This is a genomic window from Methanimicrococcus blatticola, assembly GCF_004363215.1.
GTDB classification, from domain to species: Archaea; Halobacteriota; Methanosarcinia; order Methanosarcinales; family Methanosarcinaceae; genus Methanimicrococcus; species Methanimicrococcus blatticola.
The window spans coordinates 57,672-115,342 of record NZ_SNYS01000009.1; the positions used below are offsets into that span (position 1 = coordinate 57,672).

48 protein-coding genes, 2 tRNA genes and 1 pseudogene (2 of these 51 cut by a window edge) are annotated in these 57,671 nt (G+C 41.9%); 29 read left to right on the top strand and 22 right to left on the bottom strand.

Annotation, left to right across the window (positions count from 1 at the left end):
- Nucleotides 1–902: the 5' portion of a bifunctional hydroxymethylpyrimidine kinase/phosphomethylpyrimidine kinase gene (gene thiD, locus C7391_RS05855; protein ID WP_133517625.1), read on the bottom strand. 604 nt of this gene lie to the left of the window's left edge; 902 of the gene's 1,506 nt are visible here — the first part of the coding sequence; its start codon is at nt 900–902; its stop codon lies off the left edge, out of view.
- 333 nt (nt 903–1,235) lie between these two features.
- On the opposite strand from thiD, the gene C7391_RS05860 reads away from it, so the two are divergent.
- The 3 genes from C7391_RS05860 (at nt 1,236) to purF (ending at nt 3,973) form a co-directional block, all read left to right on the top strand.
- The gene (locus C7391_RS05860) at nt 1,236–1,454 is read left to right on the top strand and encodes an LSm family protein (protein WP_133517626.1); all 219 of its coding nucleotides are present in this window, start codon (nt 1,236–1,238) and stop codon (nt 1,452–1,454) included.
- Nucleotides 1,455–1,635: 181 nt separating this feature from the next.
- On the top strand, nt 1,636–1,815 hold the full coding sequence (locus C7391_RS05865; protein ID WP_133517627.1) for a 50S ribosomal protein L37e: 180 nt from the start codon (nt 1,636–1,638) through the stop codon (nt 1,813–1,815).
- Between the two features lie 712 nt (nt 1,816–2,527).
- Complete coding sequence (purF, locus tag C7391_RS05870; RefSeq protein WP_133517628.1) at nt 2,528–3,973, top strand: amidophosphoribosyltransferase; 1,446 nt, start codon at nt 2,528–2,530, stop codon at nt 3,971–3,973.
- A 136-nt stretch (nt 3,974–4,109) separates the two neighbouring features.
- Here the strand turns inward: purF and C7391_RS05875 are convergent, their stop codons facing one another.
- The 11 genes from C7391_RS05875 to C7391_RS05925 all read right to left on the bottom strand — a co-directional run bounded on the left by C7391_RS05875 (nt 4,110) and on the right by C7391_RS05925 (nt 15,219).
- Entirely contained in the window at nt 4,110–5,105 is a 996-nt protein-coding gene (locus C7391_RS05875; RefSeq protein WP_133517629.1) for a HipA domain-containing protein, read from the bottom strand.
- Between the two features lie 2 nt (nt 5,106–5,107).
- Nucleotides 5,108–5,443: a HipA N-terminal domain-containing protein gene (locus C7391_RS05880; RefSeq protein ID WP_133517630.1), complete on the bottom strand. Its 336-nt coding sequence runs from the start codon at nt 5,441–5,443 to the stop codon at nt 5,108–5,110.
- 4 nt (nt 5,444–5,447) lie between these two features.
- Nucleotides 5,448–5,666: a helix-turn-helix domain-containing protein gene (locus C7391_RS05885; RefSeq protein ID WP_133517631.1), complete on the bottom strand. Its 219-nt coding sequence runs from the start codon at nt 5,664–5,666 to the stop codon at nt 5,448–5,450.
- Between the two features lie 378 nt (nt 5,667–6,044).
- A complete protein-coding gene (locus C7391_RS05890) occupies nt 6,045–7,037 on the bottom strand; it encodes an ankyrin repeat domain-containing protein (protein ID WP_208107071.1) in 993 nt (330 codons plus the stop codon).
- A gap of 99 nt (nt 7,038–7,136) precedes the next feature.
- A complete protein-coding gene (locus C7391_RS05895) occupies nt 7,137–8,729 on the bottom strand; it encodes an ankyrin repeat domain-containing protein (protein ID WP_133517632.1) in 1,593 nt (530 codons plus the stop codon).
- A gap of 102 nt (nt 8,730–8,831) precedes the next feature.
- Complete coding sequence (locus tag C7391_RS05900; protein ID WP_133517633.1) at nt 8,832–9,365, bottom strand: hypothetical protein; 534 nt, start codon at nt 9,363–9,365, stop codon at nt 8,832–8,834.
- A gap of 37 nt (nt 9,366–9,402) precedes the next feature.
- Complete coding sequence (locus C7391_RS05905) at nt 9,403–10,926, bottom strand: DUF4261 domain-containing protein (RefSeq protein WP_208107072.1); 1,524 nt, start codon at nt 10,924–10,926, stop codon at nt 9,403–9,405.
- Nucleotides 10,913–12,124, bottom strand: a complete 1,212-nt coding sequence (locus C7391_RS05910) for a hypothetical protein (protein ID WP_133517634.1) — start codon at nt 12,122–12,124, stop codon at nt 10,913–10,915. Before C7391_RS05910 ends, C7391_RS05905 begins: the two co-directional genes overlap by 14 nt.
- A gap of 124 nt (nt 12,125–12,248) precedes the next feature.
- On the bottom strand, nt 12,249–12,503 hold the full coding sequence (locus tag C7391_RS05915) for a hypothetical protein (protein ID WP_133517635.1): 255 nt from the start codon (nt 12,501–12,503) through the stop codon (nt 12,249–12,251).
- A 356-nt stretch (nt 12,504–12,859) separates the two neighbouring features.
- Nucleotides 12,860–14,326: an NADPH-dependent glutamate synthase gene (gene gltA / locus C7391_RS05920; RefSeq protein ID WP_133517636.1), complete on the bottom strand. Its 1,467-nt coding sequence runs from the start codon at nt 14,324–14,326 to the stop codon at nt 12,860–12,862.
- A 14-nt stretch (nt 14,327–14,340) separates the two neighbouring features.
- The gene (locus tag C7391_RS05925; protein ID WP_133517637.1) at nt 14,341–15,219 is read right to left on the bottom strand and encodes a sulfide/dihydroorotate dehydrogenase-like FAD/NAD-binding protein; all 879 of its coding nucleotides are present in this window, start codon (nt 15,217–15,219) and stop codon (nt 14,341–14,343) included.
- Between the two features lie 269 nt (nt 15,220–15,488).
- Here C7391_RS05925 and C7391_RS05930 point away from each other — a divergent pair.
- The 6 genes and pseudogenes from C7391_RS05930 to rpoA2 form a co-directional block, all read left to right on the top strand.
- A tRNA-Lys gene (locus C7391_RS05930) sits at nt 15,489–15,565 on the top strand.
- A 200-nt stretch (nt 15,566–15,765) separates the two neighbouring features.
- Nucleotides 15,766–16,008, top strand: coding sequence for a DNA-directed RNA polymerase subunit H (locus tag C7391_RS05935; protein ID WP_133517638.1), 243 nt, complete (start codon nt 15,766–15,768; stop codon nt 16,006–16,008).
- 369 nt (nt 16,009–16,377) lie between these two features.
- A complete protein-coding gene (locus C7391_RS05940) occupies nt 16,378–18,069 on the top strand; it encodes a DNA-directed RNA polymerase subunit B'' (protein ID WP_133517764.1) in 1,692 nt (563 codons plus the stop codon).
- Nucleotides 18,069–19,904, top strand: coding sequence for a DNA-directed RNA polymerase subunit B (gene rpoB, locus C7391_RS05945; RefSeq protein ID WP_133517765.1), 1,836 nt, complete (start codon nt 18,069–18,071; stop codon nt 19,902–19,904). The genes C7391_RS05940 and rpoB overlap by 1 nt, the downstream gene beginning before the upstream one ends.
- A gap of 2 nt (nt 19,905–19,906) precedes the next feature.
- The gene (locus tag C7391_RS05950; protein ID WP_229386327.1) at nt 19,907–22,555 is read left to right on the top strand and encodes a DNA-directed RNA polymerase subunit A'; all 2,649 of its coding nucleotides are present in this window, start codon (nt 19,907–19,909) and stop codon (nt 22,553–22,555) included.
- Nucleotides 22,556–22,557: 2 nt separating this feature from the next.
- A pseudogene (gene rpoA2, locus C7391_RS05955) lies at nt 22,558–23,739 on the top strand (DNA-directed RNA polymerase subunit A''); the annotation flags it as partial.
- Nucleotides 23,740–24,191: 452 nt separating this feature from the next.
- Here rpoA2 and C7391_RS05960 read toward each other — a convergent pair.
- The 5 genes from C7391_RS05960 to C7391_RS05975 all read right to left on the bottom strand — a co-directional run bounded on the left by C7391_RS05960 (nt 24,192) and on the right by C7391_RS05975 (nt 27,774).
- Entirely contained in the window at nt 24,192–24,869 is a 678-nt protein-coding gene (locus C7391_RS05960) for a DUF447 domain-containing protein (RefSeq protein WP_133517640.1), read from the bottom strand.
- 35 nt (nt 24,870–24,904) lie between these two features.
- Nucleotides 24,905–25,921: a triphosphoribosyl-dephospho-CoA synthase gene (locus C7391_RS05965; RefSeq protein ID WP_133517641.1), complete on the bottom strand. Its 1,017-nt coding sequence runs from the start codon at nt 25,919–25,921 to the stop codon at nt 24,905–24,907.
- 43 nt (nt 25,922–25,964) lie between these two features.
- A complete protein-coding gene (locus C7391_RS05970; RefSeq protein ID WP_133517642.1) occupies nt 25,965–27,128 on the bottom strand; it encodes a methanogenesis marker 9 domain-containing protein in 1,164 nt (387 codons plus the stop codon).
- Nucleotides 27,129–27,174: 46 nt separating this feature from the next.
- A complete protein-coding gene (locus tag C7391_RS08340) occupies nt 27,175–27,324 on the bottom strand; it encodes a hypothetical protein (RefSeq protein ID WP_166627428.1) in 150 nt (49 codons plus the stop codon).
- Nucleotides 27,325–27,402: 78 nt separating this feature from the next.
- Nucleotides 27,403–27,774: a hypothetical protein gene (locus C7391_RS05975; RefSeq protein ID WP_133517643.1), complete on the bottom strand. Its 372-nt coding sequence runs from the start codon at nt 27,772–27,774 to the stop codon at nt 27,403–27,405.
- Nucleotides 27,775–28,061: 287 nt separating this feature from the next.
- Here C7391_RS05975 and hisI point away from each other — a divergent pair, with 287 nt between their 5' ends.
- From hisI to C7391_RS06005, 6 genes are all read left to right on the top strand, one after another.
- On the top strand, nt 28,062–28,469 hold the full coding sequence (gene hisI / locus C7391_RS05980) for a phosphoribosyl-AMP cyclohydrolase (RefSeq protein ID WP_133517644.1): 408 nt from the start codon (nt 28,062–28,064) through the stop codon (nt 28,467–28,469).
- A 59-nt stretch (nt 28,470–28,528) separates the two neighbouring features.
- Complete coding sequence (locus tag C7391_RS05985; protein ID WP_133517645.1) at nt 28,529–29,299, top strand: hypothetical protein; 771 nt, start codon at nt 28,529–28,531, stop codon at nt 29,297–29,299.
- Nucleotides 29,300–29,485: 186 nt separating this feature from the next.
- The gene (locus tag C7391_RS05990) at nt 29,486–30,973 is read left to right on the top strand and encodes a hypothetical protein (RefSeq protein WP_133517646.1); all 1,488 of its coding nucleotides are present in this window, start codon (nt 29,486–29,488) and stop codon (nt 30,971–30,973) included.
- 217 nt (nt 30,974–31,190) lie between these two features.
- The gene (locus C7391_RS05995; protein WP_133517647.1) at nt 31,191–32,666 is read left to right on the top strand and encodes a hypothetical protein; all 1,476 of its coding nucleotides are present in this window, start codon (nt 31,191–31,193) and stop codon (nt 32,664–32,666) included.
- A 475-nt stretch (nt 32,667–33,141) separates the two neighbouring features.
- Nucleotides 33,142–36,702: an InlB B-repeat-containing protein gene (locus tag C7391_RS06000; RefSeq protein WP_166627429.1), complete on the top strand. Its 3,561-nt coding sequence runs from the start codon at nt 33,142–33,144 to the stop codon at nt 36,700–36,702.
- Nucleotides 36,703–36,787: 85 nt separating this feature from the next.
- Nucleotides 36,788–38,917 (top strand): PINc/VapC family ATPase, encoded by a 2,130-nt coding sequence (locus C7391_RS06005; protein ID WP_133517649.1) that lies wholly within the window; start codon nt 36,788–36,790, stop codon nt 38,915–38,917.
- An 827-nt stretch (nt 38,918–39,744) separates the two neighbouring features.
- Here C7391_RS06005 and C7391_RS06010 read toward each other — a convergent pair.
- Complete coding sequence (locus C7391_RS06010) at nt 39,745–40,191, bottom strand: ATP-binding protein (RefSeq protein WP_223611022.1); 447 nt, start codon at nt 40,189–40,191, stop codon at nt 39,745–39,747.
- Nucleotides 40,192–40,566: 375 nt separating this feature from the next.
- On the opposite strand from C7391_RS06010, the gene C7391_RS06015 reads away from it, so the two are divergent.
- Genes C7391_RS06015 through C7391_RS06025 form a run of 3 tightly spaced genes read left to right on the top strand, consistent with a single transcriptional unit; the run spans nt 40,567 to nt 42,351 of the window.
- Nucleotides 40,567–41,127 (top strand): DUF116 domain-containing protein, encoded by a 561-nt coding sequence (locus C7391_RS06015; RefSeq protein ID WP_324254605.1) that lies wholly within the window; start codon nt 40,567–40,569, stop codon nt 41,125–41,127.
- A gap of 2 nt (nt 41,128–41,129) precedes the next feature.
- Nucleotides 41,130–41,783 carry a DUF116 domain-containing protein gene (locus C7391_RS06020; protein WP_133517651.1) on the top strand — a complete coding sequence of 218 codons (654 nt, stop codon included), beginning with the start codon at nt 41,130–41,132 and terminating at the stop codon, nt 41,781–41,783.
- Nucleotides 41,764–42,351, top strand: a complete 588-nt coding sequence (locus C7391_RS06025; RefSeq protein WP_133517652.1) for a hypothetical protein — start codon at nt 41,764–41,766, stop codon at nt 42,349–42,351. The genes C7391_RS06020 and C7391_RS06025 overlap by 20 nt, the downstream gene beginning before the upstream one ends.
- Before the next feature lie 27 nt (nt 42,352–42,378).
- Here the strand turns inward: C7391_RS06025 and C7391_RS06030 are convergent, their stop codons facing one another.
- Nucleotides 42,379–42,888, bottom strand: a complete 510-nt coding sequence (locus C7391_RS06030) for a nitroreductase family protein (protein ID WP_133517653.1) — start codon at nt 42,886–42,888, stop codon at nt 42,379–42,381.
- A gap of 268 nt (nt 42,889–43,156) precedes the next feature.
- Here C7391_RS06030 and C7391_RS06035 point away from each other — a divergent pair.
- Nucleotides 43,157–43,239, top strand: a tRNA-Leu gene (locus C7391_RS06035).
- 72 nt (nt 43,240–43,311) lie between these two features.
- On the opposite strand, the gene C7391_RS06040 is transcribed toward C7391_RS06035, so the two are convergent.
- Both C7391_RS06040 and C7391_RS06045 read right to left on the bottom strand, forming a co-directional pair.
- The gene (locus C7391_RS06040; RefSeq protein WP_133517654.1) at nt 43,312–44,409 is read right to left on the bottom strand and encodes a mannitol dehydrogenase family protein; all 1,098 of its coding nucleotides are present in this window, start codon (nt 44,407–44,409) and stop codon (nt 43,312–43,314) included.
- Between the two features lie 87 nt (nt 44,410–44,496).
- Nucleotides 44,497–45,198, bottom strand: coding sequence for a TetR/AcrR family transcriptional regulator (locus tag C7391_RS06045; RefSeq protein ID WP_133517655.1), 702 nt, complete (start codon nt 45,196–45,198; stop codon nt 44,497–44,499).
- 254 nt (nt 45,199–45,452) lie between these two features.
- Here C7391_RS06045 and C7391_RS06050 point away from each other — a divergent pair, with 254 nt between their 5' ends.
- The 8 genes from C7391_RS06050 (at nt 45,453) to C7391_RS06090 (ending at nt 55,095) form a co-directional block, all read left to right on the top strand.
- A complete protein-coding gene (locus tag C7391_RS06050) occupies nt 45,453–46,016 on the top strand; it encodes a 5-formyltetrahydrofolate cyclo-ligase (protein WP_133517656.1) in 564 nt (187 codons plus the stop codon).
- A gap of 499 nt (nt 46,017–46,515) precedes the next feature.
- Nucleotides 46,516–47,625: a cell division protein FtsZ gene (ftsZ, locus tag C7391_RS06055; protein WP_133517657.1), complete on the top strand. Its 1,110-nt coding sequence runs from the start codon at nt 46,516–46,518 to the stop codon at nt 47,623–47,625.
- Between the two features lie 765 nt (nt 47,626–48,390).
- A complete protein-coding gene (locus C7391_RS06060; protein WP_133517658.1) occupies nt 48,391–50,139 on the top strand; it encodes a DUF4346 domain-containing protein in 1,749 nt (582 codons plus the stop codon).
- A gap of 149 nt (nt 50,140–50,288) precedes the next feature.
- Nucleotides 50,289–50,750 (top strand): hypothetical protein, encoded by a 462-nt coding sequence (locus tag C7391_RS06065; protein WP_133517659.1) that lies wholly within the window; start codon nt 50,289–50,291, stop codon nt 50,748–50,750.
- 409 nt (nt 50,751–51,159) lie between these two features.
- Nucleotides 51,160–53,199 (top strand): sodium-translocating pyrophosphatase, encoded by a 2,040-nt coding sequence (locus tag C7391_RS06070; RefSeq protein ID WP_133517768.1) that lies wholly within the window; start codon nt 51,160–51,162, stop codon nt 53,197–53,199.
- Nucleotides 53,200–53,474: 275 nt separating this feature from the next.
- Complete coding sequence (locus tag C7391_RS06075) at nt 53,475–53,960, top strand: RNA-binding protein (RefSeq protein ID WP_133517660.1); 486 nt, start codon at nt 53,475–53,477, stop codon at nt 53,958–53,960.
- Between the two features lie 86 nt (nt 53,961–54,046).
- On the top strand, nt 54,047–54,382 hold the full coding sequence (locus C7391_RS06080) for a hypothetical protein (protein ID WP_133517661.1): 336 nt from the start codon (nt 54,047–54,049) through the stop codon (nt 54,380–54,382).
- Between the two features lie 320 nt (nt 54,383–54,702).
- Entirely contained in the window at nt 54,703–55,095 is a 393-nt protein-coding gene (locus C7391_RS06090) for a cell division protein SepF (RefSeq protein ID WP_229386329.1), read from the top strand.
- 110 nt (nt 55,096–55,205) lie between these two features.
- Here C7391_RS06090 and C7391_RS06095 read toward each other — a convergent pair whose 3' ends face one another.
- Nucleotides 55,206–55,547 carry a TIGR04076 family protein gene (locus tag C7391_RS06095; RefSeq protein WP_133517663.1) on the bottom strand — a complete coding sequence of 114 codons (342 nt, stop codon included), beginning with the start codon at nt 55,545–55,547 and terminating at the stop codon, nt 55,206–55,208.
- Nucleotides 55,548–55,678: 131 nt separating this feature from the next.
- Here C7391_RS06095 and C7391_RS06100 point away from each other — a divergent pair, with 131 nt between their 5' ends.
- Both C7391_RS06100 and C7391_RS06110 read left to right on the top strand, forming a co-directional pair.
- Nucleotides 55,679–56,338: a ZPR1 zinc finger domain-containing protein gene (locus C7391_RS06100; protein ID WP_394343209.1), complete on the top strand. Its 660-nt coding sequence runs from the start codon at nt 55,679–55,681 to the stop codon at nt 56,336–56,338.
- An 802-nt stretch (nt 56,339–57,140) separates the two neighbouring features.
- On the top strand, nt 57,141–57,671 hold the start of the coding sequence (locus C7391_RS06110; RefSeq protein ID WP_133517665.1) for an adenylosuccinate synthase. Its footprint extends 795 nt past the window's final position; only the first 531 of its 1,326 coding nucleotides appear in the window; it begins with the start codon at nt 57,141–57,143; its stop codon lies off the right edge, out of view.

A 57,671-nucleotide genomic window follows, 5' to 3' on the forward strand; every position in this document is an offset into this window, starting at 1 on the left:
CCGACTTCCGGAATCAGCTGCGGAAACACATCATCGTCTTTTAATATTTCCCACGCTTCCAAAATGTTTTCAATCACGGCTGCGCGCTCTGAAAACAATGTTGACGCGCCTCCCGGATTTACGGGCGCGACACCCGATCCGATGTTTTCCGAATAAAGTATCGCGTCAACCACGAATTTTTTAGCGAACCGGCAGGCCTCTTCAAAAGTATAGCCGCGGGCCAGATATGAAACAAGCGCGGATGAATAAGTGCAACCTGTGCCGTGAGTGCCGCCTTTGACGAATGTTCCTGAAAGAAGCGTGAATTCTTTGTTTTCTGAATCATAAACGATGTCTTCCGCATCCAAATGTCCGCCGGTCACAATCACGTATTTTACGCCTGTTTCGGCGATTTTCACGGCGGCGGCTTTGGCATCATCCGCATTTTTAATCTTCAGGCCGGAGAGAATTTCCGCTTCAAAAATGTTAGGCGTGACGGCGTATGAAACAGGAAGAAGTGCTTCGGCCATCATTTCGACGGCTTCTTTTCGAAGAAGCTCGCCGCCGGCTTCAGCGGCCATGACGGGGTCGACAACCAATGATAAACCGTATTCCTTGACCTTTCCGGCAACAAATTGAACAATTTCGGGGGAGGAGAGCATTCCGCTTTTTGCGAAAACGATATTCATGTCCGTACAAACGGAATCCATCTGCGTTCCGATATGCTCAACCGGAATGTCAAAAACGGATTGAACACCTGTTGTGTTCTGTGAAGTCACGGACGCGATGACGCAGGCACCATGGACGCCGAGCGCGGAAAATGTTTTCAGGTCGGCTTCAATGCCTGCGCCGCCGCCTGAGTCGCTGCCGGCAATCGTCATCACGCATTTCTTTTTGATTTTAGATGTTTTTTCATGAGTCAAAAAAGTCACTTCCGAAAAAAGACAATATTTTTATTCGTTAATTGGGATATAATCATAAAGATGTTTTGCGTTTCTTTAGAGTTTCTTTAGAAATTCAAACCATTTTTAAACACCGTTTTAAGAAGTTTAAATAATGTCATTGTCAGGCAGTATTTAAAGCAATTACAAACAGATATGTTTAAATATCATTATTCAGTTCTTAAACAAATTACAGTCTGCGGTCTTTTTGAGGCTTTGCAGATCTAAAATGGTAGCAATCCCCTGATTTGTTTCAGCGGATTTTTATTTAACGAGGCGCTGATTGCGCCCGATGCAACAAAACAGGTAATACTTATGACGAACAGACCTCTTGACATTTTAAATGAGGCTTTAAACAAGCCGGTTATTGCACGCTTAAAGGGCGGTCGTGAATTCAGAGGAGAATTAAAAGGCTACGACATTCACATGAATCTCGTCCTCGACAATGCGGAAGAATTAAAAGACGGCGTCAGCGTTAAAAAATATTCCAGTCTTGTTGTCAGAGGAGACAATATTGTTTACGTGTCCCCCTGATTATTCCGATTGATTTAAAGCATCGGTTTAACCGATCTTTTTTATTCAATTTTTGCTGAAAAGGCCGATTCACTTCTCATGCAGAATCGACGATTTTTCAGCCGATGATTTTATATCTTTATTCCGGTTTATCAAATCCAAATCATACATTATTTATACATATCAAAAAGGTGAAGAAGCAATGGTTAAAGGAACGCCCTCAATGGGTCAGAGACAAAAACGCACACATATGAAATGCAGAAGATGCGGCAGCACTTCTTTCAACATCCACACAAAACAGTGTGTCGCATGCGGATTCGGAAGATCTGCAAAATTGAGAGACTACAAGTGGGTCAGAAAATCCAAATTAAACGGTGACTAAGTTCATCGTTTTTTTTCTTTTCATTTCTTACTTTTTTAACTTTTTTTATTCGTCATTTTTCGACTTTTATATTGTTATTTTTGGTTTTTATTTCGTTTTTCCTTTATTTCGTTTTTCCTTTATTTTGTTTTTCCGATTCTTTTATTTTGTTTTTCCGATTTTTTTATTTTGTTTTTCAAATTCTTTTATTTTGTTATTCTTGCTTTATCGTTTTTTTAATTTTATTCTTTTTTTAATTTTATTCTAATTCTAATCTGTCATCTATTTATCAAAAAAATCTTTTATTCGAATTTTACCTTTCAAAGCCGTTTTTTATTTTTCGATTTGTTTTATTTTTTCAATTTTTTTGCCGATAATGACAAATCATGTCTCATTTGTCTGTTTTTTAATATGAACAATAATGAAAATTAACTTAAAATATAACTACCAATTATTCTTTTTTGTTTAAGTTATTCATTTGTATTAACGCAGTTACGGCCGTTTTTATTCGTTCATTCAATAAATTCGATGGCTGTCGGTTAATATGTTTCAAATTTCAAACCGGCGCAAAACAAAGATTTCTTTGGAATCTTTTTGATGTCTGCTTCAATTGATTTTGAAGGGATTCAAAGATATTTTATATCGTTTTAACCGCCAATTATATTTCATAAAGCTGAATTTAAAATAATAAACAGCATTTAAGTTTTATAAATTTACAAATCGGGTGATAAATTTGAAGGAAGAATGTGGTGTTGCCGGTGTTATTATTCATGACCCTGCGCCGCCGACAAATATTGTTGCTTTTAAACTCTATTATGCGCTTTACGCGTTGCAGCACCGCGGTCAGGATTCAACCGGCATTGTTGTTTTCGACGGCTCCAAACCGCGATCCATTAAACGCATGGGATTGGTTTCCGAAGCTTATTCCCGTGATACGCTTCAGGATATTGTCGGTTATGTCGGTGTCGGGCATGTCCGCAACGCAACATACGGCACACAAACCATTGAAAATTGCCAGCCTTTCGTTTTGAATTTCAAAGGCGGTACGATTGCGATTTCTCACAACGGCAATTTGGTTAACAGCACAGAACTCAGAGACGAACTTGAATCTGAAGGGCGCATTTTTACAACCGCGCTCGACGCCGAAATTATCGGTCTTCTTTTGGTGAAAGAATTATTAAAACAAGAACCCGTTGACGCTTTAAAATCTGTTATGAAACGCATCATCGGCTCTTACGCTTTAACAATTATGATTAATGGCGACCTTTATGCTGTCCGCGATCCGATCGGCAACAAACCGATTTGTTACGGCGAAATCGAAGGCGGTTACGCCGCAGTTTCTGAAAGCGTTGCGCTTGACACGATTAAAGGAAAATTGGTCCGCGACTTGATGCCCGGCGAAATCATTGTTTTCAAGAAAACCGGCGAAGTGGAAAGCATCATGACAACAGACAGCAGCTTTGCAGCGCATTGTGTTTTTGAATATATTTATCTCGCCCGCCCCGACTCAATCATTGACGGACAACTTGTTTATTCCGCCCGTGAAAGAATCGGGAACGAACTGGCGCGCGAACACCCGGCCGCCGCCGACATAATTTCTCCGGTTCCCGACTCCGGAATTGCGGCCGCCATCGGTTATTCCCGTGAGTCCGGCACCAAATATTTGGAAGGCCTGATGAAAAACAGATACATCGGCCGAACTTTTATTCTTCCGCACCAGGAAATGCGTGAAATGGCCGTTCGCCTAAAAATGAACACCATCGGTGAAAATCTCAAAGACAAAAGTGTTGTTCTCGTCGACGACAGTGTTGTCCGCGGCACGACATCGCGCAGAATCATTGACATGATTAAGGATGCCGGTGCCAAAGAAGTTCATCTGCGCGTTGCCAGCCCCCCGATTGTCGGCCCCTGCTACCTCGGCATTGACATGCCGACCCGTGCCGAACTCATTGCAACGCATAAAACAATTGAAGGCATTTGCGCCGCCGTCAACGCCGACACAATTGGCTACCTCAGCGCAGACGGTCTCGTCAAAGCCATCGGCATTGACAAAAGCAAACTCTGTCTCGGCTGCATCACAGAATCATATCCGGTTCCGATTCCGGGCGAAAAATGTTATTGTGACAAGCAGTGCAAAATGGATGATTTTGTTCCTGAAGGGGAGAAAAAGGAGGAATAATCTCTTTTTCTCTTTCTTTTCTATTTTCTTTCTTTTCTCTTTCCGTTCATTTTCGGCAGTTCCACGCCGCGCGCGATCTGCATCATTTTTGAAAATATTGGAAAAACGCCGGTGGTTTTGTTTATTTTATCTGTTTTTACATCAATCCCATTTTTTCACTTCTTTCCTTAACAAGCGCCTTATATTTTTCTTTCATTTCATCGGGCAGGAAACTTTGGTCGATTAAATCAAACCAAGAGGGAATCGTTTTTCTGAAATTTTTATAAATGGATTGACGATATTTTTGATCTACTTTCATTGTGTCAAACATTTTTTCAAATTCTTCTTTTCCGATTTTTCTTTTCTTTCCGCTTAACATAAGTGCTGTTTCTTCCAAATCCTCGGGAATTGCCAGTTTTGTTGCCAACATATCATAGGCGGGTGAGAGTCTGTATTCATTTGAACCGTCTTTTATCAATGAGAAATTTTTCAAATGCATATCTGCATTTCCGGTCAGCCAGCAAAAAATTAATTGCTCGCAAAAGCTGATCGTGTCTAAATTCGGTTTTTGAGAATGCTGCTGAATGACCTTTTGAATTTGTTCATAAGAACCTTTGTATTTATGTTCCGTCATCCGTTCTGTCAGCTGACACATGTCTTCCATATAGAATTTATTCCCTTTCTCATCGCGGTCAATTCTTTTCGTAATGTAACATAATTCGCCGTCAGCAAAGCGGATAAGGGAATGCGGAACCACTTTAATCTTTGATAATTCTGCTAAATGCATTGTCACATCTTCTAATTCCGGCAGATTTTTATATTGCTCTGATTGCGGTTTTAAAATATATCTTCCCCAAAGACCAACAATTGTAAATCGTTGTGTTTTTTTCAAAGACGGACTGAAACTTCCTTTTTTTTCTCCTCTTGTGTTTGTTTTCTCTTTATAGATGTCTAAAGAAAGTTTCGGCTGAACGCCTGTAAGTGCAGTTTGCGAACGGATGACGTCAAATGCCAGTTCATTGATTTGTTCTCTCGTGTATGGGAGTATCGGCGGACTGACCGTTCCGAATATTTTTTTAGAACAAGCGGAATGATAATCTTCGTTGTCGTTGGAAGAATCCAATTCTTTGTAACAGAATAGACATTTTTTCATATTCATTCCTCTTCATTATCATTTTCAATTGGAATAACGCTGACTGTACCGATGCAGTTTCTGCAGCATGCCAGCAGCAGCGACATTCTGTCCCGGCTTGAAATTTTCCAGTTTGTTTCTGCAATATCCAAAAGCCACCCTTCCGGAATCAGCCCGTCAAAAAATGGGAATAATCTGTCACTTTTAAATGGCATCTCCTGAAGCGGCAGCGTTAAACTAATCGGCTCCGCTTTTTCATTTTGAAGATATTCTTCATGATATCGAAAAAAAAATCCGTCTTCATTTTCCGTTAAAATACCTGCCGATAAATCAGAGGTAAAAATCTCAGCTTGTTTCATTCTTTTACTCCTCGTTCAGCGGAACAACGCCAAGTTCACTGCTGAACAAAAACAAAACCTGATTCACTTTATCCATTCTTAGCGTCTCTTTTCCTTGTTCCATCTCTCTGATGAAGCGAAGCCCGACTCCCGCCTTTTTTGATAATTCCAGCTGTGTCAGATTCGCTTTCTTCCGTTCAATTTTGACATATTCGGAAAGTGTTAAATGTTTCTCTTTATTCATGATTATACCTTATAAGGTCTAATCTATTTAATATTATACCCTTTTGGGGTTATTCTGGGTATAATTCATATTATTTCATCATTTTCTTCATTTTTATACCCTTTCGGGATATTTCAAAGCTTTATTTGTCGATTTGATCTATATTCTCTGGAAATTATACCCGTTTGGGATTATTACAGGTTATATATTTGTAAAAAAGTCAAAAACCTGACGAATTTTTCAAAAAGGATAAGTTACAGGATTGAGTCGTGAAGGTAAAACCGAAAAAATAGAACTGAAAAATAGAACTGAAAAAAAGCTGAAAAATAAAACTGAGAAGATAAAACTACAAAAAAAATTAAAAAGATAAGACTGAGAAAATATTTCTCAATCTGATTTTCAGTTTTCAGCTCCCGCCATAATCAACATTTCAACAATCTCGGTAAACCCGGATTCGCTTGCATAATAAAGCGCACTCTGCTGCGCGTTATCAACCGCATTGACATCCGCTTCATTTTCAATCAGCAATCCGACGAAATCGTTGTTGCCGCGCGCGGCCGCGATAATTAACGGCGTTTCTGAACTTTCATTCTTGAAATTGACATTCGCGCCGGCTTTGATTAAAGCCTTGCCGATAAATTGGTTCCCCATTGCCGCTGCATAATGAAGCGGGGAACTGCCGTCAAGAAGTTTCAAATTAGAATCGGCGCCGTTTTCAAGAAGCAGCTCGACCAAATGAATATTGGAATTCATGGCCGCCAAAATGAGCGGCGATTCGCCGTTGTCGTTGAGTTCGTTGATATTATCTTTATTTTTGTTCAAAAGCGCGATGACCACTTCACTCTGACCGGCCGCAACTGCCTGATGAAGCGGCGTGTTGCCGTAATTGTCTTTTTGAGACATTCCTGTTTCATCATCCGCAAGAAGCGCGATAATGTCACGCAAACCGCCTGATGTGGCGTAATCCAAAGCGTTGTGATTATTGTTGTCCTTAATTGACTTGTCAGCGCCGAGCGTCAGCAGTTGGCGCGTCATTTCGGATTTGCCGGCAGCAACAGCGTAGATGAGCGCCGTTTTTCCTTCCTTGTCGGTCGCATTGATGTCTGCGCCGTTTTCCGTCAAAATCGCAATGATTTCTTTGTTTCCTGTTTTTGAAGCCGCATGAAGCGGTGTTGCGCTTTGATTGTTTGCAAGCGTTGTGTCTGCGCCGTTTTCAACCAAAAGTTTCACAATATCTCGGGCGCCTTTCTGCGCGGCGTAATAAAGTGGTGTGTTGCCGCTTGCATCACGTTTATTATAATTGATGCCGCCTTTTTTGACGAATGTTTCAACAACGCCTTTCTGCCCGTTTTTACAGGCATTTAAAAAAATATTATCCAGATTGGCTCCCATAATTTGTCTCCTTGAATTCTTGTTTTATTTCTGTAATATTTCAAATATACTTCATCTGACTTCGCCTGATATACTTCAACTTAATAATTCATTGATTTTTTACATTTTCGATAATAAGAATTTCACAAGCGGTTCATTATTCTTTTCAGTCGCGTAATCCAAGGCCGTCTTCCCGTCATTGTCCGCGTGATCCGGCAGCGGGTCGCCGACATCAAACATATATTCCGCCATCTGCTTCGCGCCCGTTGCGCTGCGGTTATTCGCCGCGTAAATCAGCGCCGTCTTTCCGAATTTATCAATCGCGCCGACATCCGCGCCCGCTTCAAGCAGCGCAATCTGCTGATTTTCAATTACGTCAAAATCCGACGTGCAAATATTCATCAGCGCTGTCGTTCCGTCCAAATTCGGCAGATTCACATCCGGACTGTAATCCATCACAATATCAATCATATGGCTTTTCAGACGGAAACTGTTGTAGCCGCTCAATCCGTTTCGAGTTCGGCAAGCTAAATTGAGAATCGTCTCACCGCTGCCGTTCACAATGCCGTTAATGTCAAAGCCGGCATCAATTAAACTCTTTAAAATATTAGCCGGTCGCTTCTGTTCGAAAACCTTGAGATTTGTTCGAACATTCGCATCCACCGTAAAGAAATAAGCGATTGCCGCTTTCTCTTCCGTATCCTTAAAGTTCGGGTCAGCCCCGCCGTCAAGCAAAATTGAAACCGCTTCATCATCAAAATTTTCAATCGCGACAGCAAGCGGCGTCTTTCCTTTCGTCCGATGATCCTCATCACCGCCGATTTCATTCGGATCAGCCCCGAGCTTTAAAATTGCGGAAACAGCGGCATAATCCTTTTTATCAACCGCTTTATGAAGCGTCATCGAACCTGCCAGAATAATCAGTTCCTGGTCTTCACTTCCCTCCGCCTCTTCAGAATAAGTGCCGGAAAGGAGTGCCGCCATCTTTTTATCGCCGCTGTCAATCGCAAAATCCAAAGCCGTTTTACCGTATTCGTTCTTTTCACTCGGGTCAACGCCCGCATCCAAAAACGCTTTCACCGTCAGGAAATAGTTTTCAACAACCTGTTTCTTTTCCAAATAATCCTTTTCGTATTCTAAAAGTTGTTTTTCATACGGCTCGGACGGTTTTATTTTTTCTTTTTCTTGTTTCTGTTTGTAATCGCGTTCAGCATAGCCGAGGGAGGAAATCTCATGGCGAACGCGCTCGGCCGCAAAATGAATTCCTGTATATCCGTTTTTCCCGAGACCGTTTAACTTAGCGCCTTTATCGTGCAACGCCCGAACAAATTCAAAATTTCCCGCTTCGCCCGCAACGTGGTAGCAAGCATCACCGTTATCATCTTTTCTGAGGACGCTGACCTTTCCGTCTAACAACAAAACTGTCGTCTTGTAAACCGCTTCCGGCTCGGGTTTAAACGCTCGCTTATCGCCCTTCGCCAGCAAATGCAGCGGCGTTTCATTGTATTTATTGAAAACATTTGCTTTCGCGCCGGCGTTAAACAAATATTCAACCGCTTCAAAATCAGAATATTTGGCAGCAATATGAAGCAGCGCGTTGCCGCTGTATTCATCTGTAAAATCAACATCCTCCGCTGATTTGTAAAACGCCATAATTTCCTCGCGCGGTGGTTCTTTTTTCTCATAAAGCTGAGTAATATCATATATTTGCATTTTTAACAGGCTCCATTAATTTTGACAATCAACAACATTATAATTCTTTCAGATTCATAATTGCAATTTATATTGCATTTTTGTGCTTGTGTCTTTGTTTCATTATGCCTTTATGCCCTTATTTTCCTGAGCTTCATCAACAGCTTTTTTGACATTTTCATAATTCTTTTCAAACGGCTGCAAAGATCCTGCATAATTCATAACAGCGTCCCAATTCCTAAGAGCTGCGCAAATATCAATCAGTAATCGTAAAATATTTCGTTTTGCGGCATCGGGCAGAAGCTCCGGCAATTTCTGCGGCATCGGCTTCAAATAATCCGTTTGTCCCGCTTCTGATTGAGACAAAACCGTAAACGTGTTTTGAGCCGTCAGCGGATTCTTCGGGACCGGCGCTTTTTTCTTAATCACTGAAAACGCTTTTTCCGCTTTTTCAAATGCCGATTGGTTTTCGCCGGCAAAATAATGGCACAGTGCCAAATTATATTGAACAGCGATGTTGTTTTCATCCGCCGCCAATTTAGAAAATAAAAGAAAAGCGTCAGCGTCAGCACCGTTTTGCATTAATGTCATTCCAGTCTCAAAAATATCTGCGAGGCTTCCGGCGTTTCCGGGCATTGGTTTATTGTCTCCGAGCATTTTCTTTCCTCAATTTTCTTTCTTCAATTCTCTTTCTTCAATACTCAATCTTCAAAGTATAACCGTCAAGCGCGACCCCTTTCGATTTCTTCACTTTCAATTTCTGATATTCCGTAAAGCCGATGGTTTCGCCGTCTTCTAATGTGATGTCATTTGACAACACATAATAAACAACATCAATCAAAAGGTCGTGAATCGTTTCGGGTGTTGCCGTGCTGTTAATGATTTCAATCTCTTCTTTTCCGAACATCCGAAGACCGTAAGTGTATCCGCCGGTTCCTTTTTCAGAGGTGTAAATGCCGAAATAAATCCAATTCAGAATCGGCAGGTCGCCTTCATTGATTAAATCCGCCACGTCGATGTAAAATTCCGGCTGAAAAACCGTTTCCGAGGTGTAAATGCCGATTGCGTTTTCCAATTTCAAACAGCTTGAGGCGATTTTTGTATACAATGTCGCGGCTTCAATCGGCGGCTGATTACGGTCAATGATGGCCAGCAAAAGATGAGCGACATGTGTTTTTGTCACGTCGGGTGCTTCCGGCCACATGTAATTCGTTTTAGCATAATATTCGGCTTCACCGTTTGGAACAGGCATGTCAATCAGCGTAATTGCGGCGGTCATCCCGTCAACCTCAAAAACCATCGTCGATTCATCCGATACATCCGGATTTTCTCCCGAATCTTCGCGAACAAGAATGTTCCAATCATTTTTCAAATTCGCTTTGATTTGATTCGGGTCAAAATCATAAGAATTCAGCAAAACAAAACCGGCGAACGGTCCTGTCTTTGTTTTGGCGGTCAAGGTTGTCCCATCCTCGGGGTTGATGCCGCGCGTTTCCAGTTCTTTTTGCGCTTCTTCCATCCAAACCGTTCGAATCATCTCAACGAGCGCAATCGCATCTGCTTCCGCGGTTTCCGGATGATATTCTTCCATCTCGCTGAAAACGTGCCCGCAGTGGTCTAAATCGCGTCTGCCGTAGCCGCCGCAAACGCCGAGCAACCAAGGCTCATCCTGCGTTTTCTTGTATTTGTAAATGTAATAATGGTAGCCGTGCAAATCAAATTCTCCGGCAGGCTCAATTTCTGCCGGCGGTCCCCCTAGTTCATTTTCATGAGACAGCCATTGAATCATCTGTTCAAGCGCGGCCTTCTCCTGTTCCGGTTTGATTTCAATGGCTTCTTCGATTTCTTCGCGAATCCATCCCAAGAAATCCTGTGCGTCACTGTTTCCTGAGTCCGATTCCAAAACCCGGACAAACGCTTTTTCGGCGGCCTCCAATTGTTCTAAATAATAGTAAGCGTAGCCGATTCTGAAATGCCACATCAGGTCGTATTTTCCTTCATCTTCGATTGACAGCAAAAAATCAAGTGCTTTTTCGTATTCTTCCGTATTATTGTAAGCGCGCGCTAAAAGGCAAGTCAATTCATAACCGCGCTCCTCTTCGGGAATTTTTAAAACGGTTTCAATAATACTGTCATGCTCTTCATTCTCATGCCAAACCGTAATCTGTTCAATTAAAGACTCATCATCCGTCCTCTCCATCATCTCATCTCCTTTCATCTTCAGTCAGCCGAATCAATCCCGACCCTTGACGGAATTCAGACAAGTAAAAGTCATACGGATATTCCGCTAAAAACTTTTCAACCTTGTCAAACGGTTTGAAACCGTCATACAGCAGCAAATCAATGTAAACGGATCCTGTTCCCGTTGCGCCGCCGAGAACGATTGCTGTCTCCTCGCCGCTGCCGCGCTTGCCGAATACTTCATTCTGCAGCCGCTCTTCCATTTCGTATCTCAAATTCAGCATTTCACTGCGGTCTTCATTCGCACCGTACGGAAATGCAATAAAGCCGGCACGTACGCCGCAGGCACGCAGCATCTCAAGCGTTTCTTCCGAGCCGTTATAGTATTCGTCAATCAAATCAATAAAAGAACAGGCGCCGGCAAGAACATCGTACCGGAGTTCATCATTTTCCTGCGGTTCAAATCCGTAGCCGGTATAACTTTCGTCGGGACGCGTCATCAATTCTTTGCCGGCATCATTGATTGCGTCTTTCATTTTCTGTTCCAATTCTGTTAACGGGAACATTCCGTCTTCAAATTCGCTCACCATTTCGGCGTTATTGATATAAATCTTTGAAAGTCCTTCGCCGATTGTAATTTCCATCATGATGTAAAATATGTTATACGCTTCGTTTTCTTCCAAATCGCCAAGAATATCGCTGAAAAAACGAACATCGAATGACGTGCCGCTTTCGTTCAGGTCGGCAATCACTTTGATGTCTTCTAATTGGAGCTCTTTGTCATACATTTTGAAGCCGAAACTTTGTCCGTTTGTTCCCTGCATGTACGGAAAAATTTTCCATTTTCCTTTGAATTGTTCCGGCAGGCGGGAAGTCAAATACGGCAGCAAATAAAAGAGGTAAGTCCGTCCTTCAACGGCAAATGTGAATTCAAAATCGCCGCCGATGTTAAAATGAATTTCTTCTGAAATGAGGTCGACACCCTTTGATACAAAACCGATGATTTCTTTTGCGTCATATTCTTCGCGGCGGGTGACATAATCTGAAAGTTTTTCTTCATTTTCCGTAAACCAATTCCAGAATTCGTCAACACGTTCTTTGAATGTTTTGTCTTCTTCGTCCATGTATTCCATTTCTTCTTCAGAAATGATCGGAATGGTTTCAATCAGCTGAACCCTGTCATCTTCATTATTTCGAGCGTCAATACCGTTCTGTAATTCCTGCCGTTCGCTCATCTATTTCCCTCAATTTTCAATCTTATTGAGAATAAATGCTAAAATGTGATACATAACTCTATCCGTCAGTTTAAAAAATCCGAAAGTGAATCGCTTTTTAGATTCAAAAACGAGGTCTGCATTTTTATTTTTTTGAAAAATCGGTGCGGCTCGCGCGTGACGGAGGCAGCAGCGCAAACGATAAGGTAGCAGCAGTGCAAACGGTAAGGTAGCAGCGGCACGTTCGCGCAAGCGAACGGATGTGATAAAAAAGAGCAGATGCAAGCGGCAAAGCAAGCGGCAAAGCAAGCGGCAAAGCAAGCGGCAAAGCAAACGGCGACGCGAACAGCAACGTAACCAACGACGCAGCGGCAATGCAAACAGCGAGGCAGACGCACAATAAAATCCAGGGCGATTCTAATAAAAATTAGAAAAAAACCGTCACTTGTTTTTTGCTGTATCGGGGGGTACGAATCCGCAAATTTCCGTTTTTTCTCTTCGCTTCGCTCCGTTCAAAAACGAAAATTAGCGGGTGGTTGCTTTGGTTTTTCTTCTAATTTTAATCAGCGGTTCCTAACAATTAAAACAAAAATAAAACAAAAAATAAGACAAAGATAAAACAAAAAATAAGACAAAGATAAAACAAAAAATAAGACAAAGATAAAACAAAAAATAAGACAAAGATAAAACAAAAGATAAAACGAAAAACAAAGCAGAAAATAAGTTGAAAATAAAAATTAAAAAAGATGAGAAAGCTCATTTTCTCATCAAATATTTGTCCATTTCAGCCGCCGCTTTCTTTCCCGCGCCCATCGCAGAAATGACGGTCGCAGCACCGGTGACGACGTCGCCGCCTGCAAAAATGTTTTCTTTCGTGGATCTTAAATCGTCATCGACGATAATTGTTCCGCGTTTGGTTTTCTCAATGCCTGTCGCGCCGATGTAAATCAACGGATTCGGGGCGGTGCCGATTGCGATAATCACGACATCCGCGTCAATCATGAATTCCGATCCCGGGACGGGTTTCGGGCTTTTTCTGCCGGATTCGTCGGGTTCGCTGAGGTCCATTCTGATACATTCGACGGCTTTGACATCGAATTTTCTGCCCTGCGGCGTTCCGTCGCCGTAATCGCCGATGATTCTTGTCGGGTTGGCGAGCAAACAGAACTCAATGCCTTCGTGCTTGGCATGTTCGATTTCTTCGCGGCGGGCGGGAAGTTCCGCGTCGCTTCTGCGGTAAACGATTGTTACGTTTTCCGCGCCGAGGCGGAGTGCCGAGCGGGCCGCGTCCATTGCAACATTTCCACCGCCGACAACGACAACGTTTTTGCCTTTGCGAATCATTGTATCGGCATCGGCTTCATACGCTTTCATCAAATTCACGCGGGTGAGAAATTCATTGGCGGAATAAACGCCGTTTAAATTTTCACCCTCGATGCCCATGAAATTAGGAAGGCCGGCCCCTGTTCCGAGGAAAACGGCATCGTATTCTCGGGCAATTTCATCCAATGTTTTGATTCTGCCGATTACGTAATCGGTTTTCAGTTCGACGCCGAGTGCCAAAACATCATCAATTTCCGCTTTCACAATACTCTTAGGTAATCTGAACCCCGGAATGCCGTATGTTAAAACACCGCCCGGGAGGTGGAGTGATTCAAAAATCGTTACTTTGTGACCGGCTTTGGCAAGGTCTGCTGCGGCGGTTAAGCCGGCAGGGCCTGCGCCGATGACGGCAGCGGTTTTTCCGGTCGGTGCGCTGATGCAGCCGGCACCGGGGACGCCTTCTTCAATTTCCGTTCCGTCGCCGATTTTACAGCTTCTGTTTCCGACAGCGCGCGCTTCGTCGGCTGCATATCTCTCCAAGCGGCCGATCGCAATCGGCTCACCCTTCTTGCCGAGAATGCACAGCTCTTCGCACTGCGTTTCCTGCGGGCAGACACGGCCGCAGATGGCGGGAAGCATGTTTGTCTCAAACAATTTCTCGGCAGCGCCTTCGGGATTTCCTTCGGCGATGAATTTGATAAATTTGGGAATATTCACGTTGACCGGACAGCCTTCAACACAGCGCGGCACACGGCATTGAATACAGCGCGACGCCTCAGCAATCGCTTCTGCGGCAGTGTAGCCGAGCGCGACTTCATCAAAATTGTGCCGACGGACTTTTGCCGGCTGTTCCGGCATGGCCACCCTGCCGGTTCTTTCCTTTTTATTAAATAATGTCATAAATTCCAATCCTTTTAAATTTTAGAGCAAATGCCGCCGGCACAGTCATCATCATATTTTTGAGACGCGGCCAATTCATCTTTCTTGTAAATCATCAAACGGTTCATAACGGTATCAAAATCAACCAACCGACCGTCAAATTCCGGACCGTCGACGCAAGCGAATTTAACCTCGCCGCCGACAATCACACGGCAGCCGCCGCACATGCCTGTTCCGTCCACCATCATGGAGTTGATGCTGACAACAATTTCAACATCCGGATAATCTTTCATCATGTCCGTTGCGACTTTCATTAAAATCGGAGGGCCGATGACGACAACGCGGCCGATTCTTTCGCCTTTGTATTCGCCTGCGTTTTGTTTGTCCAAAAGATCTTTGACAACTTCGGTCACAAAACCGTGGCGGCCTTTTGAACCGTCATCCGTTGTCACATAATGTTCGTCACTTGCCGCTTCAAATTCCTTTTCCATCATCAGCAAGTCTTTATTGCGGGCCCCGATGATTGTAATCACGCGGTTGCCGGCATCTTTGTACGCTTTAATCTGCGGATAAATCGGCGCGATACCGACACCGCCGCCGACAAGGATGACCGATCCGATCTTTTTGACATCGGCCGGTGTTCCGAGCGGACCGACAAAATCCTGTAAACTTTCGCCGACTTCCATTTTGGTAATCTGCTTTGTTCCTTTTCCAAGTGCCTGCACTGACATCATAATGGTTCCTCTCTCACGGTCGATGTCGGCAATTGTCAGCGGAATTCTTTCACTGTCATCATATGCGCGAACGATGACGAATTGGCCGGCTTTCGCGGCGGCAGCAACATCGGGCGCGTCGATTACCATCTTCCAGACGCCGGATGCCATCTCTTCTTTTTCTAAAATTTCAAAAGGCATTTTCAATCACAAAAATTAATTTTCGGTTACGGTTTTATTAAAGTTTCCGTATTGCTTTGGTTTAAAATCGAAAAAAGCAACATGATTCTCTTTACTTTTAAGTTTTTACATTTATGAAAGACAAGAATCTTAAAATCCGATTCCTTATTATATACATTCCTCTTTTTAAGACCTCCAAAAACCCAAAACAAACTCGTGAGGCAAAACATATAAATACAACAAATATGTTTGTAGGTTCTGCTTCAGATACGACAAACAATTTCCAAACGGGGCCCATAGCTCAGTCAGGCAGAGCGACTGGCTTTTAACCAGTCGGCCTAGGGTTCAAATCCCTATGGGCCCGCCATTTTTTCATATTTGACAATTATGCCGGAATCGTGCTTGTCATTTTGTTTTAAATCGATGTTTGACGGTATCGTTTCGCACCCGAATCAAAAATAAAATGAAAAATATAAAAAGGCGATTCCAAAAAAAGTGTCGTTTACCGCAACTTGCGGCTGCAGCAATCAAATATGAACCAACTATCTTTCTCACGGAGGAAAAGATTTGACATTTAAACTTCTTGATCATGAATCGGTCCCCCATCATGAAATTATTGAGGGAGAGGAAGTGGCGGTCTTACTCGAAAAGTACGCCATTGACAAGGAACAGCTCCCCAAAATCAGATTTGATGACCCGATTGTCCTTGAAATCGGCGCAAAAATCGGCGATGTCGTGAAAATTTCACGCAAAAGCCAGACTGCCGATGAATCTTTCTACTACAGACTCGTCATCGACGCCGTCGTTTAAAAACGCTGACAGATTTATTTTGATATTGTTTGAAAATAAAGGGAAAATTAATCTATTATAATCGCCCGCATTCCCGCCAACCGACCTGCCAAAAAACTCAATATTATATACATCCGTAAAATGCCGCTGAAGCACGGCATCGTATAACGTTTTTCGGCCCGGCGCTTTTCTTTCTTTTTGTCGTTTAATGCCGGCCGATTTGTTATTGCGGATTTATATTTCCGGTTGAGTCAGTCAAGCCGACGCGGCGTATCAAACAATATCGTTTATTTGATCACATTTATTTACAAAATATCAAACAATTGAACAGACAGACGAATAAAATTACTCAACAAGAGGGTGCTAACTATTACATTAGATACACGTGTCCTGACGAAATATTATTTCACACAAGATAAAATTGTACAACATCATATCGATTCGTTCAATAAATTCTTGGATACAGGACTTCAAAAAATTATAGATGAACAACAAATCATCGAGACGGATATCGAAGGAACTTATCTGAAGCTCGGCAAGATCCGCGTCGAAAATCCGGTTGTCAATGAAGCCGACGGTGCGACCCACAGACTTTTCCCCAACGAAGCGCGTCTTCGAAATCTTTCTTATTCCGCGCCGTTATATCTTGAAATGTCCGTCGTTAAAGAAGGGCAGGACACACAGGACGAACCGATTGAAGCAAAAATCGGTCAGCTTCCGATTATGCTCAAGTCCAAAGTCTGCAACTTAATCGGCATGACAGATGACGAAAAAATCTCAAACGGCGAAGATCCGCTTGACTGCGGCGGTTATTTCATTGTCGGCGGCACTGAACGTGTCGTTATGACGCTTGAAGACCTCGCGCCGAACAAGATTCTCACCGAATACGGTGAACGCTACGGCGACAAAATCGAAGTCGCGAAAGTCTTCTCTCAAAAGAAAGGCTACCGTGCGCTCGTTGTCGTTGAGCGCGGACGCAAATCTTTGCTTGAAGTTTCCTTCCCGTCCATCACCGGAAGACTCAACTTTATCACACTTATCCGCGCGCTCGGTATCGTCACTGATCAGGATGTTGTGACAGCCGTTTCAAGCGACCCTGAAATTGTCAAATTCATGCTTGAAAACTTAGATGAAGCTGAAGTTGACACCATGCAGGACGCGATTGAAAAAATCGGTATGCGCGTTGCAGCAGGGCAAGCCCGCGAATACCAAATCAAGCGTGCCAACTATGTTTTGGACAGATACTTGCTGCCCCATCTCGGCGACAAACCCGAAGACCGCGTTTCAAAAGCCAATTTCCTTGCCAGAATGGCAGAATCATGCTTTGAATTAGCCCTCGGAAAACGCAATGAAGATGACAAAGACCACTACTCCAACAAACGTCTGAAGCTTGCGGGCGACCTCATGGAAGATCTCTTCCGTGTCTCTTTTAACAAACTTTCCCGCGATATTAAATATCAGTTGGAGCGTGCCAGCATGAGAAACCGTGAACTCAACGTTGCCACAATCGTTCGTGCCGACGTTTTGACAGACCGCTTACAGCACCCGCTCGCCACCGGCAACTGGGTCGGCGGCAGAACCGGTGTCTCACAGCTTTTGGACAGAAACGATCACATCTCAACGCTTTCACACCTTCGCCGCGTGATTTCTCCGCTTTCCCGCGCTCAGCCGCACTTCGAAGCGCGTGACTTGCACCCGACACAGTGGGGACGTCTCTGCCCGTCAGAAACCCCTGAAGGTCCGAACTGCGGTCTTGTGAAGAACTTTGCCGAAATGGTGGAACTCTCAACAGGTGTTGACGACACAGATCCCATCAAACAGGCGCTTTACAACTTAGGCGTTGAGAAATTCCAGTTTATCCAGCCCGAAATCATTGAAGTCGAATACGACAGTGCCGAGAAAGAAGAATTCGAAAGCGAATTCGAGGAAAAAGCCATCGGCATTAAGAAGACGGAAGGCGAATTCAGTGAAGAAGAAGACGCAACTTCAGAATCACACGCCGTGCCTGTCGAAAAGGAACACGACGACATGGATGACGACTTCTTAGGCGGCATCGACTACGACGGGGGAATTGACGAATGATGAACAGATCTAAAATTTTCTTAGACGGCGAATTGATCGGAACGCATGATGATCCGATTACACTCGTTTCCAACATCCGCGAAATGAGAAGAAAAGGTTACTTCTCAAAGCAGGTCAACGTGGCTTTCCTGGAACACACCGGCGAAGTCATTATTTCCGCCGACATCGGTCGTGCCAGAAGACCGCTTTTGATTGTTGAAAACGGTGCTCTTCTCGTTACAGAAGAACATATTGAAAAATTAAGAACCGGTGAATTGAGCTTTGAAGATTTGGTCGACCTCGGCCTCATCGAATATCTTGATGCCGAAGAAGAAGAAAACGCTTACGTGGCTCTTCGCGAAAGAGAATTGAACGAACGCCACACCCACATGGAGCTGTCACCCGATTTGATTTTGGGTATTTGTACCGGTATGATTCCGTATCCGGAACACAATGCGGCCCCGCGTTGTACAATGGGCGCGGCCATGATTAAGCAGTGTATCGGTGTTTCAACTGCAAACCACAAACTCAGACCCGACACGCGCGCCAACATTTTGCATTATCCGCAGCGTGCCATGACCTACACGCAAACCTGCGAGTCCATCGGTTTCGATGACAGACCCGCCGGTCAGAACTTCGTTGTCGCCATTCTCTCTTACGAAGGCTACAATATTGAAGACGCTCTTGTTTTCAACAGAGGTTCCATTGAAAGAGGTCTCGGCCGCAGCCACTTCGTTCGTACGTTTGAAGGCGAAGAACGCCGCTACCCCGGCGGTCAGGAAGACAAGTTCGAAATCCCCGACTCCGAATACCGCGGTGCCAGAAGTGCCGAAGCTTACGCCGAACTTGATGAAGACGGTTTGGTTAACCCCGAAACATATGCCGCTCCGAATGCGGTTTTGATCGGCAAAACCAGTCCGCCCCGTTTCCTTGAAGAAAACACCGGCGGCCTTGATTCCGGTTTCAGCCAGCAGAGACGTGAAAGTTCCGTCACAATGCGCTCGAATGAAAAAGGTGTTGTTGACAACGTTATTTTGACAGAATCCATCAACGGTACAAGATTGGCCAAGGTCAAAGTCAGAGACGAACGTATTCCCGATATCGGTGACAAGTTCGCTTCAAGACACGGTCAGAAAGGCGTTATCGGCTTGAAAGTTAACATCGCCGACATGCCGTTTACCGAATCCGGTTTGTCACCCGACTTGATGATTAACCCCCACGCAATCCCGTCCCGTATGACTGTCGGTCACGTTCTTGAAATGATCGGCGGTAAAGTCGGTTCCATGGAAGGACGCCGCATTGACGCAACAGCCTTCTCCGCTGCCGAAGAAAACGGTGACGACGAAGAAAAACTCAGAGAAACGCTTCAGAAATACGGCTTTGCCCACACCGGCAAAGAAGTCTTCTATGACGGCGTGACCGGAAAAATGATTCCGGCTGATGTTTTCGTCGGCGTGATTCTTTATCAGAAACTTCACCACATGGTTACTTCAAAAATGCACGCCAGATCCCGCGGTCCCGTTCAGGTGCTTACCAGACAGCCGACAGAAGGACGTGCAAGAGAAGGAGGTCTTCGTTTCGGTGAAATGGAGCGTGACGTTCTCGTCGGTCACGGCGCAGCAATGTGTCTCAAAGAAAGATTATTGGAAGAGTCCGACAAGGATGAAGAATACGTCTGCAGCAACTGCGGTATGATTGCCACATTTGACAGACAAAGAAACATGGCGGTTTGCCCCAACTGCGGTGCCGATACCGACATTTACCTTGTTGAAATGAGTTATTCCTTCAAGCTCCTGCTTGACGAAATTAAATCCCTCGGTGTTGCGCCGAGAATGGAACTTGAGGATGCGGTGTAATCATGATGTCAAAAAGAATTCAACAGATTCCGAAAAGAATTTCCGCCATCAAATTCGGTTTACTTTCCCCGAAAGAAATCAGAAACATGAGCGCGACAAACGTCATCACCGCAGACACATATGATGAAGACGGTTTCCCGATTGAAATGGGTCTCATGGACACGCGTCTCGGTGTGATTGACCCGGGATTGAAATGTAAAACCTGCCACTCCAAGGCAGGCGAATGTCCCGGTCACTTCGGTCACATTGAACTTGTCGTTCCGGTTATTCACGTCGGTTTCAACAAAACCATCCGCAAGTTGCTCCGCTCTGTTTGCGGTAACTGCAGCCGTTTGCTTTTGAATGAAACGCAGAAAGAAGATTATTTGGCGCAGCTTAATGCCGTTAAAGGCATCGGTCACATGCCCGATGACTTAATCAATGAAGTCTACAAGGAAGCGGCCAAAGTCAAGAGATGTCCGTACTGTGACGCGGAACAAAATGACATTAAATTCGAAAAGCCGACCGAATATCTCGAAAACGGTGAACGTTTAACACCGACTGAAATTCGTGACCGCTTTGAAAATATTCCGGATGAAGATATCCGTGTCATCGGCATGGACCCTGAAAACGCGCGTCCCGAATGGATGGTTTTAACCGTTTTGCCGGTGCCGCCGGTTACCGTCAGACCGTCCATCACACTCGAATCCGGTCAGCGCAGTGAAGACGACTTGACACACAAGTTGGTCGATATTATCAGAATCAATCAGAGATTCCAGGAAAACAGAGACGCAGGCGCTCCCCAGCTCATTATTGAGGACTTGTGGGAACTCTTGCAGTATCACGTCACTACTTTCTTTGACAACTCCGTCTCAGGCATTCCGCCGGCCAGACACAGATCAGGTCGCCCGCTCAAGACGCTTTCTCAGCGTTTGAAAGGAAAGGAAGGCCGTTTCAGAGGCAGTTTGTCCGGTAAACGTGTTAATTTCTCCGCCCGTACCGTTATTTCTCCGGATCCGGACTTGAGCATCAACGAAGTCGGCGTGCCGCTTCCGATTGCGCTCATCTTAACCATTCCGGAACACGTGACAGAACGTAACGTTGATTTCTTAAAAGAACACATCCGCCGCGGTCCGGCAAACTATCCGGGCGCGAATTACGTTATTCGTTCCGACGGCGGCCGTATCAAAATTACGGACATCAACCAGGAAGATTTGTGTGAAAAACTCGAATACGGCTGGATTGTCGAAAGACACCTCCGTGACGGCGATGTTGTTCTCTTCAACCGTCAGCCCTCTTTGCACAAGATGAGTATTATGGCACACAGCGTCAAGGTTTTGGACGGCAAAACGTTCCGTATGAACCCGGCCGTTTGTCCGCCGTATAACGCTGACTTTGACGGTGACGAAATGAACATGCACGTGCTGCAAACCGAAGAAGCAAGAGCGGAAGCAAAGATTCTGCTTCAGGTTCAGGAAAACATCCTGTCTCCGCGTTTCGGCGGTCCGATTGTCGGCGGTATTCACGACCACATTTCCGGTATGTTCCTTTTGACAAGAAAAGACAACCCTGTCACGGGCCGTATCAACAAAGACGATGCGCTCGACTTGCTCCGAAAGACGGATATCCGTGAACTTCCCGCGCCGGCAGGCGTTGATGAAAACGGTGAAGAATACTGGACCGGAAAACAGATTTTCAGTCAGATTCTCCCCGAAGGTCTCAACATTTCATTCTCTTCCAATGTCGGTACAAAAGACATGGAAGAAGACTTGAAGAACGACGCTTATGTTGTTATCGAAGACGGTGAACTGATTGCCGGAACAATTGATGAAACGGCAATGGGCGCTTTCAAAGCACAGATTTTAGACACAATTATTAAAGAATACGGCACAACTCGCGGCGCGCAATTCGTTGACGATGTCACGAAACTTGCGATTCGCGCGGTCATGAGAACGGGTCTTTCATTCGGTATTGCCGATGAAGACATCCCCGAAGAAGCCAAGATTCAGATTGACATGGTTTTAACAACCGCCGAGGACGAAGTTCAGAAGCTCATTCAGGCTTACAAAGATGAAGAACTCGAACCGCTCCCCGGAAGAACGCTTGATGAAACCATTGAAATGCGTATCATGCAGGAACTTGGTCGTGCTCGTGACAAGTCCGGTAAGATTGCCGACGCGCACATGGGTCTTGAAAACCCTGCTGCGATGATGGCCCGCTCCGGTGCTCGTGGTTCTATTTTGAACATTACGCAGATGGCTGCTTGTGTCGGTCAGCAGGCCGTTCGTGGTGCCCGTATCAACAGAGGTTACCGCGAAAGAACGTTGCCGCACTTTGAACGCGGTGACTTGGGTGCTGACGCGCACGGTTTCGTTAAGTCCAGCTACAAGAGCGGTTTGAACCCGACGGAATACTTCTTCCACTCGATCGGTGGTCGTGAAGGTTTGGTCGACACGGCCGTTCGTACGTCTCAGTCCGGTTATCTCCAGCGCCGTTTGGTCAGTGCGCTTCAGGATTTGGAAGTTCAGCCTGACTACACCGTTCGTGACACCCGCGGCGTGATTGTACAGTTCCTTTACGGTGAAGACGGTATTGACCCGACAAAGAGTGACTTCGCTAAACCCGAAGCAATTCACCGTATTTTCAGAAACGTTACCGGAAAGGAGGTCTGATTATGGCAAAAATGAAAGATGCTGAAATTCAGGCAATGATTCAGGATTTGCCTCTTCCGAAAAACATTTTAAAGACGATGCAGGCGGACGCCGTGTCTGTCGGTGTGACGGAAAAAGAAATGCAGGAAATCATTGACCGTGTCATGGTCGGCTACAAATTGTCTCAAATTGAAGCTTGTGACGCGGCCGGTGTCGTTGCGGCGCAGTCGATTGGTGAGCCGGGTACGCAGATGACCATGAGAACTTTCCACTACGCCGGTGTGGCCGAAATTAACGTTACGCTCGGTTTGCCGCGTTTGATTGAAATCGTGGACGCGCGTAAGATTCCGAGTACGCCGACGATGACGATTTATTTGAAAAATGATTCGGGACTCGTTGACGAAGACGGCAAAGCGGATTATGCGTTCGATCGTGATAAAGCGCAATCGGTTGCCTGGGATATTGAAGCGACCAAGATTGACCATATTGCGTCCGTTACAACCGACTTGGCTCAGATGAAGATCGTTATCAATGTCAATGAAAAAGCAATGAACAAAAGACATATGGTCTTCATGGAAATTGCCGAGAAATTCAAAGAAAAGATTCCGGACGCAATGGTTGAAGTCAGCGAAGAAAACTTCCAGATTGACTTGACCCCGAAGGATCAGCGTTACCGTGACTTGCTCCAGCTGACGAAGAAAATCAATGACATCACTTTAAAAGGTATTGAAGATATCAAACGTGTCGTTCTCAGAAAAGGAAGCGACACTGAAGAGTACGTTTTGTACACGGAAGGTTCCGCGTTGAAGGATATTATTTCCATCCCCGGCGTTGACATGACACGTACAACCACGAACAATGTCAGTGAAATTTTCTCCGTTTTCGGTATTGAAGCGGCCAGAAACTCAATTATCACTGAAGCTACAAACACGCTTCGTGAACAGGGTTTGAATGTTGATATCAGACACATTATGCTTGTGGCTGACTTGATGACCAGCGACGGTGAAGTCAAACAGATCGGTCGTCACGGTATTTCAGGCGAGAAGGCCAGTGTTTTCGCAAGAGCCGCTTTCGAAGTGACTGTCAATCACTTGCTTGACGCAGGTATGCGCGGCAACGTTGACGAGCTTCAGGGTGTGACTGAAAACGTTATCGTCGGCCAGCCGATTAAAATGGGTACCGGTGACATTCGTTTGATTGCCAGAACCATTGACTCTGATAACCCGAACCTTGTCAAATCCGTTGAAAAGAAGACCGTCAGAACCAGATCTCAAAAGAACGCCGCTGACAAAGCGGAACTTGCCGGATCTGTTCAGGTTTCAAAAGATGATTTAATCAGCGTCGAAACAGCCGATGAGGTTGACGACGATGAAGAATGGGATGACAACGTCAGCATGGACATCGAAGAAACGGTGACAGAAGTCGTTGAAGAAGAACCCAAGAAAAGAAGAGGAAGACCGCCCAAAGCAAAGGCGGAAGATGAAGAGTAATCCTCTTCATTTTATTCTTTTTTTTATTTTTTGTCTTTTCTTTTTTTTACTTTTTTCATTTTTTATTTATTTGAAAAAGTTGTGTTTTCGTTTTAATTATTCTCTAAAAACGCAGTCCTTCGCGCGCGACGACGGCATAATGACGACATTATCAGGCCGAGTCGTTTTCATTCAAAATGATCGGCGATTTCCAATTCCATTAATTTTTTCTTAACAATTAAAAATCCTTCTTTGTCCCGTTTTCGTCCGCATTTTTGAATAATTCGCTGGTGGTGGCGAATATAATCGATATAAATGGGATCTTTTGTTAATTCATAGCGCGTCAAATGAATGCAAGCTTCAACAACGGAGTGAAAACCGCGGTTGAAGATGAATCCTTCTTTTTCAGAATTGAAAATAAAAAAGTCAACCGGTTCAATGTCAATAACAACGGAATCCGCGGCTTCCAAGCGGCTGACACATTTGAATAAAACAAACCGGTCTGCATTTTTAAGAACCGGAACTGAAATTGTTTTTTGCTCCTCGCCGTTTTCTTCATCTTCAATGGCGGCGGCAATATCAAACGCTTCTTCTTCTAAATCGTAAAAGGTCGACTTTGCATACAAGACAGCATCATCCGTCATATTTGCCGCGAAATAATCCTCCCGCATTAAATTTTCGTATGTTGTTGACCCTTTGAACAAATGAAGAAACATCCTGTTGTTTTTCCAGGTTATCCCGAATGGCGCGGCATTGGCTGTTTTATTTGAATCCGATGCATTTTTTGTCGTCAGAATCATTTCGGAAATGCCTTCAGAGATTCCGAATTTTGCCATCCGATTTAGGTTTTTTGCTGTTTCTTTCATGGTCGCGGTCCTTTCCGTTGGTCTTTTTAATTTTATTAAATTTTCAATCCTTCAAAAAGCGCGATAAAGATGCCGGCGGCTGTTATATCGGCGAGGGATCCGGGATTTAGTTTTTTCTTTCGGAGTTCCCGGTCAAATTTTTGAATGTCGGGAATCATTTTTTTCAAATTTTTATTTTTCTTTGATTTTTTCAACATTTTTGCCGCTTTCTCTTGAACTTTTAAAGCCGTCCGATTATCATATTTGGTCGCGATAAACGTGTCGGGATATTTTGCCATGAATTCTAAAAATGTATAAACAACAGCACTGTTGATAACACTCCCAAAACATTTTTCCGGATGTGTTTCAAACCAAGCTTTGTTTTTTAAAAGTTTTCGGGAAAATTGTTTTGATTTTTCAAATCCGTTGACCCACTCCGCGGCAACCATGTCTCTTTTGGCACCCATAGCCATTAAATCAAAAAGCGGAATGTTTTCAATTCTTATTTTTTCAATCGCAGCTGCACTGTTTAAGTCCAATTCATAATCATTTTTGCCTTTTTCAGTTTTTTGAACCGGAATGGAAAGGGTGCCGAATGCTTTGTAAAAGAAAATCGCATCGTCTGCTGTTGTTGTTCGGCAAATCTCTGATGCTTTTTGTGTTATCGCCTTTTCAATTTCTTTTCTTTTTTTGCTTCGATTTTCATTTTCAAAATCTTTGAAAACAATTCCGGTGGCTGCTGCCAGCGGTAAAAGAAGAATGAATGTTCCGAAATGCGTGTTTCCGCCGCTTTGTACGGATTGACTTTTCAAAACGGTTTCATAAAAATGAGGGCCGAAAGCCGGCTTTTCTTTTTCAGTTGAATTTTTAGCTGAATTTTTAGCTGAGTCTGACGCGCATTTCAAAAAAACGGATTGTACGGATAAAGCGGATGCTAAAAAATGTTCGAACGAAGTGTCTTCGTAATCCTGGAGCCGGTGAACATTTCCGGGTTTCGGGTAAGAAGCCGCTTCCAAAACCATTGAAAGAGTTGCAGAAACGGCAATTTCTTCATTTAACGGAATGTGAATCATTCAATTGCTCCGCTTTTTCTGTTTATTTGTTCAATTTATTTATTCAATTTGTGCCGGCCGTTTTCTTTTCATCGATTGCGTTCAATATTTTTTCGGATAGCTCTTTTTTCATTCTCATATATTCGTCGGGAGCAATGCCCAATTGGGAAAGCGATCCGTCGCGGTAATAACACGGTTTTGTTCCTTTGCAGCACCATACGAGACTTCCGAAGCATGTGTCTTTACCGCCTTCAAGCGGGGTTCCTTTGACTGAATTTTGCTTTAATTGGATAAATTCTTCAGATGTAAATCCGACACTTTCGATTTTTTTAAGCAGGCTGCAGTATTTGACGGGCGGGCAGCAGAATGCGAGACCGCGGTTGTCGCCGCGCTTGCAAACGTGTTTGGGCGCGTTGTACCATCCGGTTTCCTGTTGGTATTCCGTGATTTTTTTGACCAAATGCGGAATAAATTCAGGGTCATCGGCTGCGGCACGAGCCACTGAAACCATATCCGCACCGCTTGAAAAGAAATCAAGGGCAGCGTCAAAATCATCCACCGAGTTGTTGGCAATCACAAGTTTTCGGGTGGCGTTGCGGATTTCGGCAATCGCTTCCAAATCCGCGCCTTTTCCTTCAATCATCGCGTCGGCATGAATGATGTCTGCGCCGGCAACGTCAAAGAATTCGGCAGCCATTTCGGGCGTGACAACGTTTGTTCTGAATTTGACGGATAAAATGACGCCCGTTTCTTTTATTTTTTGAATGGTTTCCGCCAGGCTTTGCGTTTCTTTTAAAAGCGCTTGTCCCAACCCGCGTTCCGTAAATTCGGGCTGACGGCAATGGATATCCAATTCCATAATTGCATTTTTGCTTTTTATCAGCTCGGCCGCTTTTAAGAGCGGTTCAAGCGTTGCGCTTCTGACACTGATTGCCGGAACCGTTTCGGGCATTTGCGCTTTGACGGCATCAATTTCATTTTCAATCTGAATCAACACATCGCCGTTGACATCGTCTCCAACTGTAAATTCTGTTCGCCCGCGCGCGGCCGCTTCTGAGCCGGCCGTTTTGGACGCTTCATCTAAATTGTAAGCGCCGAGGATCACGATTCCGGCATTTTTTGCGTTTGCTGCGGCGAATTTGCTGTCGGTGACGCCTGCCATGGCTGACAAAACAATCGGGTTTTGAATTGTTATGTCGCCGATTTTTAAATCAAATGTATTTTCCATTTTTTCCCTCTCAGTATTACTTGAAAGAGAAGTAACGGGCATCTCCTTAATAAATTCTTTTTTTATTTTCAATTTGTATTCTGCCGCTCTCTATTGTGTATTTTAAAATATTCCCGCCGGCATTGCCGGTTTTGTATTTGTAAATTAATATTTTGCGTTCAAATTTGCCGCCGTTTTCTTTGATCTGAAATTCCATTCGCGAATCCGCGAAATAATTCAATCGCTCTTCAATTTGTTTTGAAAGGATGTCTGTGTGAAGACATCCGATGACAATCTATTGATCATTAATGCCGTTTTTTATTTCTTTTACAAAAGAAAAAATGCGGTATTCTTCCTCTTCATCATTTTCATATCGGGCAGAATCTTCATCATTTCTATCTTGGGCAGAGTTTTCGTTTTGTTTTTCATTTTTCTCTTCTTTTTGTTTTTCATTTTTCTTTTCAGTTTGTTTTTCATTTTGAAACAATTCGCTGAGAGTGTCAATGAAAATTATCATTTTCAATGACTTCTCTGCGACAGCTTCCTGATTGTTTTGGTTTTCAGTTTGGTTTATTTTTGTTGTTTTTTTGGTTTGCATCGTTTTATTTTCGAAAGTCCGGCTGCACATTTCTTTCCAACAATGCCTGTTTTCAGGCGTTATTTTCAAAAACATGCAGCCGGTTTTTTCAATATTTTCTTTATCGGCAGTCCTCCCATTCGATTTTTCAATCTCTGCCGAAAAAGCGGCAATTCCTTCATCATCATTTCCGGACAATAAAAGAAACGATCCGTTTCCGATCTTATTTCCCGTCAAACGATCAATTTCCGGAACACCTGTTGTGAAATTCGAAGCCATTGTTCTTTCACAAACATACAAATTCCATTCTTTTATATGCGGCTTCTTATTTTTTTAAAAACGAAAATTATATATACTCATCAAACGGCTTTTGAGACATGAATAATTCAAAATGCTGCTGCGACGGCAATAATTCAATCAATGCAGCCGATCTCTCCCAATTTAAATTTGAAAACGGTTTGATTCCTGCAATTGTTCAGGACGCTGCCACAAAAGAAGTTCTCATGTTCGCTTACATGAATGAAGACGCGCTGAAATTGACGTTGGAAACAAAAATCGCGCATTATTGGAGTCGCAGCCGGCAATCGCTTTGGAAAAAGGGGGAAACTTCCGGACATTTCCAATCCGTTTTGGAAATTCGTTTTGATTGCGACGCAGACTGCCTTTTGCTTTTCGTTGAACAAACAGGCGGTGCCTGCCATAATGGGTATAAATCCTGTTTCTACCGAACCGTTGACGGGGAAATCGTCGGTGAGAAAGTTTTTGATGAGAAAGATGTTTACTAAATCGTATTTTTCAGCAATTACAGTATAATTTAATATTTCTTTTTTCTTCAGTGGTATATATGATTTCTAAAAAACAATTTATTTTAATTCTTGTCATCCTCTTGGCGGTTATTGGTCTTATCGGATCGGGCTGTCTGAAAGAAGACGATAATTCATCGAACGGAACAGACCGTACAAACAACAATTCGTCAAACGTGACTCAGCCGAATGCCACTCTCGGTTTTTCCGCTAAATTCGGTACGCAACCGATAATGCTTTGGGATTCTTATCCTGAAAACGAAAATCCAAGATTTTACATGTATGTTCCGGCAAAAGAAGTTGAAGGGAACGATTTGATTTTAACGTTTAATAAGACCGTCGACAATATCGAAACGTATGATGAAAAAATTATTTTTGCTCTTCCGCTGGCTTCCGGTAATATTGTAACGGTTTCAATTGTTGATGAGTCGTCAGCCTCTTTTGAGCCCGCTAACACTGATCCGACAACGCCAAGCTTAACTGTTACTGTTGACAATAAATCCTATGACATTTTCATCTTGGCATCGGCTGTTATTGATATGGATATCGGTTCTAACGGATCTTTGAAATTTACAGACAATACCGGAACTTATGATTTCGAAAAGAAAGAATATGTTGCGGTTGATATTAATGAAAATGTCACTTTTATGCCGGTTCCTGACAAAGGATATGCGGTTTCTTCATTTGTTATTACGACGGGGGAATATGAAGTGTATAATGAAACTTCACTGCCGTCTTACACATTTAAGCCGGAAAGCCTCACTTATACAGTAAAAATTACATTTGAGCCGATAGAATCAGCAAACGGGTGAATGGCTGTTTGATTTATTGTTATAATTGACTTTTGAAATATTTCATCTCTTTTAGCACTCCCTTAATTTCTGGCAACGTATATATATATTATATACAATTTATATTATTTTGTTTCATTAGGGGAATCCCTCTTAATGATTTTTTTATTTAATCTATATTAATTTATTTTTACAGTGGTATTTTACATGACTATTCAAAAAAAGCAATTAATTTTCATTCTTATCATCCTCTTGGCCGTTATTGGTCTCGTTGGTTCAGGATGTCTTAAGAACAATGATGACGATTCATCGAATGGAACAGGTACAGGCGATAATTCTCAAAACAGTACCCCCCCGAGTAATAACAATACGTCAAATAACACGACAAATAATACAAACAACACAACCAACACGCCTCCCACTTCCGGATTACCTGATGTCGTTTACGCAACTCCGGGCAGCGGCGGCGGACGCGGCAACAGCGCACCTACTGAAATCACTTCAAAAGTGGGCGACCAAACAGTCGTTGTTGAAGAGTACGAAGGAGATGAACCAAATACTTACAATGTTTACGTCTATGTACCCGCAGCAGATATTGTAACAGATGACATATTGAGTATTACATTTTTGAAATCCGTTGACTCTGTTGTTGTTTCAGCGGGGTCCGAGTCTGTTCTTAAAGATGCTGTTTCTAATGGTAAAAGTGTGACTGTTAAAGCCGCAGTGGATGAGCCTGGTTTTGGTACATGGGACACTCCAAATCTTGAAGTTAAAATTGGTGATGATACTTACTACGTTTCATTCTTTGCTTCATCTGTATGGAATTTTGATGTTGCAAAAGGCGGTCAAGTTTCTATTGTTGAAACAGTCTATCTCGATAGGGATGATAAAATTGTTACAGTCAAAGGCTCTGCCAAGAAAACTGTTGTCGCTGAACCCGGAGAAACGCGTATTACGATAAAGGCCGACAAAGGCATGGCAGGAGCATTAGTTATTGAAGACAGCGAAGGCAACCCGGTTGAATGTCGTGCGGAAGGGTATACTTCCATATTCACAGCAGAAAGTAAAATCTATTCCGTCAAAACAACTTTTGAAACAGCTGTCAAAGCAAGTCTCATAATTGATGGCAAAAATCAAAACATCATTGTGGATCAGAATTTGGTTGAAAATGGAAATATTTTCCTTTATGTTCCTGCAGAAGATATTCTTGGTGAAAAAATTCTTTTGAAATTTAACTCTAATATTACATCTTTAACTGTAAGGGATAATCTTATTTTTTCTGGTGATGTTGCCGGTGTTAGGATTATCGGTTTTAAAGATATAGAAGCTACCATGAGTGAGACTAATAAAGTAACCCAAAAAGGTGGCGTTAATCCGAATACAATCAGTTTTGTAGTTGAAACTGAAAACGGCACATATAATGTTTACTTGCTGGCTTCAGCTCTTCTTAACTTTGAGATTCCGGAAGGCTACACTTTAACAGTTGACAATGCATTAGATTTGGAGGCAGGCAAACATAGTTTTGTAACTGATGTTGGCAAACAGCATACTTTTAGTTTCACTCCCGATGGTGAGAATAAATTTGTTTTAATTGGCTCTTCTGATGGTGAATTTATTGAATCGACCCCTCATGAATATACGTTTTTAAAAAGTCAAATCTATACAATAACAATTGTTGAACGTATCGTTGGCTAATCACAAGAATTAAGAACGATCTGCCGTTCTTATTTCTTTTTTATTTTTTGTCTGTTTCTTTTTATCTCTCTTTTCAATTCTATATCATTTCTGAAAATCTATATATTCAATAAGCGAATTATTTATTTAATGCCCATTTTATAAAAATTTCAAAATTGGCTGTAACAGCTGATGCAAATGGGTTTTCGTTAATTCATTAATATGGTGGTTTAGAAATATGATAACTCAAAAGAAGCAATTATTTTTAATTTTTATAATTCTCTTTGCCGCTATCGGAATTGTCGGGGCCGGGTGCCTGAAATCCGGTGACAGCGCAGCAAATGATACGGTAAATAACACAACAAACAATACCACAAACGACACAACAAACAACAATACAAATAACAACACGAATTCCAATAACAATACCAATAACAACACAACAAATAATACAACGAACAACACGCCTCCAACTTCCGGATTGCCTGATGTTGTTTATGCAACTCAGGGCAATGGCGGAGGCGGCAAAAGCAACAGCGCACCCTCCTCCCCCGCAACATTAAATGGGAAAGAGGTCGTCGTAGACCAGTCTCCGGCTGTTGATGGTGTTGTGAAATGGTATTTCTATATTCCTTCAACTGAAATAATAGACGAAACCATTGTATTGACAATGCCCGGAGTAATTACTGATTTTAATGTCGAAACCACAAGTTTAATTGCTCCCATTGGAACTACAGAAACGAATTCTTCTTACGACGGTAAAGTTGCAAACATTTATTTCTCAGGTGATACAACAACACCCTGGAATACGCCTGACTTAACGATCTCAGTCGGTGATGTTGAGTATAAAATTTCTTTCTATGCAACAGCTGCATGGGAAGCTTCTGCAACAGCAGGCGGCTCTTTTGAATTTGTTGAACTCGCAAATCCGGCTGATGCCGGCCGTGTGTTTAATATCGCAAGAATTAGTGCCGGCGCAACAAAATATTTTGTTTCTGAAGAAAGAGTTATTGAGTTTACATTAACGCCCAATAACGGATATACAGGATTCTTGGAAGTGACTGATTCAAACGGCGACCCGGTTGATTTGACTAAAAAAGACTCTAATACATACGAAACTTCAGCAGTTGTTACATCTCAAACTTATACGGTGAATGCAATTTTTGAAAAGAAAGCGGTTGCAACAGATGAAGACGGTAATAAACTCGTTGTAGACCAAAATCTGGTCGCAAATCGGAATATTTTCATTTATGTTCCTTCCGGAGAAATTGAAGATGAAGATATTTCAGTAGATATCGGAAAATCCGTTAGCGGGGCTGTTGTAATTAACTCATATGCTGTTGCTTCTGCAACACCTTCCGGCAATATTGTCACTATTACAATGGCATCCCCAATTTCCGGTTTAGAAAATGGTGGAATACCGGCTCCCTCTACTGTTACAGTTGAGGCAACAGCATCCGACGGAACTGTTTATAATATCTTTGTTTTAAAATCGGCAGTGCTTAAAATTACTGTGCCAAGCGGAGTTACATTAATTTCGGATGGAGGATTGGATTTAACTTCCGGAACATATTATTTCGTGACTGATATTAATTCTAAAGACCTGTTCACAGCATCCGCGGGAACTGTCTATATTGACGGCACTCCAGCTACGTCTGATTACACTTTCAGTGAAAGTAAAACATATGTGTTGACAATTGAACCAACAACTTAAATTTTCAATTAATTTTTCATAGAATGGTTTTCATACCATTCTTTTTTTCTTTTTTTCATGGATGAATAATTACTTAGTTGTCTCCTCATGCTTCTTATTTTTTTGAGATTACATCATGTTCTTAAAACCATTAGGTCTGTATATTTTATATTTTTCTTGTTTAACTCAATCGATCAAATATTTTATTACAGTCCATCAACCATTCAACTTATATACTTTTTTTTATTTTGCCTTAGTTATGCTACCAATTTATTGATACTTTCACGGTATCAATTTGATGTTCGTTATTTTGTTGGTTTAATAGGGTCTTTGAAAAATGACGGGGTTGAATTATTTTTCAATATCCTTGTGAATCTTTAAGATATGGACAGAGTGTACGGTTTGTAATTGTCTTTCCTTTATATTATGGAAAACAAAATTATTGTTCGAAAATCCATAGAGGGGTTTTATGAAATTTACACGAAATCAAATAATTATGATTGTTGCAATCGCCATTATTATTATCGGCGCCATTGCAGTTATGTTTGTCTATTATGGCAACAATGACAATGATTCACCTTCCGGGACCGGTTTCGGTCAGGATTTGAATCCGACTGAAACAAATGATTCTAACAAATCGGGACCCGATGATTCTAATGAACCTGAAAGTCCGAAATCTCCATCATCGGTCGGCGATGTTATCATTGCCACTCCCGGTAAAGGTGGCGGAAATAACAGACCTGCTTACAATATTACACTTAATACAATTGCAAACGGCGGAACAACTCCTGATTACGATGTGACTTACTACAAAGGAACAATTCCTGTTCACACCGATACCAATAAAGTTCCTGTTCCGGTTCATCCGGATTCTTTGACTTTTGCAGGTTGGTATAAAGACCCTGATTATGGATCTGATAAATGGAACGATGGTGTTGATGCTTTAACCGCACCTATTACTCTTTACGCCAAATGGGAAATGCCGATCACATTGGATGCCTCTAAATACGGCGGTAACGGCGGTAATCAGGTTTTAACTACATTTTTGACCGGCGATACTCTTGCAGATCACCTTTATGATTCCAATGACGTTCTTGTCTTTACTGATCTTAAAAAGCACACAAACGTTGATCCTACGGGAACAACATCCGGAAAATTCAACGGCTGGTATCAGTCTTCTGATTTCGGTACATCATTCTCTGCAAGCGATATTATTCTTGAAGCAGACGAAGCCTCAACACGAATTACACGCACACCTAGCGGAAATACTCTTTATGCACGCTGGAACTTGGAAATGTCTGTTTACGGTAACCAGTTCGGTGGCGCAGGAACAGCTGCAGAAACGATTTCTAAGCTTACGGGCGATACTGTTTCGTTTACCGATGTTTTGGGAACAAATGATGTCAAAACTCACACTTCATTATCATCAATTGATGCAAATCTTTGGCAGGGCACAGGCAGTCCGGTAACATTTAATAATGCTTGGATTACTGCAACAAAATTAGATAATGATCAAGTCTTCTATACACGCTGGGAAGTCCCTGTTGCATGGGATGCTACAAAATATGGTGGCACCGGCAGTTCTAGTGCTTCCGGTAACAAGGTTTTAACCGGTGACCTCTGGAGCTCAGGTCTTCCTTCCAGTTCACCCGCACACACCAGTTTAACTTCCTTTGCCAACTGGTACACTTCTTCTGACAGTGGTGTTACTTTTGCTACATTACCTTATACAGATGCAAAACTTAGTGCCGAACCTGCTACAGTGTATGCACGCTGGGAAGTCCCTGTTGCATGGGATGCCACAAAATATGGTGGCACCGGCAGTTCTAGTGCTTCCGGTAACAAGGTTTTAACCGGTGACCTTTGGAGCTCAGGTCTTCCTTCCAGTTCACCCGCACACACCAGTTTAACTTCCTTTGCCAACTGGTACACTTCTTCTGACAGTGGTGTTACTTTTGCTACATTACCTTATACAGATGCAAAACTTAGTGCCGAACCTGCTACAGTGTATGCACGCTGGCAAGCCCCTGTTACCTGGAAAGTTAATCACTTCGGCGGCAGCACTGTTGATTATACACAAAGTAATTTGTTAACCGGTGACACGCTTGCACTTCCGACCTTTTCAAATGCTGTTCATTCAAAAGGTCTTACCTTTGACGGCTGGTACACCGCTGCTGATGGTGGTATAAAGCATACTTCTGTTACAACTATTTCCGGTTTGACAGATGCAAGCGGTAAATTAATTGATTCTTCAACCGCAGCCGCTTACGCACGCTGGCAAGCCCCTGTTACCTGGCAAGTTAATCATTTTGGCGGTAGCTATAATATTGTAGAATCCTCTAAGTTAACCGGTGATGTTCTTACACTCCCTGCTACGGCAACTCATAGTCAAAATCTTATATTTGATGGTTGGTACACTGCTGCAGATAGTGGAACAAAATTAACTGATGCCAAAAGTATTTCAGATTTGACTGACGGCGACGGTAAACTGATTGGTTCTTCAACCACAGCTGCTTACGCACGCTGGAAAGCACATGCCAACTATTACTTCAACGCCCCGACATCGCCGGCATATTCCGGTACTGCATCAACATACTTCACGGATTATGCAACATACCTTACAGGTTCTAAAATTTCTTCACTTCCTACGTATACAGATGTCATCAGTAATTGGTCTGCTAATGTTTCTAATGTTGACAGTTCAGCAGTTCTTAAAGACGACCAGAATAAAAAATGGACTTTCGAAGGATGGTCTGAATCAGACACAGGTGCTGTTGTTTCAACAACTTCTGCTGTTGACAAAAATATGACCTTGTATGCAAACTGGACTCTTCACAATGCAATTAAAGTGAATGATAATACCGGTGATTCGGCACCATACACTTTTAAAACGGTTTATGCAACGACCACGTCAAATCTGACTTACAATATCTCTGAAGCCGGTATTACTACGACTCAGATTAATACTGATTTAGCAGGCTGGACAAAGTTGAAAAGTGATACTTCATCTCTTTCTGATATAACATTCAGTTCGCCGAATATGGTATTTACGACTGCTCCGTCTAATAATGCCGAATATCATACAAGATGGAATTACACTCTCATTAAAAATGCAGATTACGTAGGTCCTGCTGATGTAACGCAGAAGGTTTTGACAGATGCTCCGGTTTCATTAACTAATCCATTTGCACGATCCGGTTATGATTTCAAAGGATGGAATAATAGCTCTGGTGGCACAGGTATTGATTATCTTGCTACAGCAACTCCGTCTTTCAAAGAACTTAAAATATTGTATGCTGTTTGGGACCCGGTCGCTGTTACTTTGACTTATGACTTCAATGGAGGTTCAGGTACTATCGCCCCCGGCTCGGCTACGTATGGTTCACCGGTGACTTTATCGGATGGATCAGGGTTCACAAAACTCGGTCATACGGTAACTAGCTGGAATACTTATGCAGATGGTACAGGTACTTCCTACAGTCTGGGTCCAGCCATTACAACATCTGCATTTACGGATAATACAAGATTGTATGCTATCTGGGAACCTGCCACTGTTACTTTGACATTCGATGCCGGTACCGGAACCGCGAATCCTCTTTTTACTAAGGATGCAACCTATGGGTCTGCTGTGGTTTTACCGGAGCCCGGGGACTCCGGAATAAATAACGTTTACTCAAAGGTCGGCTATAATTTAAGCGGTTGGAGTTCTGCTCCAAACGGCGGCGGTATTTTCTACAGCAACGGCGAGAGTATTGATCCGTCTATGTTTGAAACAGACACAACATTGTATGCCGTTTGGACTCCGAATCAATATGGTGTTACTATTGATGGTAATAATGTTGACACGTTCGATGGGGAATCAATAACGGTGATTGTTGTATATTATGACTCTTCAATTGAAGATTTGATATCTGCTATTGAAAATGAAATAGACACACCTTTTGGAGCTGACAAAATAACACTCAATACTCAGGCTGACGGAACAGGCATTTCCTACGAAAGTAAAGATGTGTGTGACGGTTCAGAGTATTTGTATCTGATACGAACTTCTATATAATGAATTTTTGAACGGTTTTCTTTTTTACCGTTCTTTTTTCTTTTTTTCAAACATTTATTAATACAACCAAACCCTATTTTTTCGTATGACAACACGAAAAACATCTGTTTCTAAAATTTCTTCTTCTCAAAAGAAAACATTCCGTTCAACGGAAATTCATTCTGATAATTTTGAATTTGATTACAATCCCGATCTTATCATTCCGACAGACATTATTATCGCCGACACAAGCGCGGTTATTGACAGCGTTATTTCAGCTTCAATTAAAAACGGCAGATACAAGCCGGTTGACAATGATGTCCTGACGGTCATTATTCCCGAGGCGGTTTTGGCGGAACTTGAAAACCAGGCGGACAGCAAAAGAGAAACAGGGGTTTACGGCATTGACGAACTTCTCATTCTTCGGCAAATGGATGAGGAAGGACAGATTCAGCTGAAATTTGAGGGCAACCGCCCGACCGTTCATCAAATCAAAGACGCGAAACTCGGCGAAGTCGATGCTTTGATTCGGCAAACGGCAATGAATGTCGGCGGTCTCTTTGTCACAGCCGATAAAGTGCAGGCGATCGTCGGAAAAGCGCGCGGGTTAAATGTGGATTACGTTCCGCCCGTCATTCGGGAAACGGAAGCGGATGTTTCCAAACTTTCCGTTTTGTCATTTTTTGACAACCAAACGATGTCGGTTCACTTGAAAACAAATGTCATGCCGATGGCGAAACGCGGCTCCGTCGGAGAAATGAAATACGTTCCGATTCGGGAGACCATTTGTACGGCAGCGGAGCTGGAACACATCAAATCCGAATTGGTTCATTTTACGAAAATCGACGCTGAGTCTTTTATTGAAATGGAATATACGGGCGCGTTGATTCTTCAAGTCCGCGACATGAGAATCGCAATCACGGAATCCCCGTTCTCCGATGATTTTGAAATCACGATTGTTCGGCCGATTGCAAACGTTGATTTCGAAAAATATCAGGCAAGCGATGTTCTCAAAGAGAGAATCTTACAGCAGCGCGGCGTTTTAATCGCCGGATCTCCAGGTGCCGGCAAATCCACTTTTTCCGCATCCGTCGCTAAATTCCTGCTGGAAAACGGAAACGTTGTCAAAACAATGGAATCGCCTCGTGACCTTCAGGTGCCGACGGAAATTACGCAGTATGCGCCGCTGGAAGGTAAAATGGAAAATACGGCGGATTTGCTGCTTCTCGTTCGCCCCGATTATACAATTTATGACGAAGTTCGAAAAACGCAGGATTTCATGCTGTTTGCCGACATGCGTTTGGCAGGCGTCGGCATGATCGGCGTCGTTCACGCGACAAGAGCGATTGACGCCGTTCAAAGGCTGATCGGCAGAATTGAGCTCGGTGTGATTCCGCAGGTTGTCGACACAGTCATTTTCATTGACAAAGGGCAGATTTCTAAGGTTTACACGTTAGAATTCACGGTTAAAGTGCCGCACGGTATGATGGAAGCGGATTTGGCGCGCCCTGTTATTGTTGTCAGCGACATTTCTTCCGGGAAAACAGAGTTTGAAATTTACACTTACGGCGAACAGGTTGTTGTGATGCCGGTCGGTCCGGGAGGCGCGTCGTCGCCGACAGAAAGAAAACCGTTTTGGGCGGAAACCGAGGAAATGCTTGCTGAAGAAGTTGAGCGTTACACGTCCGGTCCGTTTGAAGTCGAACTTGTTTCCGATACAAGTGCTGTTGTCAAAGTCAAAACGACGGATAAAAAGAAAATTATCGGCCGCGGCGGCGACACGATTAATCGCATTGAAGCCAATACCGGTCTTCGCATTGATGTTCGGGAAATGCCGACGCATTATTTCGGCCGCAAAAAGAGAGCCGATGATTTCGAGGATGATTTCTCATTCAAACGCAAGAAAAATCCGGTTCGTGATGGTTTTGACGCCGGCGATTTCCATGAATATGGCGGGTATGATAACGTTTCAGACGCTTACGGCAACAATCCCGAATACGTGATTCCGATTTTTGAGAAAACAAAAAAGCATTTCATTCTCAAAGTTCCCGAATTTTCCGGAAAAGACGTTGACGTTTACATTTCCGAAAATCCGTTTTTCAGCGCGACCGTCGGCCGCGGCGGCGACATCAAACTGCGCTCGGACTCGGAATTGGTTGAAAAAATCAAAGCCGGTTTCAGAAATGGGGAATTGATTGAAGTCAGATTATCTGAAAACAAAGATTCAGAATATTAAAACCCGAAGGTAAAACGCCGAAAGTTAAAACCGAAACATCACTTTTGATAATTTTCGGCAACCTGAATGCCTTTTAAAATCAAAATAAAAAACCAATGAGTTTTCATGATTTTAACGGCATTCGGCTTTTATTAATTTCGAAAAAAGCGATGTTTCAATTCAAACAAAAATAATTGAAAAACTAAAATAACCGCCTCCAACGACGCGTTTTACGAGCAAAGCGAGTAAAAGAAGACGTTGGAGATTCGCTCCATTCAATTAATAAAAAACAAAACAGCAGCCTGAGTAAATTGAATCTATTCATTCTTGGAAAATATGGTTTCATTAATGGGGGGGGAATAATCCGCAATTTTCGATTTTGCTCGTTACACTCACAAAATCTCAATTGCGGTCGTACTTGAACTTTTCATAAATTAATGCAAAAATTAAACATCGTTTTTTCCTTATTTTCAATAAACCCGAACGCCTGTTAAAACTCAAAAATAAATACAGATTTTTATTTTAAGGTTTAATCGGCGTTCGTTTTTTTGTAATTGTGAAAAAACGATGTTTCGGTTTAAACAGAAATAATCGAAAAACAAAAACAACCACCTCCAACGACGCGTTTCACGAGCAAAGCGAGTGAAGGAAGGTGTTGGAGATTCTTCCCATTCGTTGAATAAACTTCAAAAACCATTAATTTACAAATCAAGATTGAACAGTTTTTTTAACAACGGCGGGGAATAAGCCGCATTTTTCAATTTCATTCACTTCGTTCATGAAATCGAAAATTGCGGTCGGATGTGAACTTTTTTCAATTTTTTAAAAATTTTCCAATTTCATTCTCTTTAATGAATCAATCGCGGCAAACATTTTGTGCAAATCCACAAATCTTTTCCGTCTTTTCGAACATTCATCAAATACGCGCTTTCATCGGTTTTGCCGCACATAAAACAAACCGTACCGCCGGTCAAAGCCGCGCCGTCCGTTTCTTTTTGTTCCGTGCCGCTTTTTTCGTGAGTCATTTTCATTTTTTGCATTTCATTTGCTTTTTCTTCATTAAATTCCAAAGCTTCTCTTTTTTCAATCGTCAAAGCACCGGTCGGACAAATGTTAAGACATGCGCCCATTCCGTCGCATAAGTCTTCCGAAATGATTTTTGCTTTGCCGTCAATGATTTCAATTGCGCCTTCGGCACACGGCGAAACACATTCGCCGCAGCCGTTGCAAAGCGTTTCGTCAATTTTAACAATGTTTCTGTAAACCTTTTTGCTTGAAGCCATACTCAATTCCATTTTTACCCTCTCTTTTTGTTCTTTTTTGTTTCTTTTTTTGTTCGTCGTTTTTGTGTATTTTTCAATAACTGTCGGAAAGTATATAAAAGATACCCATGATTTGCGGTTGAAAATCTTTTCAATGAGAAATTATTTTATTAAATGACTTGGTTTATTAAAAATAAAAACGTCAACAAAAAACAAAACTTGTGTCAAAAAACGATTTACACGTTAAAACGCTATGAGGGCTTATATATCGCTATTAATTACATTTTAATCGGACAAATTGCCGTTTGGCTTTTATTAATTGTTATTCTTTTCAATTTGCTCGCATTAGCTTTAGGTATCTATAGCATACGAAAAAAGAAAATTATTTTCCCGAAATTTGTTTTATTTATGCTGTACCTTTTTTATTCGCCGACCAAATGGTTTTTCTCGGCATTTTCAATGAATGATTTGCTCGTTGACGAAATTCTCGTTGAAATTCAAAACACCGTTTTTTTGGATAAATTCAAAAAGCAAACGGAACGAAAAGTGATTCTGCTGCCCCAATGTTTAAGAAGCAGCGATTGCCACGCGCGATGCGATCCGCTTTACGGTTTCATCTGTACCAAATGCGGCCGGTGCGATATCGGCGAAATCACAAAAGAAGCCGAAGCGCGTGATTTTAAAGTCTTTGTCGTTCCCGGGAGCAGTTTTGTCAAAAAAATCTTTAAAGAATATAAACCGACATCCTGTATCGGCGTCGCCTGTCCGGTCGAACTCAGCGAATCCATGCAAAAAACATCAATTATTCCGTCTCAAGGCGTTTATCTGATCAATGACGGCTGTTTTGAGACAAAAGTGAATGTGAACGATGTCATTCTGAAAATGGACCTGGTGTCTCCTCTTTCGGAAAATTCAATTCCGTTAAAGACGGTTACATTATATGATTTTGAAAATAAAGGAGGTCAATAAATATGTACGATGAAGTCGGTCGGATAATGGTTATTGGTCTCGTTCTTTCTTTGATTCTATTATTGGTTGCATTTTACATCGGACACACGAAGCTCCGAAAAAATGCGTTTTTTGCATCCTATGCCTCAAGAGTTCTTGATTTCTTCTATAAGCCGTTGCTTGCTGTCTATATGTTCGTTTACAAAAGTCCCGACAAGCTTCATAAAAAAATGGCTGAAATTAAAAATCACGCGCAGTGCAAAAAGTTTTCACGAACGAAAACCAGAATTGTGCTGGCACCGCATTGCATGCGCCACGTCGAATGCAAAGCGCGGACGACCCGAACCGGCATTCAATGCACGTCCTGCGGCAAATGCGATTTCGCGGAACTCAAAAGGTTATCAGAAGAGCACGGCTATAAACTTTATATCATTACAGGGTCATCTTTTGTCAAACACATTTTAAAACATCCCGACGCAAAAGGGACGGACGGCGTTCTGGCAATCGGATGTAATTATGAAATCAACAAAGGTATGCGCGAATTGAAACGATCCAAAATTATGACATACGGCGTTCCGCTTCTCTCCGCCGGCTGCTATAATACGCAAATTGATTTGAAAGAATTTGAAAGGCAATTGATTTATTTGGAAGGATTAAATGGAAACAGAGAACCCTGATAAAAATTGCTGCGGCAAACACACTCATTCTCATTCATCATCGGGTGGTTGCAAATGCAATCATTCTCATAATCATGAAGGGTCACATGACAAACACGATGGACACACGCATAATGGACACACGCATAATGGACACGCGCATGGTCATGGTCGCGGATACGATCGCCCGCTCATCGACGACGATGATGACGGTTCCTGCGCCTGTGCACATCATCCCGAAGATGAAGCTGCCAAAAAAATCGTTGAACAAATGGTTTTTCAATTGGATGAAGTGATTGCTTTGTCGTCCGGTCCGGTTTACGGTGAATTCATAGCGAATGAGACGTTTCAGCTCAGATTGATTGATTTATTAAATAAAGTGCAGGAAGAGGCGTTTTCTCTTCCCGATGATTACAAAAGAAGAAAACCGAAAGCGGATTGGGAATTTCTTCAAACGCTGAATGAACAAATCATTCATCCGAATTTCGGCATGAATCCCGAAACGCTTTGGGATGTCGTGCGTCTTGAAATTCCGTATCAGCACAAAATGCTCGGTATCATCATCAACGGATGCAGTCACGAGCATTAAACGTTTTTTTTAATTTTCTTTTTTTCTTTACCATTTGTTGTAATGAACGCGCTCTTTTTTGAATCGGTCAACTTTGTCCGTTTCCTTTTCCGGATATCCAATTATTGTGAATGAATACGGAATGACGTTTTCCGGCAGATTGAATGCATTGACAAAGCCTTTCATTCTGTCTTCTCTCGGATAAACGCCGGTCCAAACCGCGCCGAGGCCGTTTTCATGAAGCGCCAGCAAAAGGTTTTGTGTTGCGGCACCCAAATCCTGCGGGAAAAATCCTTCGGCAACATCGTATTCTTTATTATAACAAATCAAAACTCCGGCAGGAGCGCCTTTTGCCATTTGGGCGTGCGGGCTGTAAGTCGGGACTGCGTCCATTAATTCCTGTTTGTCAACAATAATAAATTCCCACGGCTGCTGATTTCTAGCTGACGGCGCAAACATGGCGGCTTTGACGGCTTCTTCAATCAATTCCATCGGAACGGATTTGTTTTGAAATTTTCTGACGCTTCTGCGAGTATATAAGGCTTCCATTGTTTCCATTATTTTTCATCTCCTGTCTTTTCATCTTCCTGTTCAATTTAAAATTAAAATAAACAAACATAAACAAACATAAACTAAACAAACTAAACAAACTAAAATAAACAAACTTAAAATAAATAACAATGGAAATTATTCTTTCTCATCTTAATCATTTTGTTTGAATCTCAACAATAAGATTTAAAAAGAATCCGACTCTTTATGAGATGCTGTTTTTGTAAAAAACGCAAAACGAATCAAAAATGCAGTAAAAAATAAAATAAATTCATATGCGAAAGTTGCCAAGCGGTCAAAGGCGGCAGGTTCAGGGCCTGTTCGTGTAGACGTTCGTGGGTTCGATTCCCATCTTTCGCACTTCTTTCTTTTTTATTTTAATCAAAATTTAATTAAAATTATTTTAATTAAAATTTTAATCAAAATCCACTTTTAATCAAAACCGGAAGTCAAAAAATCCAGTTTCGATAATATTTTATCATTTATTTTTGAATTATCCAAACCGATTTTCGAAAACACGTGCGTTATTTTTTGTTCATTCGAAACAGAACGCACCGTTGAATCAGTAAATTCCAAATTATAAGCGTAAACGGCTGCGCCGGCAATGCCGATTAATATGTTTTCACAATCAATGCCTGACGACTCGCATAACGCTGCTGCGCCAAGGAGTCTTCCGTCCGGCTGCAATTTTCTGTAAGGCTCTCTCGCAACTCTTGAAATCGGGTCGCACAACAGGTTGTCGGAAAATCGCTCAATTTCCTTTACCGCATACCATTCTAAAAACGAATGATCATTTTCATTTTCACTTTTTAGGGCATCCAGCATTTCGTTCATGGAGCCGACAACAATTTTACATAATTCCGGCCGCTCCATGACTTCATGCAAATATTTCAGTCCGTTCATGGCACCCAAATACGCGGCGATGCAGTGCGGTGTGTTATGTAAAAATAATTTTGCTTTCCATTCTTTGTTTAATAATTCGTCGGCACTGATGTATTCAATATCGCCGTCAAGCCACTCTGCTCTTTCGTCAATGAAAAGAATCCCGTCTTCAGTGTGTATCGCAAGCGGGTCGCGCAATAAATTTTCACTCGAAGCTGTGTTTGACGCAATCACATCAGGGACTGCAAAATAAATTCGATCGTTTCCTGTTTCGGCTTTCAATATTTCAACGGTTGCAGGATCGTTTTCACATAACACAATTGAGCAAGATGCATCTTTTACGGCATCGGCAATCATTTTCACATTGTTCGGGCCGACGGCAACGAAAATCGCTGAGAGATTCTTGTAGTCCGCTGCTTTAAATTCTGAAATTAAACAAGCCCGACTTGAGTGTATAAATTTTTCTTCCAATTTGCTGCCATGTGATTTGAAAGTCAAAAAGCCGCCGTTTTTGTTCATGGCGTCAACAATGTTTGGATTAATGTCAACAAAAATAAAATCGTATTTTTCTGTGTTTATTTTCCACGGCAAAAATCCGCGTCCGATTGCGCCGGCGCCGATGATTGCGATGATTTCTTTGTTGCTCATAAATCCTTCTCCTCTATATTTATTCAATATTCAATTTTAATATTGAAATTTAAATATTGGGGTTGGTTTGATTTCATCTTATTTTTATTATTGAATAATCGGCTCATAAGTATATTTTCTTGAAAAGCCTGACAACATGCTGACGGTTTCAATCAGCTCATCGCAATATGTTTCATAATCTTGTTTATCGGGCGCGTTTGCATCCATTGTGTAGCCGCGAATGGCACCGTTAATCAAGATTGCCAATGAAACCGGATTCATTCCGGGAAATCCGTCTTTTCTTTGAACGGCTTCCAATATTTTTTCCAATAATTCTGTATCTTCATTTCCGAAAATTTTGTAGTACGGCGTTCCGTTTTCATCACGGCCGTTGTAAATTATCTCCATCAGCGCATCATATTCGTGTTTGTGTTCTTCTGAATATGTCAGGCTGGCTCGAATGTATATATAGAGCATTTCTAAAGGTGTTTGGGCTTGGGCAACTTTTCCGTGAATATAATTTTCCTGTTTTTGAAGAAGTGCGGCACGCAATTTTTCAATTAATTCGGTTTTTGTCGGGAAATAATATGGGATAAGTGCCGCGCTGATGTCGGCTTTTTTAGCGATTTTTGCCAAACTTGTATTTATGTATCCGGCTTCAATAAGTGTGAGAGTGGCGGCATCTAAAATCTGTTCCTTTCGAAGATCTGCAATAATTGAATTTTGGGATGCTCTTCTTTCATTTATTTTGCCTGTTATTTCGCCCGAAGTATTGATTTCTTCAAAATTGCCCTGATTTTCACTGTTCATACTTCAAAATCCTCCGTCATGTCTTCTGGTGGTCTTTTTATTATTTTTGTTTATTTGTTCAATATTTTAAATTAATAGTAAATTTATCAAATAATCATTCAATTATTTAAATCTGCGTTAAATTTTTCAAAAAATGATTTTTTGCCGCAAAAGTTAATAAAATAAAAGAACCTTTTACGGTTGTTGTTTTTAAATGTCCGGTATTGCCGCGCATTTGAATCTTATATTTAATACGTTCATCCGTTTGTGAAATCATGAAACACCATTTCCGGCAATTTTTGCGCGCGCACCGCGACAGCTTAACGCAGGCTGAAGTTCTTGAAAAAAGCAAGGCGATTACCGACAGGCTTATTCAATCGGATTTGTTTGAAAAAAGCGGTTCTTTGTTTGCGTATTTGGATGTCCGGAATGAAGTTTCAACGCGTTTGTTGATCGAACATTGTTTTGAGGTTGGGAAGCCTGTTTATGTTCCCGTGACGCGCGATCAGGAAATGTTTTTTGCGCAGCTTCATGATTTTTCTGATTTGATTGAGGCCGGATATGGTATTTCGGAACCGGCTCACCCTGTGAAAGCTGAACCTGATGAAAAATCGCTTTTTATTATTCCGGGTGTCGGGTTTGATAAATGCGGCAACCGCATCGGGTATGGTGCCGGTTTTTATGATAAATACTTGCATTGCCGCAACTACATGCATTTGGTTGGAATTTGCTTTGAAATTCAAATGGCAGATGAACTTCCAAAGGAAGAAACGGATGTTCAAATGGATTCAATTTTGACGGAAAATCGATGGATACTTATTGAAAAAGAGCGTCGGTAATCGGACTTTAAAAAATCTAAAAATCGGTTACATGTAATACATTATATTCTTAATATTATTCTTGTTTTTCTTTATTTCTAATTGGAATTATTTCTAAAAACACCTATATTTCCAATCGAGCATCTATCAAAAATATCGTGCTGTTCGTTCTCACTTTTTCGCAATAGGTTTTTATACTATTACGGATTTATATAGCTTTACACATAGTAACGTTTAGCATATCATAGATGTCTCAAATTATGTCAATCAAATGATATCTTTGGCATTTTTCATATGCTAGGTTTTGCTTAATACACGCTGTTGTTAATGTTTATTTACATCAATTGATGTCGCAGCTAAAAACGCCACACTTTCAATTATTAACGCCACACTATCAAATGTTATCATTCAATATTTCGATTTTGAATTGATTGACATTTTATAGGAATTAAAAAATAATCTAAAAACAGCCACATATATAATTCACACAATTTCGCACAATTCAAAGAGGTTTTCGTATATGCAGTCCATCATTCAAGAAGCATTAAAATACTCAGAACAGGAAAAATCCGTTTCAAGCGCAGAAGGCGACGGCGGTTTTGATGAATTCGGTCAACCCCGCATTGTTATCATTGGTTGCGGCGGTGCCGGTAACAACACAATCAAACGTCTCTATAATATGGGCGTTGAAAACGCTGAAACAATATGTATTAATACCGACAAGCAGGATCTTGACAGAACCCGCGCTGACAAAAAGATTTTAATCGGTAAAACCCTCACAAGAGGTCTCGGTGCAGGCGGTTACCCCGAAATCGGCAGAAAAGCAGCCGAACTCGCCCGCGGAACTCTTGAATCTGTTTTAAAAGATGCTGACCTTGTTTTCGTCACAGCCGGTATGGGCGGCGGAACAGGTACAGGTGTCGCACCCGTTGTTGCAGAAGTTGCAAAAGAACAGGGCGCAATCGTTATCGGTATGGTCTCAACACCCTTTAAAGTTGAAGGTTCACGCTCACAGAAAGCAATGGACGGTGTTGAAGCATTAAAGAAGGCCGCCGACACAGTCGTTATTTTGGACAACCAGAGACTTTTGGCTCATGTCCCCAACCTTCCCATTGATCAAGCTCTTTCCGTTATGGACCAGCTCATCGCTGAAACCGTGAAAGGCATCACTGAAACAATCACAGAATACTCTTTGATCAACCTTGACTACGCTGATGTCCGCGCCACAATGGGCTGCGGCGGAATTGCCGTTATGATGGTCGGCGAATCCAAGAACCAGAACAAGAGTCAGGAAGTTGTCAAAGCAGCACTCAACCACCCGCTTCTCGACGTCGATTACCGCGGCGCAACCGGATGTCTCATTCACATCACCGGCGGCCCCGACATGAGTCTTCAAGAAGCCATGGAAATCGGTGAACAGCTCACCTACGAAATTTCCGACGAAGCAAAAGTGACAATCGGCGCACGTGTTCTCGAAGAATACGAAGGTCGTGTCAGAGTTATGGCAATTATGACAGGCGTTCAGCAGAAGATCGGCAGTTTCTCTGCTTCTTCTACAATGAATTCCGCCTCCGTCAGAAGCAAAGATGTCAACCTGTCTGCTTCCAGAGACATCATTGACTTCATTTAATCAAAACGAACTAAAAACGATCTGAAGAGTTTGTAAGCGTGTGACGCTTACATTTTCTCTCCTTCTATCTCTGTGTTTAATTTTTTTCATTTTAATTTTTTCTTTCTTTTTTCTTCTCTTTTTCTTTGAGCTTCCATGCACTCGCTAACGCTTGTGAAATGCGTCGTTGGAGGTGGTTGTTTGTTTTTTCAATTATTTTTGTTTGAATTGAAACATCATTTTTTCAAAAACTCAAAAAAACGAACGCCATCTAAATCCTAAATATTTTCTTTTTTCTTTTTTTGGTTTTAAAGGGCGTTCGGGTTTGAAAAAATAATAAAATCGGATGTTTATGGTTTTGTTATTTTAATTAAAAGTTCAAAAACGACCGCAATTGAAATTTTATGAGCGGTAGCGAGTAAAATTGAAAATTGCGGATTATTCCTCGACGCTTCCAAAACATTGTTCACAATCTATTAATTTTTAGTAAAATCACGATTTTATTTTTAATCAGCGTGGGGGAAATCTCCAACTCCTTCTTTCACTCGCTAACGCTCGTGAAACGCGTCGTTGGAGGTGGTTGTTTCGTTTTTTCAAATTTATCAAGTCGAACATCCTTTTTCAAAAATATAATAAAAATCGAACGCCGTTAATACTCTGAATAATATCCTGTTTTATTTTTGGGTTTTGTGGGGCGTTCGGATATGAAAATGAATTAAAATGGATGTTCATTTTTTTTATTTGCTTGAAAAGTTTATTTATCCCTTCGGTCATTTATGATTCATTATGAAAATACTCGTTGTGACCGGCCTGTTGGCCGAAGCTGCCGTTCGAAAATCTGTTGAAGATCGCGCAGATGTTCTCGTTTTGCCGACGGAAGTTGCAGCGCTTATCACACCGCAAAAGCTGATTTCAGGTTTTTCTAATTCTGTTTTTTCAAACAAAAAATACGATGCCGTTTTGGTCTCAGGCTTTTCAAAATTCAACTTTGAAAAAGCGGAAAAAGAAATCGGCAGTCCGATTTATTTGGGGCCGAAACACGCGGTTGATTTAAAATATGTTTTGTCTTCTCCTGTTTTTTCAAAGACTGTTCCTTCTTGTGAATTAATTCAAAATCAAAAAAGTGAACAAGCATTTGAAATTTTAAAAGAATACGAAGCAACCGAATCGCCGGTATTTCATATCGGTTCCGTTTCAATCGGCGGCACATCCCGTATGAAAATTTTAGCCGAAATCGTTGCCGCCGAATCGTTGACAAAAGACGAATTACGTTTTCAAGTTTCCCTGTTAGCCTCGGAAGGCGCTGATATGATTGATGTCGGTTTCTCTCCCGATGCTGATGAGCAAACCGTTTCATCCGTTTTTTCTTATGTAAAATCCATCTCTCCTGTTCCTGTCAGCATTGATTCCGGGGATTTTTCTCAAATCCTTTCCGGCATTGCAAACGGCGCGGATTTGGTTTTGAGCGTCGACAGCCGAATTTTGGATGAATACAGCGAATTGCTGTCCCGAAAAGAGTTCGGTCATTCTGCCGATTATCCGATTTTTGAAATAGTCGCTTTTGTCGTTATCCCTGATTTGTTTTCTAAAGAAGATCGACTCACGACATTGGAAAAAAACATTTCAGCGGCCCGACAAATGGGAATGAAAAAAATAATTGCCGATCCGATTTTGTCGCCACCCGGAAAAGATCTCCTCCCTTCATTAATGAATTATTATTCATTTCATCAGCGAAATCCTGATGTTCCGATTTTATTCGGTGCAGGCAACGTGACTGAATTATTCGATGCCGATTCCGTCGGAATGAATGCGCTTTTGGCTGAAATGGCCGATGAATGCGGCGCTTCTGTTTTGTTCACGCCTTACGCCGGCGATAAAGGAAAAGGATCTGTTCGTGAACTCAAAACAGCATCTGAAATGATGGTTTTATCCGACATCCGTGATTCTTCTCCGAAAGATTTGGGGATTGATCTCCTGATCCTGAAAGAAAAACGCAAACGCCATGATTTCAATTTAAATTTGATTTCAGAAAGCGGTGTTTTTGATTTGCTTCATTTGCGGGAGGATGAATCCAAAAATAAAAAGCCGGGAAATGGGATTGAATCGGCCGAAACAATCAACTCAAATGAGCCGGCGCAAACGGCACGTTCTCTTGTCTTTTCAGGCACGTTAAGTCCGGATTTTACGGCTGAAACAAAATGGGGCTGGAAATCCGATCTGTTCGGCAATTTTTTAATTGGCGTTCTTCCGGCAAGCCTGTTGGCAGATTATTTTATTCGTCATCATGGTTTTTATGAAAACAGCCCAGAAATTCAAACACTGAAAGCCGTTAAAACACCCGAAAGCCGTGTTATTGTTGCTGTTCACAAAAAAGCAATTATTGTCGGAACGGATTCTGCTTTCATGCTTGAATCCATTCTCGGTCAAAATTTGATTTCCGAATTGAGCCATGCCGGTTATTTGGGGCGCGAACTTCAAAAAGCGGAAATTGCAGTTATATTCGGGCGAAGTTATGCACAGGATGATGTTTTTTAATTTTTTCAATCTTTTTTTCTCTCAATCCGTAATGGCGGATTTAAGCGTTATAAGTTAAGTGTTTAAGTTAAGCGTTTAAGGGTAGTTTATTAATATTTTGAAAATATTATTTGAACATTAGTTTACAGATTTGTTTTTCAGGTGACTACATGAGAATTAACAGCGACGACAAAATGAGAATTTTCGGAGTTCTGGCGGAAAGATATTTCGCGGACAACAATTGGAAATATTATTCCATTGAAAAAAGCACTGAACGCCTTCAAAAGATTGCAGAAGACATCAACGGGCAACACAACGCTTATCCGAGCATTACACGCGACTGGTACGTCCAAAACGGCGGTGCTCGCGACATTCATTTGGCAGATTCATGGGATGAACTCAAAACCATTGTCGGGTTTATGAAAAGCAGTCCCGGATATTTTGATTATTTTGTTGACACCGGCGAAATTAAAGCATTTTGCATTTTGAGTGCTACAAAAGAACTTGAGCCCGAAAGAATCGAAGTCATCTTAAAAGCTCAGGAAGCCGGCATCCGTACACTTGTTTTCTTGGCAAACGTGCCGAGCGATATTGAAGCCAGCATTCTTCAGATTCGAAAGAGTGAATGCTGATTTTTCTTTTTTTATTCATTCATTTTTTTGCTCATTTTATTTTTGCTCATTTTATTTTTAATCGTTTTATTTTTGGCCGTTTTTATATTTCATTAAACTTGTTTTGATGGTTTTGAATCTGTTTTAATCTTCGATTCCGTTTTGTTTTTTCATTGTGAACAATTTTTATATACCATCAGACTATTACTCATTCGTTATTGCCGTCTGCCGCAATCTGTTCATTTCAGGTGCAGCCGCGTACGGTTTAATTTAATTTCAGCGGTCATTTGCCGGGACGCCGGAAACGAATTGCTGAGAGGTTATCATTATTATTTTTGTTAAATTATTTTTCACATAATATTTAACATTGAAATTTTAATTTCAAATATTATATAATTTAAATTGGTTAAGAAAGAGGTATAAAATGGATTTGGGATACTTGATTTATCTGGCTCCTATTTCCGGTTTGGTCAGTCTTCTTTTTGCAGCCCTTTTAGCACGTAAAGTTCTCGCAGAGGACAAAGGCTCAAAAGAGATGCAGGATATTGCGGCGGCCATTCAGGAAGGGGCGATGGCGTATCTGAATCGCCAGTATAAGACAATCGCGATTGTCGCGGTTATTTTAACAGTTTTAATCGTTGCGCTTTTGCCCAAAGATGATTTGTACAGCGTTAAAGTCGCTATCGGTTTCATCTTCGGTGCGCTTTCATCCGCAGCAGCCGGCTACATCGGCATGAACGTTTCCGTTCGCGCAAACGTCAGAACCGCAGCCGCTGCCAAGAACGGTCTGGAACACGCCTTAAATGTCGCTTTCCGCGGCGGTGCTGTGACCGGTTTGGCCGTTGTCGGTCTTTCAATTCTCGGGGTCAGTGTTTTCTATTTGATTTACGGTGACGTCGACTTGGTTATCGGATTCGGTTTCGGTGCCAGTTTAATCAGTTTGTTTGCCAGAGTCGGCGGCGGTATTTATACCAAAGCAGCTGACGTCGGCGCAGATATTGTCGGTAAAGTCGAAGCGGGCATTCCCGAAGACGATCCGAGAAACCCGGCCGTTATCGCTGACAACGTCGGTGACAACGTCGGTGACTGTGCCGGTATGGGTGCAGACTTGTTCGAGACTTACGCTGTGACTTTGCTTGCGGCAATGCTTCTTGGTTCACTTGTTTTGGGTTCAATTCCGAACGCCATTCTCTATCCGTTGATGCTCGGCGCGGCAGCGATTTTCGTGACAATCATTTCTTTGTTCTTCGTCCGTCTCGGCGCAAGCAAGAACATCATGAATGCTCTTTACAAAGGCGTTGCAGCAGCCACAGTTATCAGTGCAGTTGTTTTCTTCTTCATTACGGATTTCTTAATCGGCGACTACAGATTCTATATTGCAGCACTCGTCGGCATGGTCATTACTGTTTTGATGGTTATTTTCACGGAATACTACACTTCTACCAAATACCGCCCGGTTAAGGAAATTGCCGCCGCTTCTCAAACAGGCGCCGGTACCAACGTTATTTCCGGTTTGTCTTTCGGTTTTGAAAGTACAGCCCTTCCGGTTATCGCAATCGTTGCAGGTATCTTGATTTCATTCCTCATTGTCGGCGGCGCTGCTGACCCGACAATCGGTCTTTACGGCATTGCGGTCGCTGCCGTTGCCATGCTTTCCACAACCGGCATGATTGTCGCATTGGACTGCTATGGCCCGATTACGGACAATGCAGGCGGTATCGCTGAAATGTCTCAACAGCCTGAATCTGTCAGAGCTGTGACCGATGAACTTGACGCTGTCGGCAACACAACCAAAGCCGTGACAAAAGGTTACGCAATCGGCTCTGCCGCGCTCGGTGCTTTGGCACTTTTCGCTGACTACAAACTTAAAGTCGATTTGGGCGCAGGCTCGCTTTCCATTGACAACCCGCTCGTTTTGATCGGTCTTTTGATCGGCGGTCTTTTGCCGTTCGTTTTCTCGTCTGTGACAATGCGCGCTGTCAGCAAAGCAGCCATGAAAGTCGTTGATGAAGTTCGCCGTCAGTTCCGCGAAATCCCCGGAATTATGGAAGGCACTGCAAAACCCGAATACGGCAAATGTGTCGACATCGTGACATCCGCAGCCCTTCGTGAAATGGTTGTTCCGGGATTGCTTGCAATCGTTGTGCCAATTCTTGTCGGTGTCATCTTCGGTTCAGAAGCGCTTGCCGGTCTTTTGATTGGTATCATCGTTGTCGGTCTCATGCTCGCCATGACACTCAACAACGCCGGCGGTGCCTGGGATAACGCAAAGAAGTTAATCGAATCCGGTCTTTACGGCGGCAAGGGCTCTGAAGCTCACAAAGCAGCTGTTGTCGGCGACACAGTCGGCGATCCGGCAAAAGACACATCCGGTCCGGGTTTGAACGCTTTGATTAAAGTCGTGAACATGATTGCCATTCTTTTCGCCACACTCTTCGTGAGCGGCGGATTGCTCGGCGGTCTCTTCTGATGATAAAACAGTAAGAAAAGAACTTTTTCTTTTCTTCTTTTTACTTTTTCTTTTTTTATGTTGTTTTTATGTCGGTTTTATGTTGTTTTTAATGTTTTTTAGTTGTTTTAATAATTTCATTTGTTTTTCAAAACGGTGTTCCGTTTTTCTGTTTTTAAAATTTGTACGGCTCGCACGCGGCGGGCGATTTAATTACTCGATCAGATAAATCTCTCACTTTCAGCACCTTTTTATCTTACTTTTTCATATCATCATTAGAATTTTCAGGTGATTTTTTGAAAATAAAGTCAAGAGTCAGTCTCAGGAAAAATGATAAAAACAAAATGGTTGAGGCTCTTCGTGAAATTTACGGAGAGGATATTTCTGTTTTTTCAAACGCTAAGTTTGAAGTCATCACAACGGATGAATTCAAAGTGATTTTCGCTGACGGCAAACAGATGTTTATTGAGTATGACGGTCAGCTTTTCCCGACCGTGCGCGGCGCGCTTGAGCTGCTGCCGCCGAAGCGTGTTGTGACGGTGGATATGGGTGCTGTTAAATTCGTTGTCAACGGTGCGGATGTCATGAGCCCGGGGATTGTTGCCGCCGATTCTTCCATTCAAAAAGAGGATTTGGTTGTCATCGTCGAAGAAACGCACAAGAAACCTCTTGCCATCGGCCGCGCTTTGATTTCGGGAGATGAAATGACAGCTGCCGGTTCCGGAAAAGCGATTAAGTCGCTGTCTTATGTCGGCGATGCGCTTTGGGGTCTTGAAATTTGATAATAAAATCCGACAACATTTACAAAAAATTATAAATGTGATGGGCTCTGTTTCTCATCCGTGTTTAATATTTAGGGGCGTTTTTAATGGACAGTTTGATGACGATTATTTGTATGGCGATTGTGGTTGAAGGTATTATTTCTTACGCGAAACAAATCGCAGTTGACAAGTCAATGGCATGGCAGAATATTTTGGCGATTCTTTTCGGAATTGCAATCAGTTATTGCTATTCTGTTGACATTATCGGATATTTCGGTATCACAACCGAGGTTCCCTATATCAGTTTTATTTTGACAGGCATTCTCATTTCACGCGGCAGTAACTATGTTTTTGATTTCATTAAGCTCGTTACGATGAAAAGCAGCAGTTTGCAGTGTGAAACCGTAAAATGTGAAGCCGATTGCGGAAAAAAAGATGAATGATTCTCATTTACTCTTTTCTTTTTTTTCTCATTTTCTTTTTTTCGTTTCACTTTCTCTCTTCGTTTTTTTCTTCTCTTCGTTTTTCTCTTTCTTATTTTTGTTCTTTTTTGATTCGTTTTTTTATATTTTTACGCTTAACGCTGAATTTTTATCAAACCATATGAAACCGCATGTTTTTACACACAAGTTTATAAATATGTATAGCATTAATGCTTTATATTATTCCATATAATTTACATAAAATTATCAACATTGGGAAATTTTTCGGTCCCTTTTCCGATTCGTTTTCCGTTTTACACACATTTAATTAATAAACAAAGGTGTTTCCATTGAGTTTTTTGAAAAAGATTATGGGCGGTTCCGAGCCTAAACAGAATGACGACTATTCAGCATACATTGACCTTGACAAATTTGAAAAGGACATTGACAGCAGCGCAGGCGACGAGCCGGCAGAAACCTATGTCAAAATCGCTATTTTCACTCATTTTGATCAGATTACATCGCTGAAAAAAGAAATCTATGACGGCAACATTTTGATTGTTGACATTTCCAACATCAAATCCGACGAACGCCTCAGAAACCATCTTTTCAATGAACTCAAAGATGTTGTTTTAGATGTTCACGGCGATATTGTCGGCATGAAAGACAACAATATTCTTGTCACACCCACCGGCATTAAGGTGGACAGAAAGAAAATCGGCGGCAGCTACTAATTTTCCGCCTTTTTTAACTTTTTTATCTTTCTTTTTTGTTTTTATCTTTTTTTTGTTTTAAGTTTTTTTTGTTTTAAGTTTTTTTGTTTTTAAACCGACTGGTGCCGTTTTTAATCCTGATGCGGGGTGTAATTGATTACAGCTTCTTCATCTGTTCTTTCAATCTTGAAAATCACGGGGCGCAAACCGTCATTGCAGCTGCATATCGCTGTTCCGGGTTTTTCAATCCAGTCGCCGTAGTAGAAAACATCGCTTCCATGCGATAATGCAAAAACATATTGGTAAATCGCTTTCCAGGCTTCATCGCAGAAATTTTCGGGTTTGGCGTAATCGGCGTAAAAAACATCACCTTCTTTATGCATCGGACATTTTCCGAGTCCTTTTGAGCCGTATTCTTTTGCCAATTCTTCATCAAAATGTCTTTTCAAAACGGTAATTTTACAAGTTTTCATAATCCACTCTCATCATTGTTTTTTATTTTTATATTTTTAATTTTTCAAAATAATTCTTTATTAATCCTTTATACAACCTTTTTTTATACAGCTTCTTCTTTATTGATTTATTCATTCAATAAATTAAAACGGTGTTATTCTTGATCGATAATTTTGAAACTCAATCCAGCTGCCCGCTTTGTCAGGCAGATATGGCAATTAAATGGCAAAAAGACACAATTCCGTATTTCGGCGACATCATGTATACAACCGCCACTTGCGACCAATGCACTTTCAAGTTTGCCGACACGATTATTTTGTCCAGCAAAGATCCTGTTTGTTATTCTTTGCAGATTAAAACGGGAGCGGATTTGGATGCCCGGTTCATTCGTTCGACATCCGGTACAATTGTGATTGAAGAACTCGGTATCATGGTTGAGCCCGGGCCGATTTCCGAATCTTATGTGACAAATGTTGAAGGCGTTCTTCAGCGTATTCGCGGCGTTATTGAAAGCACGGTCCGCTGGTCCGAAATGGACGGCGATTTCGAAAAAGTCGATATCGCACTTGATTTAATCAACAAAATTGATGCCGTCATTGACAATCCGGAAACCGCGCCTGCGGCTCTCACGCTTCAAATCAAAGACCCGCTCGGGAACAGCGCAATTATTTCAGCCAATGCCGAATCCCGCAAATTAAACGAAGAAGAGCTGGAAAATTTAAAAACCGGCATGATTATTTTAGATGCTGAAAAGGACGAAATCATTTACGATATTTCTGATGAAGCCGGGCCGATCGGGAAAAATGAATGATTTTTTCATTTCTTTTTCTTCTTTATTTTTTCTTCTTCATTTTTTTATTTTCATTCATTTTCATCTTTATTTTTTTATTTCATTCATTTTTTCATCTTCGTTTTTTTATTTTCATTCAATTTTTTATTATCTTCTAAAATAATAAACTGAAACATCCTTTTTTCCGAATATTCAAGAAAAAGCGAACGCCGATTAAATCCTGAAAAATATCTTCTTAGTTTTTTAAATTTTAAAGGGCGTTCGGGTTTGAAAATTAATAAAAACGGATGTTTGTGTATTTGTTTAATAAAATTAAAAGTCCAAATACGACCGCAATTGAAATTTCATGAGTGAAGCGAATGAAATTGAAAATTGCGGATTATTCCCGGCCGTTGTTAAAAACATTAACAATTGTTACTTTTATGTGAGTCAGCGGTTTCCGATGTTTATTCAACGTATGGGTACGAATCTCCAACGCCTTCTTTCATTCGCTTCGCTCATGAAACGCGGCGTTGGAGGCGGTTGTTTTGACTTTTCTACTATTATTTAACGAAACGAACATCCCCTTTAAAAATTAAAGAAAAGGTGAACGCCGTTTATATTTTGAAAAATCTTTTTTATTTTTTGGATTTTAAGGGGCGTTCGGGGTTGGAAAATTGGTAAAAATGGATGTTCGGGTTTGTTTTTATTTTCCTTTTTGTTGTCTTTTTGTTTTTTTTGTTGTCTTTTTGTTTTCTTTTTATTTTCTTTTTTGTTCTATTTTATTCATTTTTTATTCTTTTAAACCAAAGATTTATTATTATCAGACTGAATTGCATAAATTATGTTTACAGTCATTACAGGCGCACAATTCGGGGATGAAGGCAAAGGAAAAATTGTTGATCTCCTCGCTGAAGAATATGATATTGTTGCCCGCTTTCAGGGCGGGGACAATGCCGGCCACACAGTGGTTATCGGGGAGGAAACATACAAGCTCCATCAAATCCCGTCCGGTATATTGGTCGGGACAACTGCATTGATCGGCCCGGGTGTTGTTTTAAATCCGTTTACGTTGACGGATGAACTGAACATGCTCAAAGACCGCGGTATTTCTGTAACACCCGAAACTTTTGGAATCGATGCAAAAGCCAGCATCATCATGCCGTATCATATCGCAATGGATGCGCTCGGCGAGGTTTCCCGCAAAGATAAAATCGGGACCACGAAAAAAGGAATTGCTTACGCTTATGCTGATCGTGTTTTAAGAAACGAAATCCGGCTCGGCGATTTATTTGACGAAGATCGGTTTTATGAAAAAATTGACCGGTTGTTGCCGGCGAAAAAAGAAACAATCGCAAAACTCGGCGGCAATCCG

Coding starts and splice junctions, on each gene's coding strand:
- C7391_RS05860 (WP_133517626.1), top strand. CDS start 1,236: ATGACGAACAGACCTCTTGACATTTTAAATGAGGCTTTAAACAAGCCG.
- C7391_RS05865 (WP_133517627.1), top strand. CDS start 1,636: ATGGTTAAAGGAACGCCCTCAATGGGTCAGAGACAAAAACGCACACAT.
- C7391_RS05875 (WP_133517629.1), bottom strand. CDS start 5,105: ATGAAAAAATGTCTATTCTGTTACAAAGAATTGGATTCTTCCAACGAC.
- C7391_RS05880 (WP_133517630.1), bottom strand. CDS start 5,443: ATGAAACAAGCTGAGATTTTTACCTCTGATTTATCGGCAGGTATTTTA.
- C7391_RS05885 (WP_133517631.1), bottom strand. CDS start 5,666: ATGAATAAAGAGAAACATTTAACACTTTCCGAATATGTCAAAATTGAA.
- C7391_RS05890 (WP_208107071.1), bottom strand. CDS start 7,037: ATGGGAGCCAATCTGGATAATATTTTTTTAAATGCCTGTAAAAACGGG.
- C7391_RS05895 (WP_133517632.1), bottom strand. CDS start 8,729: ATGCAAATATATGATATTACTCAGCTTTATGAGAAAAAAGAACCACCG.
- C7391_RS05900 (WP_133517633.1), bottom strand. CDS start 9,365: ATGCTCGGAGACAATAAACCAATGCCCGGAAACGCCGGAAGCCTCGCA.
- C7391_RS05905 (WP_208107072.1), bottom strand. CDS start 10,926: ATGAAAGGAGATGAGATGATGGAGAGGACGGATGATGAGTCTTTAATT.
- C7391_RS05910 (WP_133517634.1), bottom strand. CDS start 12,124: ATGAGCGAACGGCAGGAATTACAGAACGGTATTGACGCTCGAAATAAT.
- gltA (WP_133517636.1), bottom strand. CDS start 14,326: ATGACATTATTTAATAAAAAGGAAAGAACCGGCAGGGTGGCCATGCCG.
- C7391_RS05925 (WP_133517637.1), bottom strand. CDS start 15,219: ATGCCTTTTGAAATTTTAGAAAAAGAAGAGATGGCATCCGGCGTCTGG.
- rpoB (WP_133517765.1), top strand. CDS start 18,069: ATGAACAGATCTAAAATTTTCTTAGACGGCGAATTGATCGGAACGCAT.
- C7391_RS05950 (WP_229386327.1), top strand. CDS start 19,907: ATGATGTCAAAAAGAATTCAACAGATTCCGAAAAGAATTTCCGCCATC.
- C7391_RS05960 (WP_133517640.1), bottom strand. CDS start 24,869: ATGAAAGAAACAGCAAAAAACCTAAATCGGATGGCAAAATTCGGAATC.
- C7391_RS05965 (WP_133517641.1), bottom strand. CDS start 25,921: ATGATTCACATTCCGTTAAATGAAGAAATTGCCGTTTCTGCAACTCTT.
- C7391_RS05970 (WP_133517642.1), bottom strand. CDS start 27,128: ATGGAAAATACATTTGATTTAAAAATCGGCGACATAACAATTCAAAAC.
- C7391_RS08340 (WP_166627428.1), bottom strand. CDS start 27,324: ATGGAATTTCAGATCAAAGAAAACGGCGGCAAATTTGAACGCAAAATA.
- hisI (WP_133517644.1), top strand. CDS start 28,062: ATGAATAATTCAAAATGCTGCTGCGACGGCAATAATTCAATCAATGCA.
- C7391_RS05985 (WP_133517645.1), top strand. CDS start 28,529: ATGATTTCTAAAAAACAATTTATTTTAATTCTTGTCATCCTCTTGGCG.
- C7391_RS05990 (WP_133517646.1), top strand. CDS start 29,486: ATGACTATTCAAAAAAAGCAATTAATTTTCATTCTTATCATCCTCTTG.
- C7391_RS05995 (WP_133517647.1), top strand. CDS start 31,191: ATGATAACTCAAAAGAAGCAATTATTTTTAATTTTTATAATTCTCTTT.
- C7391_RS06000 (WP_166627429.1), top strand. CDS start 33,142: ATGATTGTTGCAATCGCCATTATTATTATCGGCGCCATTGCAGTTATG.
- C7391_RS06005 (WP_133517649.1), top strand. CDS start 36,788: ATGACAACACGAAAAACATCTGTTTCTAAAATTTCTTCTTCTCAAAAG.
- C7391_RS06010 (WP_223611022.1), bottom strand. CDS start 40,191: ATGGAATTGAGTATGGCTTCAAGCAAAAAGGTTTACAGAAACATTGTT.
- C7391_RS06015 (WP_324254605.1), top strand. CDS start 40,567: ATGCTGTACCTTTTTTATTCGCCGACCAAATGGTTTTTCTCGGCATTT.
- C7391_RS06020 (WP_133517651.1), top strand. CDS start 41,130: ATGTACGATGAAGTCGGTCGGATAATGGTTATTGGTCTCGTTCTTTCT.
- C7391_RS06025 (WP_133517652.1), top strand. CDS start 41,764: ATGGAAACAGAGAACCCTGATAAAAATTGCTGCGGCAAACACACTCAT.
- C7391_RS06030 (WP_133517653.1), bottom strand. CDS start 42,888: ATGGAAACAATGGAAGCCTTATATACTCGCAGAAGCGTCAGAAAATTT.
- C7391_RS06040 (WP_133517654.1), bottom strand. CDS start 44,409: ATGAGCAACAAAGAAATCATCGCAATCATCGGCGCCGGCGCAATCGGA.
- C7391_RS06045 (WP_133517655.1), bottom strand. CDS start 45,198: ATGAACAGTGAAAATCAGGGCAATTTTGAAGAAATCAATACTTCGGGC.
- C7391_RS06050 (WP_133517656.1), top strand. CDS start 45,453: ATGAAACACCATTTCCGGCAATTTTTGCGCGCGCACCGCGACAGCTTA.
- ftsZ (WP_133517657.1), top strand. CDS start 46,516: ATGCAGTCCATCATTCAAGAAGCATTAAAATACTCAGAACAGGAAAAA.
- C7391_RS06060 (WP_133517658.1), top strand. CDS start 48,391: ATGAAAATACTCGTTGTGACCGGCCTGTTGGCCGAAGCTGCCGTTCGA.
- C7391_RS06065 (WP_133517659.1), top strand. CDS start 50,289: ATGAGAATTAACAGCGACGACAAAATGAGAATTTTCGGAGTTCTGGCG.
- C7391_RS06080 (WP_133517661.1), top strand. CDS start 54,047: ATGGACAGTTTGATGACGATTATTTGTATGGCGATTGTGGTTGAAGGT.
- C7391_RS06095 (WP_133517663.1), bottom strand. CDS start 55,547: ATGAAAACTTGTAAAATTACCGTTTTGAAAAGACATTTTGATGAAGAA.